Consider the following 57,164-nt stretch of genomic DNA (forward strand, 5'->3'; position numbering starts at 1 on the left):
GAATTCTGTACCATTCTCAAAGTCTGTAAATAGTGATAGTGTTGGATGTGTACGAACGTCAGCAATTTTTAATTCACCACAGATTCCTCTTAAATGCTCAGCTGCTCTGGCTCCACCCGTTGAACCATAACTTACGATTCCTGCAGCTTTGTTATTCCATGCTTCGCGTGCAAAATCAAGAGCGTTCTTCAAGGCACCTGTAATACTGTGATTATACTCCTGGACGATAAATACGAAACCATCAAGGCTTGCAAGCTTCTCATTCCAGGCAGCAATTCCAGGCTCGGAACCGTCAGTTGTGCCCAGGAAAGGCAAGTCAAAATCAGCGATGTCCACGATCTCATAATTTACATTTTCTCGTTGGTCAGCAATCCCCTTCACCCATTCGCCAACCTGAGGGCTTACACGGCCCTGTCTTGTACTGCCTAAAATAATTCCTAGGTTCATTTTTTCAGTCATCATCGTTTCCTCCTTTTTATTACTGCCAAAAAGCTTTCTTAAAAAACTCATTATTTTCACCTTCAATTCCTTTGAATTTACTTGGCTGTTTCCAGGATGATGCGGTTTCCTGAAGGATCTTCCGTAATGAAAACGCCTTTTTCTTCTTCGACAGCTGCCCCGATTTCTTGCAGGCGGACTGCTGTGTCTTTCAAGCTCACTTCGTCGGGCAAGACGAGAGTATAAGAATCAAGCCCCACGCTGTTAGCAGGCGGTGTAGGAGCACCTACTCCATTCCATGTGTTGAGCCCAATATGATGATGGTACTTTCCGGAAGAGATGAATAGAGCCTGTGGTCCGTAACGGCTTACCACTTCAAAACCAAGTCCCTTTGTGTAAAACTCTTCTGTTTTTGCTAATTCTGCGACATGTAAGTGAATATGCCCCATCACTGTTTCTGCGGGAAGCCCATTCCAGGCTTGCTCCACGCCTTCTGCAAGAAGGTTTTCTGCATCCAGTGCCTGAGTCGCCATCACTACATGCTGCTCATTCCATTCCCATTTCGAAGCAGGTCTGTCTGTGTAGATTTCAATTCCATTTCCATCGGGATCTGCTAAATATAGAGCTTCACTTACAAGATGGTCAGATGCCCCCTGCAATGGATGTCCAGTCTGCAGGAAGTGTTTCAATATTTTTGCCAGGTCAGACCGTTCAGGCAGCAATAGTGCGAAATGGTACAATCCAGTTGTTCTTCCCTTCTTCGGGATCACATCGGATGGCTGCTCAAGGCTTAATAGCACAGTTTTTCCATCGGCAGTCAATTTGGCGGATTTTTCCGTTTTTTCATATACCTTAAAACCAATTACTTCTTGATAAAAGGTAAGAGAGCGTTCCAAGCTTTGTACCTTTATATTTACTTGCCCCACAAAAGTGACTGGCGGTTGATGAAAACTCATAATCATTTCCTCCTTTAAGCATTCTTTGATTGAAAAATAACATTATCCAGGGCAAAAAGCGATTTGTTTGTAATGGCAAGGAAGATGGAAATTGCCAGAAGGGCCAAATCAAGTTCAAATCCGGCCATTTGACCATTTCCCAAGAATCCCCCGGCAAGCTTCACCTTTACAACAGCTACTGCCAAAACAATTGCAAATAAAATCGAAACAACCCTAGTTCCTACACCCACAACCATCGCTAACCCTCCAACAAGCTCTACTAAGGCAACAATGTATGCCGAGAATCCAGGGAAACCTAGGCTTTCAAAAAATCCGACTGTATGTTCAATTCCCCCCTGGAACTTTGCTGCTCCATGGATCAAAAATGTAACTCCTAAAACTATTCTTAAAAGGGTTGCTGCTGCTTCATGCTTTTTTAACATTTCCATTTCTCTCCTTTAGAATTAATTTTGTTAACTTAGCTGCAGTAAGTTGGTTACTTTATGTAAGTAACTATATTACTGTAATTAAGTTACGTCAAGTATCTTTTTTATAAAAAGTAATTTATTTTTCAGTTGTTATGTTTATAATGTTAGTAAGGAGTGATTGATATGGATAAGTCGATTTGTCCCAGATTTGAAAAAGCCATGACAATCCTAAGCCAGCGTTGGACTGGCTTGATCATATACCAGCTGCTTTCCGGACCACAGCGTTTTTGTACGATTGAATCCTCTGTAGGAGTGAGTGGCAGAGTGCTTTCAGAGCGATTGAAGGATTTGGAAAACGAAGGGATTGTAAGACGTGAAGTTCACCCTGAAACCCCAGTCCGAATCGAATATTCTTTGACCGAGAAAGGTAAGTCTCTGGAACCTCTTATGAAAGAAATAGAAAAATGGTCACAGAGCTGGCTTGAAGTGTAAATAATAGATTCCAAGCAGGAATCCTCATCATAAAAGCACCCATTGAATGGGTGCTTTTTGCGTTTGGAATTTACTATTTTTTTATAAGACTAAAACGCCACGCGATAATGAAACATTTATTAGACAATTCACTCCGGCATTTTGCTTGAAATGTCCATTAAACCCCTGTTATTAGACATTTCGCTGCTGCACTCTTGCTTGAAATGTCTTTCGTAAAAAGATAAAAAAGACGTATGCGATTACATACGTCTTGCTTCCCTCATTTTTTATCTTCCCAGGAAGGAATTCAGCATCCACACATGCTTTTCCAAACCAGAGTGAATGGACAGCAGTAGGTCGCTTGTTGTTTCATCATTGACTTCCTCTGCCAGCTCCATTCCCTTCTTTAGTTCTTGAATCATTGTTGAATAGTCTTCTACTATGCTTGCAACCATGTCGGTTGCGCTTTCATTCCCTGATGCTTCTTTTACAGATGCGATTTCAAGTGCACCGGACATGGTTGCGACTGGTTTGTCACCCATTGCCAGCAATCTTTCTGCAAGTTCATCGATATGTAAGGCAGCTTCATTGTAAAGCTCTTCGAATTTTGCGTGCAGGGTGAAGAATTCCGGTCCGGTTACATACCAGTGGTAGTTATGAAGCTTAATGTAGAGTACAGTCCAGTTTGCGATTTGCTTGTTGACTGATTGCGTCAATTCACTTTTCATCTTGCATCCCTCCTATTTATATGTACGGATTCATTATAGTCCAAGATTATCCAACAAAGGGTTTGAACCCGGAATTGTTCACAGGACTGTCAACTTTTTAGACAAGTAATGTGCTAGTACCGGGTCAAAAACCAAATTTCTCCATAAACTATACATAATAAAGTAATTATTTCTCCAAACTATGCATAGAAGTGGAGGTGTAAAAGAATGGGGTTATTTAATGCGCTAAACCAATGGAGAAATGCAAGATACGAAAATCACCTTACGACTATGAAGGACCAGAATAAATGCCCGGACTGCCATGGCAGAGGATATTACGCTTTTTCCGCGAATGAGTTTGTTTATTACGCAGCTCCATACGAATGTCCTGGCTGCAGCGGCAGTGGATTATATACAGATTGGAACAACAGTACGACCTAAAAATGGCCACTGCTTGTGCAGCGGCCATTTTTTCTATCAATTAATTAATAGAGAAGGTACTTTTCTCTCACCTGCTTGAACTCATTCAATTCAGCTTCCCACATAGCCTGGATGTCTTCCACTGATGTTCCGGCTTCAATTTCTTCCCTGATCCAGCCGTTTCCTGTCAGAAGATCGAAGAAGGAAATTCCCCTGCTGTCTTCAGCGCGAAATTGGAAATCTTCAGGATACATATCGTGAATTGTTTTTACAATATGGAGGCCTGTTACAATCGGCTCAAACGAATCTTGGTCGGTAATATGAATCTGGATTCCATGTGACAGTTTGCCTGCATGCTTTGAGAATGTCGGAGTGAATGAAGCTGCCCGGAACTTAACCCCTGGAAGATTCAAAGAGTTCAATTTTGTGGACAGGTCATCGGAATTGATGAATGGTGCCCCAATCAGCTCAAACGGTTTTGTCGTGCCTCTTCCTTCAGATACATTCGTTCCTTCAATCAATGCGGCTCCCGGATAGACGAATGCTGTATCCAGTGTTGGCATGTTCGGTGAAGGCATGACAAACTCAAGCGGCGTATCATCATAATCCATGGTGCGTTTCCAGCGGTCCATCTCAACGACAGTCAGGTCAGCACCAATATTGAATTCCTCATTGAAAAGCCTTGCCAGCTCGCCAACCGTCATGCCGTGTCGAAGAGGGATTTCATAGTTCCCAACAAAGGATTTATATTCAGTTTCAAGGACGGGTCCCTCCACTTTATGTCCGCCAAGCGGATTAGGACGGTCAAGCACGATGAATGGGATATCATTTTCCTTTGCCGCTTCCATCGCATAAGCCATTGTGTAAATATACGTATAGAATCTTGTACCTACATCCTGAATATCAAACAAAAGGACATCGATGTTTTCAAGCATTTCTGGGGTTGGCTTTTTCGTTTGGCCGTAAAGGCTGTATACAGGAAGCTGCGTCCTTTCATCGATATAGTACTCGACATAAGCACCAGCCTGGGCGCTTCCCCGTACGCCGTGCTCGGGTCCGTAAAGTGCTGTCAGCTCGACATCAGGATCGTTGAAAAGCAGGTCGACTACACTGGTCAGATTTTGGTCTACTCCAGTAGGATTCGTAATCAGTCCGACTCGCTTGCCTTTGATCAAATCCTTGTGGTCTTGTAGCAATGTTTCTGCACCAACCTTGAATTTTTTCAGGTCCTGGCTCTTGCCCTGCCCGCTATCATGGTTCGCCAATGCAATGGTCAGTGAAGAGAGAATGAGGACGGTCGTCAATAATCCTGCCAGCCATTTTTTCAACATGATCACTCCTGTTTTTAATAGATTTTAAGACTATCATTTTGCGATGAACCTTACTGTTACTAAAACCAAGGGCAGGCCCCTGTCACGAAGCCCGCCTATTTACTTTTTAGTAGGTTAATCCGTGACCGAATTCGTAAAGGACTCCGCCATTATAATCAGGAATCGTGATAGGCAGCTTTCCTGTTGGCGCGAATTCTCCAAATATTGCTCCGGCCGCTGCTTCAAAGCTTGCTGGACGGAAACCGTATTGGGTTAGGTACGCGTCGATCTGAGGGTAAGCCATAATGTCGTATGGATTGCGGATGCCAACACCGATAACAGGAGCATCTGCAAGCTTAATGATCTGGTTGACCATTGCCATCTGAGCACTAGAAGGTGTACGGCCTGATACATTGTAAGTATAAGTGCCGACTACCACCGCGTTGGCGTTTTTAATTGATTCCAACTGATCCTCAGTCAGCTTATAAGTTGAAGATGAGATGACGGTTGTATTTTCATGGCGCTTTTTAATCGCATCACCCAGACTGCTTATAAAAGTGTTGCCCACAACGACGATTTTTTCACTACTATCCAGCTTTAGAGGCAATCCCGCACCATTTTTAACCAAAGTGATTGATTTCTCAGCTGCCTCTTTTTCAATTTGCTTATGCTCAGCAGAGCCAACCACCTTCACTGCATTTGCAATCTTGTCTTCGACCGAGACAGGAGTTTCTTCCTTGACCACGCCTCTTTTTACCTTCAGGGTTAAAATGCGTCTAACAGATGCTTCTACCCGTTCTTCATTAATCTCACCAATCTTCACTGCTTCCAGAAGACCTGTTGCTACCTCTTCAAGACCGACCGGCATCAACACGATATCCGTACCTGCTTTTACCGCGCGGATGGCTGCATCAACAGGGCCGAAATGGTCAGCGATGGCTTTCATGTTCATCGCATCTGTCGTAATGACACCTTCATAGCCCATTTCTTCACGCATCAGTTCTGTGAGGACCTTGTATGAAAGTGTTGCCGGAATCGCGATTTCTTCCCCGGTTTTCTGGGAGATTGCTTTTGTTCCATCGATTTTAGGGAAAGTGACATGTGCTGTCATAATCGCATCAATACCTGCTTCCATTCCCTTTTGGAACGGGTACAATTCGACTTCCTTCAAGCGTTCTTTATCATGTGGAACTTCAGGCAATCCAAGGTGGGAATCGACCGCCGTGTCCCCATGTCCCGGGAAGTGTTTCGCTGTCGCTGCGACACCTGCAGCCTGAAGCCCTTTCGTGTACGCTACACCCATGTCAGCAACAAGCTGTGGGTCTTCGCCAAATGAACGGACTCCGATGACCGGATTGTCCGGATTATTATTGACATCCATAACGGGTGCAAAGTTCATGTTAATTCCCAAAGACGCCAGTTCCTCGCCGATCGCGTTGCCTGCGTTATAAGCGATATCTGGTGAACGTGTTGCGCCTAATGCCATATTCCCTGGCATATCTGTACCAGATTGAAGCCTTGTAACAATACCGCCTTCCTGGTCAATCGTCAGCAGCAGGCCGAATTTTTCAGCTGCAGCTTGATAATCAGATACCAGGCGTGCCGTCTGTTCTGTTGTTACTACATTCTCACGGAAAAGGATGACTCCGCCTAAATGGTATTTTTTCACGAGCTGCTGAATTTCCGGCAGCATTTCCGTTACATTTTCACCTTTCCAGGTCCTGAAATCAGGCATCAGCATTTGCCCTGTTTTTTCCTCCAGGGTCATCTTGCTGATTGCATTGCCAATCAAATCATAGCGCTGGCCATCCTGCTTGATGACAGCGGCTTCGGATGAAGGCTTGCCTTTTTCCCCTTCTTCTTTAGAGGATGGTTTCACTTTATAATCGAGTGCGATCCGGTCTTCGAAAGTACCGTCTGTCACTGTAATGAACGTCCGTCCATTCTGCCCTGTGAATTCCACATTTCCATCTTCGTCTACTGTTGCGACATTTTTATTTGCCGATTCCCATTTAAGGTTTTCAGATGCCAGCATGAAATGTCCTTCTGAATACACATGGAGTGCTTTCAATTGAATGGTCCCATCTTTTACTGCTGCTTCCGCTTCTGGAACGTTTTCGTAAATCACCAGGTCCTCCATCTGGTTCTTTTCCTCGGCATTAGCCTTCTTTAAAGAAATGCCGGGCAGTATTTGTGAAAAAGCCAGCACGATCACTAGTGAATAGAGCATAAGCTTGCTGAGTTTCTTCATCGTATCTCCTCCATTTTGCATATTTTATCCAATTTATTGAGAATTACTAAAGTTAGTAAGTTCTTTGCTCCCAGCCTTCTCCTGAAAAATCAGGCTCAACCTTTTTACCATCAGAAGCTACCAGTCTAATATTATCGACATACCAGCCGCGGCCATTTGTATAACTGTCCGTTTGGTAGCGGAAACGGATGTGCTTGGTCGCTGCCGGTATTTCAACCTCCGCTTTATCCCATTCGACACTGCTGCCTGTAAAAATAGCTGCTTGTCCCCAGTTTTCACCGTCTTCGGAGATCTCCAGATAGCCATAATCAGCATCCGCTTCAATCCGATGCCATGTGTCGAATGATAGTTTAGCAGGCTTTTCAAGCTTTACCTCTGCTGTCATCTTGCGTTGGAGTTTGTCTCCATATCCTGAAAACCAGGCTGACCCATCCGGAATATTTACCGGGATTGAATCGGCAACCTGTCTTGCCAGCTGCCTCCGCGCAACATTCGTAGAAACCGTGCTTCGGCTTGGATGCACCCTGTTGGTGAGCAGAATCGCAATAGTGCCATTATTCCTGTTGACGACAATCGAAGTACCGGTATATCCCGTGTGACCAAGCGCTGAACCCTCAGATAAAGCATCCATGAACCAACCCTGGGCAAGCTCCCAGCCTAATCCATGATCATCACCAGGGAACTCTGGAATTTGATTTTCAATGATCATGTCCACTGTTTCTGGCTTTAAAATGACTTCGCTGCCATAACGGCCGTCATTCAAATACATATGCGCAAGCTTGGCGAGATCCTCTGCAGTCGAGAACACACCTGCATGGCCTGCAACACCATCCAGCGACCACGCGTTTTCGTCATGGACTTCACCCCAGACGATTCCGCGGTTCGTCCATGGCTGGTATTCTGTCGCTGCGATTCGCTTTTTCAGTGATGAAGGAGGATTGTACATTGTTTCTGCCATTCCCAGAGGCTCCGTTATATATTTTTTGACAAACTCATCCTGCCGATGGCCTGAAAGCCTTTCGATTAACAGACCGAGCGTGATCATGTTGAGATCGCTGTATGTATAAGTACTCCCCGGCTCATTATTTAATGGATGCTCTAACACAATATTCATTCTGTCTTCGCGGCTGCTTCCTTTTGTATAAAGAGGAACCCATGCAGTGAAACCAGATGTGTGGGTAAGAAGTTGCCTGATGGTGACGTCTCCTTTTCCATTGGCAGCGAACTCAGGAATATGCTTCGAAACTTTGTCATCGAGCTCGAATTTTCCCTGATCATATAAAATCATCGCTGCTGTGGTGGTGAAAATTTTACTGATAGAGGCAAGGTCAAAAATTGTATCTTCCTCCATCTTGATTGGATTACTAGATTCAGTGAATTGGTCATCTTCATATTGGTAGGCAAAACCATAGGCCTCCTGCTTCACAATATGGCCACGGCGAGCGACAAACGCCACAGCACCTGGCATCACGCCATCAGCAATCATTTTTTCCATATGCCCGTCAATATCGTCAAGCGGCTGCTGTACCATTCCTGCTCCCCGAACCGATCCTTTATGAAGGACTGGCGATAAAGGGCCTGGCTTGTCCCATGAAAATACAGGATGGACTTCCTTGAAGCCACCTTTGCCCTCCCGCTGTTCAATTGAAGCCCCTGGTGCCTGATTGCCTTCAGCAAATGACACTGGAATCATCACTCCTGTACCGAGAACTGCTGCTAACGCAATCGACAATGATTTGTTCTTCATGTTTCCTCCTTTTCCGAGCTATTGCTCCATTTAATCTAGTAAACTTTGAAAAGGCTTTCATGTTGTAACCTTAGACTATCTAAATGACAGTATAGATGTCTATACCACTATAGACCCAACCCTCCTGAAAAATAGAAAGATCCCGGGACTGCTCTCCCGGGATTTTAGAATCATTTTTGTTAAAATATTCAAATAATTTCGCGGAAATTTTCCCAACATCATACTTAATGAATTATTTCCGTTTATTCTCCTTTTGTTTGATCCAATACCTGATTCCCTTGCCTGCCAAAGGTTCATCCTTGAATCGCGGTATGACATGCAAATGGGCATGGAAAATCGACTGTCCTCCTGCCCTTCCCGTATTCCAGCCTACACTGTAACCATCGGGAGCAAACTTTTGATCGAGTATCTTCTTTGCGCCAAGCAGCAAATCCCGGGAATCCTCCCATTCCTGGTCTGATAACTCAAAGACATCCTGCTTATGAAGCTTCGGGATAATCAGCCCGCTCCCCTGCAGGACCTGCTGCTCAGACTCCTTTTGGATAAAATAACAGGATTCATTCTCCAGTACGATTTGCTGCTCTTCATCTGCATTCACATTGCAATATGGGCAATTTTCCTGGTACATGTTTTAGGGCCTCCATTCCCGTCACCTTATTCTTGACAGCTTTGCGCTCTACAACCTGAAACTTGTCATAATAAATGCGTTTTCTTGACAGCTTTATGCTCTACAACCTGAATTCTGTCATAATAAATGCGTTTTCTTGACAGCTTTGCGCTCTCCAGCCTGAAACCTGTCATAATAAACGTGTTTTCTTGACAGCTTAATGCCCTACAGCCTGAAACCTGTCATAATAAATGCGTTTTCTTGACAGCTTTATGCTCTACAACCTGAAACCTGTCATGATAAATGTGTTTTCTTGACAGCTTTGCGCTCTCCAGTCTGAAACCTGTCATAATAAACGCTCTTTCTTGACAGCTTTTCGCTCTACAACCTGAAACCTGTCATAATAAATGCGTTTTCTTGACAGCTTTGCGCTCTCCAGCCTGAAACCTGCCATAATAAATGCGTTTTCTTGACAGCTTTATGCTCTACAACCTGAAACCTGTCATAATAAATGTGTTTTCTTGACAGCTTTGCGCTCTCCAGTCTGAAACCTGTCATAATAAACGCTCTTTCTTGACAGCTTTTCGCTCTACAACCTGAAACTTGTCATAATAAATGCGTTTTCTTGACAGCTTTGCGCTCTCCAGCCTGAAACCTGTCATAATAAATGCGTTTTCTTGACAGCTTTACGTTTCTACACCTTGAAACCAGTCAATCATTTGCGGAATTTCCAAGTTAGAGTGAAAAAACTAGTTCATTGGCTGTTGCTTTCCAAACCCACCTATATCAGCAACTTTTCCCTTATATCATTTGATGCTCCAACTTCGATTAACGAAGTGAGTCTTTATTTTCCATTACTTTTTTTACCTAATTTATTAAGCCAAGTCTCATAAAACTGATATACAAACCCAGCAGCGACAAAACCGATCACCAGCATGATGACTGAAAGTGTCTTTTTGACCCACGTGATGTCAATGAAAAGGAACAGAGCTCCAGCTACCGCAAAAGAAATAAATATGATGAGCCACCTTCTAAGAATCATTGAATCCTTATCCTTGCTCATTTCTCACACCTGCCTTCCCTTATTTACTAATACGTAAAAAGTGATAACAGGTTTCAAAAAACAGGGCCCAAAATCGGACCCTGCCATTATATTACTTTACTAATTTTCTCATCGCGTGGATTTGGCCAAGATGATAAGCCTCATGAAATAAAGCCATGTTCGCAAGCTCTCCAAAAGTCTCCAGTCCCAGGAAAGGCTTCTTAAGCTTCTCATCCAGCATCGAAGCTGGAACTTCCTTGATCCTCCCCAATTGGGCTTTCATTTGGTCTCGCAAAACATCGACAGTAGGAACATCACCAGTCCACTCAGAAGGCCGGGTACCATTTCCGAATAATTCTATGTAGTTAGCAGGAAGATGATTTGATTTTTTCGGGAATCCCATCATGAACTGTTCTGTAACTGTCAGCACATGTCCGATGTGCCAATGGATGTTATTATTGAATCCTTCTGGCTGCACACTTGCCTGTTCCTCAGTGATGACCTCAATGTTTTTTAAAAAAGAACCTCTTGTTAATTCAAACTGCTTAAATAAGAGCTCGCTCATATTTCCCTTCCCCTTTCCAGCTTGTACTTCGTCATATATTTATTCTATATATTTCCAATATATGCAGCAAGGAAAAAGGATTAATCTCATAAATACCCCTTTAGGTATTATATTCCATTAAAGGGAATCCTTTGACAAAATTTGTTCATAACATTATGGCTGATATGTGTCTTCACACTTTTTTCACAGATTTCCATAAATTGCTTTGATATCTTATAAGTGTACTAATTATTAATTTTTGAAGGGAAGCGATTTAGATGTTCGCTAAATGGTTAAGAGAAAACAATATTGCTGCTGGCCTGTTGACTGTGATTCGTGTTTGGCTAGGTTACAACTGGATGACTGCTGGATGGGGAAAATTAACTGGTGAAGGATTCGACGCAACTGGATATTTGAAAAATGCAGTTGCCAATCCAGTAAAAGGTCCAGACGGAAACGCAGTATATGGTTGGTATGTAAATTTCCTTGAAAGCTTTGCGATCCCGAATGTCGAACTTTTCAACTTCATTGTTCCATTAGGAGAATTCCTAATTGGTCTTGGTTTGATCCTTGGAACATTGACAACTGCTGCCATGTTCTTCGGCCTGGTAATGAACTTCAGCTTCTTCCTTGCCGGAACAGTATCTCACAACCCAACTGACATCTTCTTCGGCTTCATCATCCTGTTTGCAGGCTACAACGCTGGTAAATATGGCTTAGATCGCTGGGTGGTTCCTTTCATGCGCAAGACTGTTTTCAAACAAACACCAGAAGCTGCTCATAAATCTGCTTAACAATATAGATAATGCCCTCTGCCATTAGGCAGAGGGCATTTTTTACATAGATTTTTCCTCAATTGTTTTGAGCATGATCTTTTTCCTGAAGCCGCCGCTTCGATTCTTCTTAAGCTGGCGCATGAACTCCACTTCAGATTCCGTGATGCCGCGATGATCGGCAATCGCATATACCACTTCAAGCAAGTCGACGATCTCACTCAGCAGCCTGTCCGTTCCAGCATTACGGAACTTCTCGACCTCCTCATTGAACTTCTCCATAAGTTTTTCACTATATTGACTTCCATCCAAAATTTCAAATTCTACATTCTTGCCTTCTTCCTTCATCAAATCCGGAAAATAGTCTCTAACAAGCTTGTTATATTCCTTTTTCTCCATGTCGATTCCCCTTTAGCTGTCCTATTGATAAACATAACCTTTAATCGAGATGTTCAAACACTTTTTTAAAATAAGGCTCTGTTAAACTAGGTTGTTGATTTTCGTTCCAGGCGCTTCGCTTTGCACAGGCAGTCCGAGAGAGACTAGGCGTCTTCAACTACAATCAACTGGGATTTAAAACAACATTGGGCTTTAACAAGCCTTAAAATAAAAAAATTAATAGAATAATAGAAAAAGCCTGTGGATCGGTCCACAGGCTTCAATCTTGTTTCAAACTACATAATCTTCAGTTAATTTACTGCAGGCATTTGATAGATTCTGCAGGCATTCCATTCTTAGCTTCTCGTCGCAGATAAAATCATTCAGCAGCTCTTCTTCAAGCTTCATTTGAATTTGATTGATTTCTTCTTTCAGCCGCTCTCTTTTTTCAACCTCTGATAAATGAAACTCAATTTCCCGTTCGAAGTACTCTACCGTTCCAAATAATACAGTCAACGATTCCTCCACCTTCCGTTAAATTTTTAATCCTATGTGATAAAACCAAACCTGCCAAAAGGATTATTTTATTTCGTCCTGTCAAGTTACTTAAGTATTATTTATCCTCTCTCGCAATCGGCAAACGTGAAATTTAGTTCTTTTTGCAATATTGAGTAGAAAGGGGACATTCCAAATAAAAAAATCCCCAAAAAGATGGCGGATTTTTTTCTACAAGCGGTAAAATAAACCCTTTTACCTATCTTCTTATTTACATCCGATCTTTTTTGGCAACCCGACGATCCTAGCTAAAACGCCTTAGACTCGTGGCTTTGCGTCCTTACCTTTCGATAAGTTTGCCTTTTTCAGTTCTAATTAAAATATAAATCTTAAGGACCATTTTTTCAACAAAATTCGCCAATTAATTACAAATATAAGTCTTAATACCTATACTGTTCTATTTCAGTGGAGTGAGCACGATGATGACTGACCCTAATTGCTGTTGTTGAAACCAATAGTACTATTGATTCCTATGGATCTCCCCACCAAAAAGGACCGTCAACAAAGGACGGTCCTCATCTCTTACGGCATTAACTCAGACAACGGTCTTGCATATACATTTTGATCCTGGCTGCCGATGAACAAGGTTTCATTGATGATCACCGGTCCGCCAGGTGATAAAGGACCTCCAAACTTGATTGAATTCAAGAATGTTCCTGTATCAGCCTTCACGACATGAAGTTTCCCTTTGACATCACCTGCATAAACTACACCATTTTTCACGGCCGGTGCTCCCTTGATTCCAGCATCCGTTTGATACTCCCATATTTTTTTTCCAGTAGGAATATGATAAGCCATTAGTGACTTGGTGTACGGACTTCCTACGAAAGCTAATTCTCCTTCAATGGTGACGGCTCCTGATGTATTTGTATGCGGAATTGGCACCTTCTGGTCAGGTCCTGTACCCATCAAGTCCATCCACAATAGATCACCGGTTTTGTTGTTAAAAGCGTAAATAAAATGATAGTTTTCAGCTTCACCATATATCATCTTTTCCTTTTGAGAAGCCTCGAAGGCCTTGTTCGGCATATTTTCACGATATTTTTCCCATAACTGCTTTTTATTCAGCTTTAAGTTCATTTTCGCGCCAGTCACTATCACAACGTCCCCTGCTACTGCCGGTGGAACATCTGTGACAGAGCCCAGTTTGCCTTGCTTCCAAATAATTTTTTTCTTTTTCAAATCGACAGCAACAAGCTTATCCAATGCTCCTACATATAATATATTCTCTTTAATATGTGGTGAGGACATGCTTGCCCAGCCTGGCAGCTTCAAATCCCACTGCAGCTTTCCTGTCTTCGCTTCCAAAGCGTAAAGATGACTATCTCCTGTCGCAATGTAAACCATTCCGTTATGATATGCAGGTGCTGGCATCACCTCACCCTGAGTTTTAAACTCCCATACTTTTTTGCCTGAGTGTGCATTTATAGCAGCAACCCCGCTTTCTCCTGTACCTCTTACCTTTTGTTTAAAAGGATCCTCGAACTTTCGATTGCCATATCCAACATATAATAGTCCGTCATGATAAATGGAATCGGTATGTATCCAATTTGGTACCGAAGTCTTCCAATTAACCTCTCCTGAAAAAAGATTGAAAGAATATAGGTCGCCGCTATTATGATTTCCGACATACAGGTTGTTGCCAACGACGACTGGATTCGCCCTTACTTCGTCACCGGTTGTATAGGTTTGCTCAATTACCCTTGAATCATCACTAGAATAAACCGCATTGTTGCTTATTTCCAGCCGGTACTGCTCCCAGTTTTCAGGACCATACGGGGCCGTTTTTTCCTGTGCCTGGACAAAAGAACCTGAACCAAGTATCATCATCATTCCCAGAATCACCTTGAACTTCTTCATCTCTCTCCTCCTTAGATTGTGAACTTTTCCCAGAGCAAGTGAAGCTTATCAAAAATACCTCAGGGGCCATCATCTGGTTTTTATAATTCCCACTAGCTTCCTCCTAAAACCGCTTACAATAGTCTTCTAATAATTACCAAATCAAAGCAGGATTGTTTTAACAATGTAATATAGCAGCAATCTCCATGTAAAATTCACTTGCTAGAATAGAGGGAAGAAGCTTTATTACAGGCGAATGGCAGGAGGATCCGTATGGAACAGCATGTTAAGATGTCGCTAGATGAATGGAAAGCAGAGATTGAAGAGATTCTTAAAGAGATTGATACGGAATATGAAGAAGTGAAGAATGAGCTAAAGGTGTATACATATAAATTCAACATTACAAAGCAGGTTGTACAGTCAACCGTCAACCCTGATTTGAACAGGAAGATCCGCGAGTTGTACCATCAGCCATTTGAGGAAAAGTTCAATGATTTGAAGGAATATATCAAGGAGCTGGAAGAGAAGAAAAGAGTCTTCCAAATGTTCACCGATAAAATTGAAAAAGTCACTGAAAAAGAAGAAACACCACAATTTGCAGTTGCTCAATCGGAGTAAAATGAAAGCCTGGCTGATAAAAAATATCAGCCAGGCTTCTTTTATCTTATTTCTTCCACCAGGAATCAAACATGGATGCAGGCATATGACGTTTATGCTGTGAAGTAAGATATCTTTTTTGAATTTTTGCTGCATCTGCTTCGTCGATCTGCTTTCCTTCTAGATAATCATCGATTGCTTCATAACTCACACCAAGCTCGGTTTCATCTGCCTGGAGCGGCTTGTTGTCGAGAAGGTCGGCCGTCGGCTCTTTGAGATACAATCTTGGTTCTGCATTCAATGCTTTAAGCAGCTCCCTTCCCTGTCTCTTGTTCAGGCCAGATAGTGGCAGCAAGTCAGCTCCGCCATCACCATATTTTGTAAAGAAACCTGTAACGGCCTCTGCTGCATGGTCGGTACCAATCACAAGCAATCCTTCTTGACCGGCAATTGCATATTGCGTGATCATCCTCATGCGTGCCTTCGCATTTCCTTTGTTAAAATCGGTCATTTTACCGCCGATTGCATCTTCAAACTGCGTGTTGAAAGTGTCTACCGCCGGCTGGATGTTAAAAGTGATCGTTTTATCAGCCTGGATGAACTTCAACGCTTTCTGTGCATCATCTTCATCTTTTTGCACTGAATATGGGAGTCTTACCGCCACGAATTTGGCCTCTGTACCTTCTGAGCGCAGTTCCTCCACTGCGAGCTGGGCCAATCTTCCGGCAAGGGTGGAATCCTGGCCGCCACTAATTCCAAGAACAAACCCTTTTGCTTTTGAAACTTGTAAGTACTCCTTCAGAAAGTCAATTCTCTTCCTGATTTCCTCCTGAGGATCAATTTCCGGACGGACATTCAACGCTTCTATGATCTGTTTTTGCAAACTCATTATAAACCTCCTAAATCACTATTAACTATTCATCATGCTCTTTTGCTAATTTAGGTTAGAACACCATTATAAAAAGAGCATATCCCTTAAAAAGTTTAAAGTCCAGACGTTGGTCAGGAAATCTAACATCCTGATTAAATGTGTTCACGCTTTATTTTACCCATTAGCTTGTTGTTCGTAACATTTTGTCCGACAAGATTTTTTTGCTAGACTATAACTTAGACTATAAATGCTTAATCAAATTGGAGGCATTCACAATGGCAGCTAATCAAAAATTCACAGGCTATTTCGGTACATATACAAAAGGTGATAGTGAGGGCATCTATTCTTTTATACTGGATGCAACCAATGGAAAAATCATTGATGTGAAGGCGGCAGCAGCGCTTGAAAATCCAACCTACCTGACAATCAGTGAAGATAACCGCTTCCTATATGCAGTGGCAAAGGAAGGAGGAAGTGGTGGCGTGGCTGGATTCAGCATTAAGGATTCAGGACAATTATCGTTCATTAATACCCAGCTTTCCGCAGGAGCATCTCCATGCCATGTGAGCGTGAACAGAGAAAACAACCTGCTTTTATCTGCGAATTATCATAAAGGATCTGCAGATTCGTATCTGCTAAATCCTGAAAATGGCAGTATCGAGGCCGCTTTATCAAGCGCCGTCCATGAAGGTTCAGGTCCTGATGAGCGTCAGGAAAAAGCGCATACCCATTATGCCGGCTTTACTCCTGATGGGAAGTACGCAGCAGTCATCGATCTTGGCATCGACCAGTTGATCACTTACTCCCTGGATAACGGCCAGTTGATTGAGAAAAGCGCATTGGATGTAGCGCCTGGAAGCGGTCCAAGACACCTTGTTTTCCATCCGAACAATAAAATTGCCTATTTGATGACAGAATTCAGTTCAGAGGTTCTTGTCTTAAAATATAATTCCGAAGATGGCAGTTTTGAACAGCTTCAAGCAATCACCACTCTGCCAGCTGATTTCGCTGAAAACAACCAGGGAAGCGCCATCCATATTTCCTCTGACGGGAAATTCGTCTACGCTGCCAACCGCGGCCATGACAGCATAGCGGTTTTTAGCGTGGCTCCTGAAAGCTATGAGCTTACCTTTGTTGAACACACTTCAACAGAAGGAAATTGGCCAAGGGATTTTGTACTGGATCCTAGTGAGAAGTTCTTGATTGCGACAAACCAGAATTCTAGCAATGTCGCTCTCTACTCACGCGACGAAGCAACAGGCAAATTGACATTATTGCAGGCTGATGTAAAAGTTCCAGACCCGGTATGCGTGAAGTTTTTAAATTACTAAAAGAAGAAGGGAAGGTGCCTCTTGTGCACCTTCCCTTTTATTTATCACTCGGGAATCGGACTCCCATTTGCGATCTTGCTTCATCGAGGATGTTCATCGTAATTCTTGAATTCTCCAGCGAGTTATTGTTAGATTCCTGTTTCCTCTGCTGAATCAAAGTAATGAATTCCTCAGCTTCATAAAACATATTGTCAGTTAGCTGTTCTCTGGAGATATCTTCGGTTCTGCCATCTCGATAGATTACCTCCACTTTTTCAGGGCTACTGATTTTATCGATTCTGATGTTGCCATCCTCGCCGTGAATTTCGGATGGAAGCGTAGAATCAGTGATCTTCGAGAACATGATGACAGCATCCATCTCATCGTATTTCAATATCAGGCTGCCTTCCCCATCTACCCCCGACTCCAGTACATAGCCATTCGCCTGGACCGATTTTGGCTCTCCAAACAAGACTACTAGCGGATAGATGCAATAAATGCCGATGTCCATTAAGGAACCTGCCGAATATTCAGGGTTAAAGGCATTCAGCACTGTTCCCTCTTTATATTTGTCATAACGGGAAGAATACTGGCAATAACTTGCGAAGTACCTTCTGACCTTGCCGATTTTATGCAAGCTTTCCTGTATCGCCTTAAAATTAGGCATGAGTGTTGATTTTAGTGCCTCCATCAAAACAACATTATGATTCTTAGCAGTATTGATCATTTCTGCCAGCTCGCTGCTATTGGAGGCGATAGCTTTTTCACACAGCACATGCTTGCCATTTTCCATGAACGTGATTGCCTGGCTTGCATGCATAGAATTCGGGCTCGCGATATAGACTGCATCAATCACATCGCTTTTCGCCATCTCTTCTAAATCAGTAAAAATGGTATTTACTCCGAGTTTTCCCGCAAACTCCGCAGCGCGTTCCTCTGTACGCGAATAAACTGCTGCAAGCTGAAAGTCCTCATGATGACTAGCACCTTTTATAAAAGCTTCTGTAATCCAATTCGTACCTACCACACCAAAACGCACCATAAAACTCATCCTTTCCAAATAGCAAAAGCTGGAGGCAATGCCCGCAGCTTCTTTTTTCATCTTATCGAAAAGGGAGCTCAATCACAAACTTTGTCCCTTTTCCATGCTCGCTTTCAACGGTAATTTTTCCGTCGTGCATCTGTACCAGCTGTTTGACGATCGACAAACCAAGCCCAAACTCACCAAACGGATTGCTCGTCCTTGAGATATCTGCTTTGTAAAAGCGATGCCAGATTTTTTCGATCTCAGCAGGTTCAATGCCGATCCCTGTATCCTCGATTTCGATCACGGTTTTGGTCCCATCCATCCTGCCGCGAAGCCAGATTACCCCATTTTCAGTGAACTGGATGCTGTTCTTCGTAATATTGATGAGAATCTGGACAAGACGGTCATAATCGGCATATACCATTGCGGATTCCTCCGCTTCAATCTCAATGGTGTTATTGCGCTCCTCCGCCTGCAATCCGAGCTGATCCTGGATGATTTCCAGAACCTCAATCAATTCAATATCTTCTTTAAAAAGCTGTACCTGATTTGAACGGATTTTATCATAGTCGAGATTTTCATTCACCAGCCGGATCAGCCGTCTCGTTTCCTGGCTGACCAGATTGATGCCACGCTCCTTTTCAGCTTCTGGAATCATATTATTCCTCAACCCTTCGATGATTCCGCTGATTGTCGTGAGCGGTGTCCTCAATTCATGAGATACATCCGACATGAACTGGCGACGCCTGTTTTCCAGATTTTCAATCTCAGATTTTGATTCATTAAGCTTGCTTACCATACTGTTAAAATCATTCGCCAATTCTCCGATTTCGTCGAAGTCAGAGGACGGAACTTTTATCGTATAATCCCCTGCCGAAACGACCGATGTTGCTTCCTGGAGTTTTTTGATCCGATTGACATGGATGCGCGCCAGCACCCAGCTCAGCAGGAACGATACGGCGAGCGCAATCAGCATTGTATAAAATAAGTTCTTATTGATTTCCGTGATCATTTCCCGTGTTCCGCTGATTGGAGAGGTGAGTAGAATGCCGCCAACGAAATTACCACGATCCACATATGGCAAAACAACCAGGGTCACGGCCCTGTCATAGCGTTCGAGATCATAGTTTTTAACAATCGGTGTTCCCTTCGTAAGCTGGCTCCACTCACTCTCCGTTAATTCAATCGCCGGTCCTCTCCATCTGATTGGATTGAGGAGCTGGATATTCTCATCAAACACACTGAACTGGATATCCCGGCCAAAAAGAACGCGGGCATATTGATTGATCACCTGGTCAGGGCGCTCACTGCCACGATCGAGATCACGGAGGATGTTTTCTCCGTAGGAAATCAGCTCCTCGGTCTTGTTTTTATAAACGAGGGTTTCCACATACTGTGTGAAGACCAGGCTCAGAATGAGGAAAGCAACGATGATGATGCTGATATGGCTGATGAACTGCTGGTAAATATACTTAACTTTCATTCCCATCAACCGACTCATCGAATTTATAACCGACGCCCCAAACAGTATGGAACAATGGCTGTTCAGGCGTACCCACCTTTTTCCTCAGACGCTTGATATGGACATCTACAGTACGCTCGTCTCCGTAAAACTGATATCCCCATACGCGTTCGAGAAGCTGCTCCCTTGTGAAAACCTGGCGGGGATGCTGGGCGAAAAAGAGAAGCAGGTCGAATTCCTTCGGCGTCAGGTTAGTAACTGGTTTGCCAGCCAGCGTCACTTCACGTGTTTCCTTATTGACTTTAAGCAGACTTGTCCCAACTTCACTGTTCTCTTCTGGTTTTTGCTTTTGATAGCGGCGGGCCACAGCCTTGATCCTTGCCATCAAAGCCAGCGGGCTGAAGGGTTTAGTCACATAATCATCCGCACCCATTTCCAGTCCGAGCACCTGATCCGACTCACTGTCCTTCGCAGTCAGCATGATGATGGGCACATCACTGCCCTCCTGCCTGATCTTCCTGCATAAGGTGACACCATCCATGCCCGGGAGCATCCAGTCGACAATCAGCAGATCCCAATCTTCGCTTTTAAAAGCCTCATAACCTCGGAGGCCATCATTCACAAACCTTCCTTCGATTCCCTCTTTTAAAAAGAACATCTCGATCATCGCGCAGACACTTTCGTTATCCTCTATGACTAATATTTTCACCGCAATCCCCTCTTATCCGATATCTGTTATATCTAAATTATAGCGCAACGCAAGCAGAATCAACTGTTAAGCCCGTTGTTACAGATTATTTAATAGGTTGGTCATATTTTGTTCATCTTTTAAGAGGGATCATTCAAAATTCAGGTTAAATTACATGAGCCTTCACAATGTTCAGGTCTAATGGATAGCCCTTTTTGTAGTTTCTTACAATTTGAAGCGCCAATACGCCCTATTAGTGACCTCTTTCCCCTAGATTCTTACAAATCAAGGCGCTAATACGCCCTATTGGTGATCTCTTTTCCCTAGATTCTTACAAATCAAGGCGCCATTACGCTCTATTGGTGACCTCTTTCCCCTAGATTCTTACAAATCAAGGCCCCAACACACCTCATTAGTGATCTCTTTTTTCATATTCTCACTAAAACTGGCGCCAATACGATTCTATTAATCCTTGCAACCAAAGCTCACACTTATTAAATGTAAAAAAGCCAGCTCATCACATGAGCTGGCTCTAGGTTCATTAATCTTTTTTAACAGGGAGTCCTTCTTGTTCCCAGGCGGAGTAGCCGCCTTCGAGATTGACTACGTCTTTGTAGCCGTTTTTCAGCAATAGGCTTGTGCCGATTGCGGAGCGCGCGCCTGACTGGCAGTGTGCGATGATCTTTTTGTCTTTAGGAACCTTATCTAGGTTGTCAGTCAGGTTTCCGAGCATCAGATGGTGGGCACCCGGGATATGGCCGCTGTCCCACTCACTCTGGTTGCGGACATCGATGACGAAATAGTTCTCGTCTTCCATTAGTTCTTTTGCCTCGCTGGCCTTTACGGTCTTGTATTCTTCCAGGCTTCCCCCGAGCTCTTTCGGATCAACATATCCTGTGACCTGGTCAAGTCCGATTGACTGCAGGGATTTTTCCACATCAGGTAATTTTTCAGGATCAGCAATCAGCACGATGTCCTGATCATAGCTTAATAACCATCCTGCCCAGTTCGTGAAGGATTTGTTGTACGGAATATTGATTGTTCCTTCTGCATGTCCCTCCGCGAACTCATTTGCCGGACGGGTGTCGACGACTGCTGCATTGCCAGCGTCAGATAGTGACACCTTAGGGGTTTCTTCACGACGCAACAATTCTGGTCCAACTTTATTGAGCTTTTTCATCTCGGCAAAGTACTTTGGAGGTTCTGGCTGGCCTGCAAGCAGCTCTTCTACGAACTTTTCCTCCTCATTGATTTGGAAAGCCCAGTTGAATTTTTTCTCATAGCCTAAAGTGGACATTGGAACAGCGCCGAGGGATTTTCCGCATGCACTGCCTGCGCCATGAGCTGGCCATACCTGCAGGAAGTCCGACAGCTTTTCCACTTTGCGGAGTGATTCGAACATCTGGCGTGCCCCTGATTCAGATGTATCTTTAATGCCTGCTGCTTTTTCCAAAAGGTCCGGACGGCCAACATCGCCAACAAACAGGAAGTCACCGGTGAAAATGCCCATCGGTTCATTAGCACCGCCGCCCTTGTCAGTCAATAGGAATGAGATGCTTTCCGGTGTATGACCCGGCGTGTGTATAACTTCGAAATAAATATTCCCGATGTTAAAAGTCGATCCCTCTGTCAGCAATTCATGCTCATACTGATCGACATATTGATACTTCCAGTCTTTATCACCCTCGTCTGATACATAAAGCTTAGCACCATGATGGTGGGCAAGCTCTCTTGCACCCGAGAGATAGTCTGCGTGAATATGAGTTTCTGTCGCGGCTGAAATATTGAAGCCTTCTTTTTTCGCAATTTCCAGGTAAGGCTGGATATTTCTTGCCGGGTCAATGACAATCGCTTCACCCGTTCTTTGGCAGCCTATTAAATAAGACATATGTGCTAACTGATCATCAAAAAAAGATTTGAAATACATAACGATTCCTCCTGCATTTTTTGTTTTCATAGGTTCGTGAAGTCTATACTTCTCTATACCCTGCACGATATTTTTCAAAAGCCATAAAATATGCCAGTGGGCGCTGCCTTAATTCCAATATATACCTACAACTGTATTTTACTTTGTATCGCCCTTTGCTTCAAATAAAAAACCTGCTCCGGTATGGAACAGGTCTAATTTCTCAAAGTTCTTCTTCCCATAAAAATATACAAGATAATCGAGATTGAAACGGAAATGGCTGAAGCAATGTAGATGCTGCCATATCCGAGCCAATGGCCGATTTGCCCAAAAGCCATTGCCCCAACGCCAACGCCTAAGTCGAAAAAGGAGAAGAAGGTTGCGTTCGCCATTCCCTTGCGATTCATTGGCGCATCCTGGACGGCCCATGCCTGCAGTGCCGGCTGGACGGATCCAAAGCCGAATCCATATAACCCCGCGGCGATGAACATAACAAGGCTATTCGGCAGCCATGCCAGCAGGATCATTGCGATCATGATTAATAAAGTCCCTGGCAGGAAAACCGCGCCGTGGCCTTTTTTATCATAGAGCTTGCCGGCAAAGGATCGTGACAGCATCAGAGCCATCGCAAAAATAAAAAAGTACCACTGGATTCCTTCAATACCTTTCTGGGCGGAATAGAGTGGTAGAAAGGATGCGATTCCTCCAAAAGTCACCGTGATGAACAAGAGTAATAAAGATGGCTGCAAAGCAGATTTCTCATATACATCCCATTTGCGCCGCTCAACTTCCCTCTCGCTTTTTTCAACTGTTTTATACGTGATCCTTGATGCTAGTAGGAAAGCTGTCAGGCCGAGAAAGGCACTACCTAAAAACAGCTGTTTAAATGTAATGACTTCAGCGAGTGCCAGTCCGAGAGTCGGGCCCATCGCAAGCGCAACGTTTCCGGAGAGCCCAAAATAGCCCATCCCTTCCCCTCTGCGGCGGGGTGGGATTAAATCTGTAGCAATTGTGCCAGAAGCAGTAGTAGAAAAACCCCAGCCAACTCCCTGCACTACCCTCATTAGAAACAAGAAGGCGATGCTGACTGCAAAACCAAAAGAGCCCACCGATATCACGAATATCGCCAGTCCAATCAAGTAAACAAAGCCTCTCCCCTTAGTTTCAAGCATGCGCCCTGCGAAAGGACGGACAAGCAATGCTGAAAAAGTAAAGATCCCTACGACGAAACCAATCAGCTGGTCATTTCCACCTAGCTGCTCCACAAACAATGGAATCGTCGGCAATGTCATTTGAAATCCAAGGAAAATAAAAAAGTTAGCAAGGAAAATGAATAAAAAGTCCCTGCTCCAGATTTTCTCAGTGCCCGGGTTTTGTTGAGTTGCTCCTGATTGTTGATCCATCTGTTTTCATCCTTTCTGTTAGGCGCTTTGCTTAGGCACTGTAGCCGACATTTCTTCTTTTCAGGGTTCGTGTTCAACAATCCGTCAATTTGTTGTAGCGTTTTTGTGAACAGATTCACAAACCAATCATTTTTATTTCGGATTCTGATATATTGTAAGTGTAATCAATAATTACTTATTTTTGAAGGGAAGCGATTTATATGTTCGCTAAATGGTTAAGAGAAAACAATATTGCTGCTGGCCTGTTGACTGTCATTAGGGTTTGGCTCGGATATAACTGGATGACTGCTGGATGGGGAAAATTGACTGGTGAAGGCTTTGACGCAACTGGATATTTGAAAAACGCGGTAGCGAATCCAGTAAAGGGTCCAGACGGAAATGCGGTATATGGATGGTATGTGAACTTCCTTGAAAGCTTTGCGATTCCAAATGTCGATTTGTTCAACTTCATCGTTCCGTTAGGTGAATTCCTGATTGGTCTTGGTTTGATCCTTGGTACTCTGACAACTGCTGCAATGTTCTTCGGTCTAGTGATGAACTTCAGCTTCTTCCTTGCCGGAACAGTATCTCACAACCCAACTGACATCTTCTTCGGCTTCATCATCCTGTTCGCAGGCTACAACGCTGGCAAATACGGTCTGGACCGCTGGGTGGTTCCTTTCATCCGTAAAACTGTATTCAAAAGAGAAGCTGAAACTGCGCATAAAGCAGTTTAACTTAAATCATTAACAGAGAGCCTGGCATTTGCCTGGCTCTTTTTTTGCCGTTATCTCCTCTGCCTGATATCATGACTGATTCCTTTTTTCCGTTGGTCCTCCGCTTGTGTTCCCCCCGCTATTTTCACGTTACTCCTCCACATCTGTTTCTCTCACCTTTTCTACCGTTATCACCTTCTACAAGTGTTCAAAATCCTGACAATATGTTTTTGCTAATTTGTGAACAAAGACTTCCAGCACGCATTTAAATTTATTAAGTCAATATATTGTAGTGTAATCAAATAATAATTCATCCTTGAAGGGAAGCGATTGATATGTTCGCAAATTGGTTGAGAGAAAATAATGTTGCCGCCGGAATTTTGACTTTTATACGTATCTGGCTAGGTTACAACTGGATGGTTGCTGGATGGCATAAAATGACCGGGGAGGGTTTTGACGCAACTGGATATTTGAAAAATGCCGTCGCCAATCCGGTAAAAGGTCCTGATGGAAACATGGTTTATGGCTGGTATGTCTCTTTTCTGGAAAACTTCGCGCTGCCGAACATTGAGCTTTTCAACTTCATAGTACCGGTCGGTGAATTCCTTGTCGGTTTGGGACTCATCCTTGGCTGTCTGACAACTGCCGCCATGTTCTTCGGTTTACTGATGAACTTCAGCTTCTTCCTTGCCGGAACCGTATCCCACAATCCAACAGATATTTTCTTCGGATTCATCATCCTCTTCGCTGGTTATAACGCAGGCAGATATGGATTGGACCACTGGGTAATACCATATATTCGAAAAACTTTCTTCAAAAAGAATACAGCCACTAAATGAATTGTCAGCCTCCTGTGCTTTTGCAGGAGGCTTTTTCTATTCCTTGTCCCAATTGGAAAACTTAGCTATAATTTTACATAGTATGCCTACTAGAAAAGGAGCGATTCCTTTGTTCAATTTCGATGCGATAGAAACTCACCAACTTTTAAATAAAATCAATGAAAATATCTTAATCGCTAATGAAGATTACAAAATCGTTTTTATCAATGATACGGCGATGCAATTATTGGCGCAAATTAGCCCTTATGTTGGAATCAATGATCCAACGGAATTTATCGGCAGGAATCTGGGAGAGTTCCCTGGCAGCCGTCAACAGAATATCCTGGCCGGAGGAAATTTCCCTCACTCTGCTAGCATTTCTTTGTTCAACAAATTCTCGGCTGAGATTATGGTTGATCGACTAACCAACAATGATGGCAAGGAAAGCGGATTTATCCTTACGTGGAAAGATGTAACCGAATTCGAAGAAACTCTGGAGGAAAACAGGAAACAGCTTCAAGTTCTTGATATGCCTGTCATCCCGCTGTCAGTTGACACTGCTGTGCTTGTTCCGGTTATGGGAAAATTGACTGAAGATCGACTGGAACTGCTGGAGGAAAAAATCCTCTCACACAGCGCCCAGCAAGGAAATCAATATGTCATTTTTGACTTTACCGGTGTTTCAGATGAACTGGATGCACCCATCGCGTTCCGTCTGCAGCAGGTCATCAATGCCCTTAAGCTTATGGGTGTTCAATCGATTTATGTAGGAATACGTCCAGAAATGGCCAAATCAATCGTACTGAATGGGTTGCTTGTTGATGTACCGACCTTCAATACATTTGTCCATGGAATCCGCTATGTGTGGAAAGAAACTGGATTCCAACTTGTAAAAATTAGTGAATGAAGAAAGGCTTGGTCATTGGACCGAGCCGTTTATTTTATATCGATGGAAGTTTAGAAACTGTTCTGTCATTCACTTCATCACCCGTATTAAGAGTTGATTTGGGTTCAAAGAAGATGACATGCGCTTCTTCCTCCGCAATGGGAAGATGCTCCACACCTTTAGGTACAATCATAAATTCCCCTTCCCCCAGGTGCACGTCCTCATCCCTGAACTTTATCAACAGCTTTCCTTTTATGACGAGGAACATCTCATCTTCATGTTCATGCTTATGCCAAATGAACTCACCTTTCAGCTTGGCGAATTTAACATGCATATCATTAATCTCACCGGCGATTTTCGGACTCCAATAGTCAGTGAAAAGCGAGAACTTTTCGCTGATATTTACCTTCTCCATCATTGCCTCTCCCCTATTCTGATGTATTTCCGAAAGGAAACTCCGTATCAATTTCCCAATACTTTGTAATCGTCTTTCCGTTTTTTAAAAGCAAGCCAATTTGCACTTTTTCAGTTCTATTTTCAAAGGTCATGATGCCGTGCGGTAAATAATCGTATGTTAAGCCCCTATCATACTTGAAATTCCGTGGGCTTTCATTAATGTCTAATATGATTTTTGCAATCTCGTCCCTGTCTTTTATAACCTGGATTGTTGTGCCTTCCATGCCGCTGATGGTCAATTTGTCAAAATTACCGGACAGAATCTTGTGATGGTACGCCCAATATGATGTTAAAAGGACGGCACTCACCAGAACGGAAATTAATGATACAAGTAATTTCCTTTTAGCCATGCACTCCCCTCCCATCATCATATTACCATTTATTTCATATTCATGAATACAGAAAAAGACCAATCCGGCATTGGATTGGCCTTTCATTCATTTTACAAAACAATAAGCTTAAAAATCGTCAAACCGATACCAATAAGGAAGCCGCAGACGGCACCATTCACCCTGATCCATTGCAAATCTTTTCCGATGTTGTTTTCCATCATATCAATCAGGGTTTCCGTATCAAGCTTGTCAAGGTTCTCACGGACAAGCTTGCCGATTTTGGAATGATTTCTTTCAATCAGGCCTGCTATTTTAGCGTGGAGCCAGCTTTCGATTGCCGCTACCTTACCCTCATCTTCTTTGATCTCCTGTATGAACCGTTTCACCACTGGAGTAACGGTATCGTCAACAAAGCTGTCTGCTTCGATAAAAGCAATGACACGATCCTTTGACTTTGCCAGTACATTCCTGATTTGTCCGGTTAAATCCATATCCTCGACCATCTTGTTTTTCCATGCCTGGATTTCCGACATTAATGCTTCGCGCTCATTTATGTTGCCAAGTTCTTTGCGGATTTTCTCAAGAATCATATGGCGGTAGCGATTATCATCCTGCTGCAGATTTTTCATTCTTTTTAAAATAAAGGACTGCAAAATGTTGCCGACTTTTTCTTCCGTGATCATATTGCTGAACGATTGGATCGCAAATTTTAACAGACCATCCGCTTCCGTTGTATCAATTGCCTGTTTCCCAAGTTTCCCAAGAACCATTTTCGCTTCATCCTGCGACGCCCATTTCTCCGTCTCTATCAGCACATAATTGAATGCTGCTGCCTCATATTCTTTCGACAATACGTGGCTGGAGGCTTTTTGCAGAAGATCGGAAGTATCAGCTGATAGCAGGAAACCTTTGATTTCCTGTTCTATTGTTGGCGCAAACCTTTCTACATCTATCTTTTTCACGACATCCAGGCTGAATGACTGGATGCTCTGCTTAACAGACTCAGAATGCAGTTCCTTCTCAACCGTTTCGAAAATTTTATCCAGAATATGAATCTGCTTGAACTTATCCATGATGCTCTCTTTCGTGAGCCAGTCATTTTCAAGCATATTGATTAACGCGCGCGTTACTTTATCACGATTTTTCGGCAGAAGCGCGGTGTGAGGAATCGGGATGCCCATCGGATGCCTGAATAGTGCTGTTACAGCAAACCAGTCCGCAAGACCGCCAACTAGCCCGGCTTCAAACCCGCCCATCAGCAATTTGCCGATCAACGATTCCTGGAACGGCATCATAGCGAGGAATCCCGCACCCATAATCGCCAGCGAAATAGCCGCCAAATGTCTAGATCTCTTATCTCGTTTTTCCATATATCTCCCTCTGTTACTGTTAGATTGATTCCAAATAACATTCTATTACTTGTGAAAGGCTCGAAGTGTCTTTTTAAGTGCTCGTCCGGTCTGTAGAGAATTTTTCTATGTGACTTTTTTTGAGTTGGTGGCCTCATTTGGGCTTATAGACTTGTTCTATAGAACCTTTTTTAGCTCGGCGGCCTCATTTGGGCTTATAGATTTGTTCTATAGGACCTTTTTTAGCTCGGCGGCCTCATTTGGGCTTATAGAATTTTTCTATAGGACCTTTTCTGGCTCGGTAGCCTCGTTTGGGCTTATAGAATTTTTCTATAGGACCTTTTTTAGCTTGGTGGTCTCAATTGGGCTTATAGAATTTTTCTATAGGACCTTTTCTGGCTCGGTAGCCTCGTTTGGGCTTATAGAATTTTTCTATGTGACCTTTTCTGGCTCGGCGGCCTTATTCGGGCTTATAGTTGTTACCTTTCCGCCTAGTTAGTACAGGTCCTGCTATAAAACAACAAAAGAGCCTTCCCTAAAAGAGTCTCTTCAATATTTTAACCAATTTATAGGGGAGAAAGCTATAAAAAAGGAAAAGTCCCGGGTGCTTTGGCTGCCGGGACTTCATTATGATAACTATTCTACTCCATCCACTCTGGCTTTCCGAAGCCTTTGAACTCTTCATCGATGATTTTTTCAAACTCTGCAGATTCTACGACTTCTTTGATGTCCGTTGCGAATTGAGCATCCTGGTCTTTTGTATTGATGACGACGCGGTTGCGGTATTGGTCTGGCATTTTTTCCAGCTGAAGCGCATCAAGCAGGTCCATTTTTGCTGCTAGAGCAAAGTTTCCTGGTACAGCGGAAAGGTCGACGCTATCGACTGCTCGTGGAAGCTGTGCTGCTTCGATTGGCTTGAACTGAAGGTTTTTGACGTTATCATTAACATCCTTTTCAGAAACAGTCAGTGGGTCAGCATTAGGATCAAGCTTGATTAGTCCAGCATCTTCAAGGATCAGGAAGGCACGCGCTGCATTTGTTGGGTCATTTGGAATCGCAATGGCAGATCCGTCTGCGACTTCATCCAGTGAATCGAATTTATTAGAGTAAATTCCCATTGGCGCAGTTGGAACAACGATTACTTCTGAAAGTTCGAGTTTATGTTCTTTCGCGAAGTTTTCCATATAGACTTTGTGCTGGAACAGGTTAGCGTCAAGATCACCTTTGGACAAAGCCAGGTTCGGCTGGATGTAATCGCTGAACTCAACTACTTTCACTTCATAGCCTTTTTTCTCCAGAAGTGGCTTGATGGCTTTTGAGACCATATCGCTGTATGGACCGGATGTCGCGCCGAATGTCACTTGTTTTGCATCTGCCTTCGCATCTCCGCTGGATGCTGAGTCGCTGCCGCATGCAGCCAGCAGACCGATTGATAATAACAACACTAATGAGAATAATAATTTTTTCATATTAAAAGAACCCCCTATTATTTATCTTTTGTCTACTACTCTTGCAATTCTGTCCCCGCCAAATTGGATTAGCTGGACGAGGCAGATCAGGATAATGACTGTCGTAATCATGATCGTATTGTCGTATCTGTAATAACCGAAACGGATAGCCAGGTCGCCAACTCCCCCTCCGCCGACAATGCCGGCCATTGCCGAATAGGCAACAAGGCTGATGATCGTGATGGTAACACCCTGGACGATGCCAGGCTTAGCCTCTGGTATAAGTACATCTTTAATGATCATCCACGGAGTCGCGCCTGTCGCAACGGCAGCTTCAATGACTCCCTTATCGATTTCCCGAAAGCTTTGCTCTACGATTCTAGCAAAGAACGGAATCGCCGCGACCGATAATGAAACAGATGCGGCTGTCGGCCCGATGGTTGTACCTGCGATTAGATTCGCCAGTGGCAGCAGGGCGATCAACAAGATAATAAATGGCACCGAGCGAATCATATTGACGATGAAGCCTGCAATATTTTTAAAAGTTTGATTTTCAAGGAAAAGTCCTTTATCGGTGACAAAAAGCAGCACCCCAGTAGGCAGGCCTACGATAATGGCGACAAGGATGGAGATGCCGACCATATAGATTGTTTCAAAAAATGCTTTGTTCAACTCCGGCAGCATTGCAATCAGGTTATCAAGCAGCATCATCAATCACCTCCAGGTTTTTCGTCCTTGCCGCAATGTAGGCTATCGCCCGGTCGATCTCCACCTCGTCTCCTGAGACCTCCATGATGAAAATCCCCAATGGAATATCCTGAATATATTCGATCTTCCCGTGGAGGATATTGCCACGAACCTTAAAGGTCTGGAATACATCAGATATGACTCCCTGCTCGGCAATCTCCCCCTGAAAATAAATCTTGATCAGCTTTCCTTGACGCTCCTCAAGCAATCTTTCCGGCAGTTCGAATTGAAGGATTGAGTTGACGAAGTCCTTTGTGAGCAGTTGTTTCGGATTCGCGAAGACTTCGTATACATTCCCTTCTTCGATGATTTTTCCATCCTGCATAACAGCCATCCTGTCGCAAATCGTCTTAACGACTTCCATCTCATGGGTGATAAGGACAATCGTGATCCCCAATTCACTATTAATCTTTTTAAGTAGGGTTAGTATAGATTTTGTCGTGCTCGGATCCAGAGCGGAAGTAGCTTCATCACACAAGAGCACTGATGGATTATTCGCAAGTGCCCTGGCGATGCCGACACGCTGCTTCTGTCCGCCCGACAATTGTGCCGGATAGACATCCTTTTTATCAGAAAGGCCTACCATATCCAGAAGCTCAGTTACTCTCTCTTGAATTGTTGCTTTCGGAATTCCGGCCGCTTTCAAGGCAAATGCAATGTTCTCACTCACTGTCTTTGCGCTTACAAGATGGAAATGCTGAAAGATCATTCCGATTTTCAAGCGCGCTTTTCTAAGTTCACCCTTGCTCAAAGAAGTAAGCTCTACACCGTCAATATGTATCTCTCCGGATGTCGGTTTTTCAAGGAGGTTCAGGCATCGTATCAAAGAACTTTTCCCCGCCCCGCTGTATCCGACTATCCCGTAGATTTCTCCCTTCTTCACGGATAATGAAACATGGTCAACACCAGTAACTGACCCTTTTTTCGTTTCGTATATCTTGACCAGGTCTTTCACTTCAATCATCCTTCGCACCCCCGTTTTTTTAAAAATAAGGCTCTGTTTTAGCTCAATGTTGATATTTTACACCCTGTTGATTGTAGTGGAAGGCGCGAAGACTCCTGCGGGATGAGCAAGTCATGGGGAGACCCCGCAGGCGCTTAAGCGCCGAGGAGGCTCCCCGACTGTCCGCGGATAGCGAAGCGCCTGGAACGAAAATCAACAGCCCAGTTTAACAAAGCTAAAAATAAAAAAGCCCCTTTCATTCATAGAAAGAGGCATCGTAAACATCTATACGACTTATCTTCCAGAATGGATCATTCTGTAGGAAGTGGCACCTTTCCCAAAAAGGAGGTTGCCGGACGTCACAGGGCCTAATCCCTCAGTCTCTCTTGATAAGTTTCTTATTAAATTAATTCGATAATTGAAATATTAAGACTATCTGATTTATTTGTCAATAAAGTTTTTTCGGAGATTCTATAGTGATACCGCTTACATGATTGAGGGAGTAAGGAAATGTTTTTTTATTTAAGGCTCTTTTCTCAAACTTTGTTGCTATCGAGCACAAAATTGGCTTTAATCACCATATACCTTCATAAAGTTGTCGCTTCTCATGAGAAAAGAGCATGCAAACTTAATACCGACCTGCAAAATGGGTATACAATACGTTAAAATCGGCTTTAAGATTTTAACAACAAGCTTTACGAAAACATCCTTATTTTAAAAAAGAAAAACCCTTGTTTATGATAAAACAAGGGCGCCGTAAACAAGGGATCCTGCGATGACATAGGCAGGGTGGACTTTTAATTTTTCCATCAGGATGAAGCTGATTCCGCCAATCAGAATCGTCTGCATCATACCGACCCCCTCATAGGAAGAGAAAAAGAAATCATAGGTCATGACTCCTAAAAGGACGGCAATGACTGGGCGGACGACGATAGTGAGCCTTTTGACACGCGGGGAATCTTTGTATTTCATCAGTAATCCGAGCAAGCTGATCATTAGAATTAAGGATGGTGCCACCGTGGCAAATACTCCAACTATTGCACCTAGAATTCCGCCTTCTGCATATCCAATATAGCCGGCCATCTTGGTTGCAATCGGTCCTGGCAGGGCGTTCCCCATCGCCAGCACTTCACTGAATTCGTTGACTGACATCCATTCATAACGGTCAACAACTTCATTTTCGATTAACGGAATGGAGGCAGGTCCACCGCCATATCCTAAAATCCCCGGAATGAAAAAGGCCAAAAATATATGGAAGTAAATCATGGCTGCTCCCCTCCTCTTTGTTTATTTTCAGCAGGAGCAGAGTCTTTTTTCAGCAAGGCACTCAGCAGCAAAACAAAAATTAAGATAGCGGGATGCAGATTCAAGAATTGAAGCAGGATCAGACTGCCAATAAGCGCTACAGCTGTCCAGGCCCATCCAAGCTTTGATTTACCTGACTTCTTGATGAAATCCCATGTCAGGACAGCGAGCATGACTGCAACTACTGGAACAACAGCCTCCGCCATTCCTTTCACCCATGGCTCATCTTTGTATGAGTTCAGGCCGGTCAGCAGCACGATCATCAGGACGATCGCCGGGATCATCGTCGCTGCAAGAGCATTGATCATACCCAGGTATCCTCCTACACGATAGCCAATGTAGCCCGCCATTTTTGTGGCAATTGGTCCTGGCAGCGCATTTCCTAAGGCAAGGACATCCCCGAACTCATCAGAATCCATCCATTTATATTTTTCTACCACTTCCTTATGTACAAGCGGAATCGAAGACGGGCCGCCGCCATAGCCGAGGATTCCGACGCGAAAAAACGCTAAGAATAAATCTCTTTGTTTCAAAACTTCACCTTCTCTTCTGTTAATAGTGCCTAAAGCAGTCTCTTTCTATAAATCTTATTGCTTTTATTTTATTATAGACTCATATATTCGATCCTGCATGTCAAATTCAAGTTAATTTACCGACGGTGGCATCTATTATCGTAATTCTCTCTATGTAAATGTTCCTGTTCCCTTCGCGAGGCAATATATTGGCGAATTTGAAATTTTTTCGACCACTTTTTGAATTAATTCGACCACTTTTTCAATTAATTCGACCACATTCACGATTATTTCGACCAAGTCGCAATTCAGCAGCCATCCGAATAGCTCTTCGTATAAAAAAAGTACCACAGCCCTAAAGCCATGATACTCACAAATTATCTATTAAACTTAAAAATCGAAACAGAATCATTCAACTCATTCGTCAGCTTTCTCAAGTCAGTAACCTTTTTCGACAGGTTGCCGAATGCCGATAATTGTTCAGTGGTGGAAGCTGAGATTTCCTCGCTGCCTGCTGCTGTCTCCTCGACGACTGCACTGATGGATTCGACATTATGGAGGACCTTGGCTCCCAGTTCTTTTGAAGCCTCCATCCCTTTAACAAGTTGAGAAACTTTTTCCGAAATGCCGGTAACTTTCAACTCGATATTCCCAAATGCACTCATTGTTACATTCATTGACTCCATCTGCCAGTCCGCGATGGCACCACCTTTGTTCACTGCTTCTCCTATCTCATCAAGACCCTTTTTCAGCAAGTTAACCATATCAAAGATTTGCGTAGTGGCATTATTTGATTCTTCCGCCAGCTTTCTGACCTCTGCGGCGACAACCGCGAAACCTTTTCCAGCCTCGCCTGCCCTTGCTGCTTCGATGGCAGCATTTAAAGCGAGCAAATTCGTTTGAGCAGCGATTGCCGAAACGGATGCGGCCATATCTTCTATTTTTGCTGCATAGCCTACGAAATGGTCAGTTGCTGTCTGGATGGACTGTGAAGCCAATTTGTTTTCCGAAATTAAGGCTTTTTGTCCTTCGATTGCCTTTCTTCCTTCGCCAATTGCTTCAACAGCTTCCTTGCTGTAAGAGGACGATTCCTGGGTGTGGTCCAGGTTAAGCATAAATTCTTTATCCATATCATCAATTAGCTCAACTGATTGCTGTAAATCCTCTGAAACGGTTTGTGCTCCTGCAGAAAGCTCATCCGTTGATACTGCTACTTGATTGCAGATTTCCGTCAGCGCGATATTTTCCTGTTCAATTTCCGCTGCGAAATCCTCTACTTCCCTGCTCGCCATATTCACCTTTTGCAGCAAGGATGTCAATTGTGCCGCCATCAAATCAAATGACTCATTCAAGGTTCCCAGCTCGTCTTTGTGTTTATAAGGAACTTTTTCGATCATCAAGTTCCCTTTGGCGATTTCTTGTGCATTAATAGCAATCTGTTTCAATGGTTTGGTGATTGTACTCGTCAGCCTGATCCCAATTCCCCCAGCTACCACCACAAGCAGGATACTGCCTATAATCGCTGAGAATATAATGAATTGAATCTGATTTTTCAAGTCCTCTTGCAGAAAATCGTAATATTCATTGACCTGTATATTCAGCAGGTGAAGGTCATTCAGGACTCCTTCACTGCGCAGTGACTGGCGCTTCACTTCGGCACTATTTTTCTCATCAAGCGCTGTTTTGGCTTCACCCTCCAGGGCAGTGAACTTTTCAAAAGACTTGTCCAAAACTTTTTTGCTATCTTCCTGCTGAATCAAGCCTTTTGTCTCCGTAAAAACCTGAGAGGTCTTCTCCATTTTCGTCAGAGCATCCTGCCTGTTTCCCTCGGTTGGATTGAACGAAAAATTGCTAAGAGATTGCTTCGTTGCAGATGTCTCAGACTGAAGATTCTGCACCGTCAACAATACCTGTACGTAATCTTGGTTCGATGCCTGGACCATCAGCATTCTGTAAATAATGAATGAGATCATCACAATCGATAACCCAATCGCGAGTAATAAGTTAAGCAGTAATTTCTTTTTAATTGTCATGTTGGCTCCCCCAGTTGCAACTTGTTAATCTAGCTGTATTGAAAGCTCGTTACTTGATAGTTTAGATTGCAGGTCTTCTAAGCTTTTTTCCTGTTCCGGAGTCAGCTTGATCACCCTGATTGGCGCAAGCCCAACACCTTTTTCGTTTATTCCAAGCTCAATCTGCTTTGCTTTAAGCTTATTTTCCGCCTGGAACTCCTTGACTGTTTCATAAAGCGCGACATCGACATTTTTCAACATCGAGGTAATGATGGCTTTTTCAGCAAAAAAGTACTGATCACTATCCACACCAATCGCAAACTTTTTCTTGGATTGCGCTTCCTTCAATACACCGACACCAGTAAAACCCGCTGCAGCATAGAGAACATCCGCACCTTCATCAATCATTCCTGAAGCAATCTTTCCTCCAAGCTCTGCATTGCCAAAATCATTCGCGTATGCCACCTTTACCTCTGCTTCCGGATTCACAGCCTTTACTCCCTGTTCAAACCCATCTTTGAACTTGTGAATCAGTGGAACATCGGCTCCGCCAACAAATCCAACGATATTTGACTTTGAAGCCATTCCGGCTACAGCACCCGCGAGGAAACTGCCCTGTTCTTCTTTAAAAGTAATGGAAGTAATATTATCCAATTGTGATACTGAATCAACCAGGATAAATTTCTGTTCTGGATACTTTTTTGCGACCTTCTCAAGATCCTCAAGGACCATGAAACCCAATCCAATGACAATATCATTTCCTTCTTCTACAAGCTCGGTGAACCCTTTTTCATAGGTGCCTACAGACTGAAGCTCTCTGTAATCAAAAAGAATATCGAGCTCGTCTCGCGCTTTTACCAGTCCGGCAAAAGCTGCATCACTGAAAGATTGGTCTCCAAGTCCGACGTCAGACAACATAATGCCGATTTTGACCCTTTCTTTCGCCTTGAGCTCCGAGTTTGCACACCCAGCAAGGGTGCCTATCAGTAAAAATAAGATTACAAGCATATTCATAATTCGTCTCATCTAGATGTCCTGCTCCCTTTTAAAAATTTATATGTATTTCATCGACCATAGCGATTTTTTGTTTACAAATATGCAGAAAGTCTATCTTTTGTTAATTTTCTAACTTCTAATGGATAGAAAAAGCAGACTGTGCAATACAGCCTGCTTCGATTAACATTATTTAATTTTCGTGAACCTGTTCAAGTCGCCATTTTCGCCAAGGACAATAAGGATATCCTCTGCTCTCAGGGTTTTCTCTGGATCTGGTGAGATGTCGACCTTGTTGGCAGTTTTCACGCCGATTACTGTGATATTGTATTTGGCACGCAGGTTGATTTCAATCAAGTTTTTGCCAGCCATGCTGATAGGAAGCTTGATTTCCTCAATACTATAATCATCGGAAAGCTCAATAAAGTTCAATACATTGGGTGAAGCCATCAGCTGGTGGGCGACTCTTTCCCCCATATCCCTTTCCGGGAAAATGACTTTATCAGCGCCAACCTTGAACAATACTTGTGCATGGTGTTTGTTAAGAGCCTTGGCAACGACATTTGAAACTCCCATTTCTTTCAAAATCAGAACGGTGAGAATACTTGCCTGGATGTCGTCACCAATCGCCACAATGACAGTATCAAAGTTCCTGATTCCTACTGCCTTCAATGTTTGCTCGTCCGTTGAGTCACCGATTACCGCATGGGTTACAAACTCCTTATAGTCCTCGATATGTTGTTCACTCTTATCAATCGCCAGCACTTCGACTCCTTCATTGTATAAAGTCGTCGCTACACTTGAACCGAAACGGCCCATGCCGATTACTGCGTATTGTTTTGCCATAAAAACATCCTCCTACCCAATCATCACTTTTCCAGCTGGATCCACTTTTCTTTTTTTCTGTAAATGCCAGTGCTATCAAACAACCCGGCCCGCGAACATTGTCTTGGTAATTAAATATATTTAAACATGCTGTCCTTGGAATGACATCCTGTTAAAATGCACCGAATATTTTACCAGTCATTGTCAACCGATTCAAGGTCTTCCTTCTTTCCTTAGTATGAGGAAAATATGAGTTTAATATTTCGATGGGAGACTTTGCTTTTCGCTGGATTCTTATATTGTGGGTACCTAATCCATGCAAAACAAAAAAGCCCCCAGAGGCTAAAAGATAGCAGCCTTGTGGACTTTTGTACATACTTGTCACACAAGCTTCATCTTCCTCTTCTGCAACGCTTACGGAGTTAGCTGTCGGATTAGGGCTCAGAATAGCCCCGCCTATCATTCAGGCCTCACCCCTAGTGGATTTCATCCACAAAGTTGGTTCCCCCGCTCCTATCGGATTCAGCGATTTAGAAATATGAAACTCATTAAATTTTGTTCAGAAATCTGAAACTGTTGTAATCATACTCCTGCGACATACTATTGTAAACATGTAAAGGACGCCAAAAATGACTCTTTTTACTCAATTTAATCCAATATTGATGCCAAATCATAGTATTTCTTACTGAATCGCCGTTTTTCTTGGTTTTTCATTTTGGGTATATTTGCGATTTCCGCTCAAGTGAACGCAGTTTATAGTCATTCATTTAAAGGTAAATAATAGGGTTGTTATATGTTTGTTTTTGAGATTAGATTTTTTGGGAGGTTATCGGATGAAAGCCATGATTATATTGAATCCATCGTCAGGAAAAGAAAAAGCGACTGACTATGCTGAAAAAATAGCGGAAACCTTAAGGGAGAAATACGATGATATAGATATTCGAAGAACCGAGAAAGAAGGCGATGCTGCCGCATTCGCTACCGAAGCCTGCATTGCTTTATACGATGCGGTCATTGCCATGGGCGGTGACGGGACAATCAACGAGGCCATAAATGGAGTAGCTGAACAAGCCCATAGACCTGCTCTCGGCATCATCCCACTTGGTACGGTCAATGATTTTGCCAGGGCACTGAATATTCCCCTGGATCCCTATGAAGCTATTTCGATTCTGGATGAGCAAAACTTCCAGCCTGTTGATATAGGTAAAATCAATGAGCATTATTTCGCTAATGTTATAGCAGTAGGTGGGATTGCAGAGGCTTCTTACAGTGTAAGCCCTGAACTAAAAACAAGACTTGGTTCACTGGCCTATTTTATGGAGGGAGCAAAATCGTTCCTAAATGGAGAGGCAATCGATATAAACGTCGAACACGATAACGGTAAATGGGAAGGTCAAACTTTCCTACTGCTTGCTGCGCTTACGAATTCTGTTGGCGGGTTCGAGGCCCTTGCTCCCAATGCCAGCGTAAATGATGGCAAGTTTCATGCTTTCATTATTAAAAAGATATCTATCCCGAAAATTGCTTCACTGATCCCATCGCTTATGAAGGGTGAATTGGAGGAAAGTGAGGAAGTAGAATATATTCGGACTTCCTTCCTTAAAGTAACCTCTGATAAACAGCATGTGGTGAACATCGACGGTGAAGAAGGCGACCCATTGCCTTTCAAGGCCAAAGTCCTTCCTGGACATTTGAATGTTTTTGTACCTTTTAAAAATGAAAAAAACTGAGCGGGAATTTAATCCATGCTCAGTTTTTTCGTATTTACTTCACACTAGAATTAAAGTTATAGAAGAACTTAGCCGTGATAGATCCATCTGCATTTTCGGTAATGCCAGTCACATGGATTCCAGAGTCAGCAGGTGTTTCGCTAAAGCCTTTCCAGAAGTAGTAAGAACCTGTGTGAACGTTACCGCTTACTGGAGTGATTTTGCTGCCAGTCTTGAAGAAGTCAGCAGCATCGCCGCGGTTTACGTTCTTCTCTAGATCATACAAGCCATCTGCTTGAAGGACAGACAACCCGTAGTGAGTCACGACATCACCATTGCTTGCAGTCTGTGACTGGTTGAACTGGAAGCGCTTGTTCATCCAGTTTTCCACGTTGTTCGGACGGAAGCCAGCAGTTTGGTAAAGGTTAATGACATTTTCATCGACATGCCAAGCAAGTAACCCTTTAGAGTCTTTGCCCTGGCGGATTAAGCCCTGGTTAAATCCATCCTGCTGGACGTTTTCGAACAGGAAGTATTCTGTTCCATTTGATCCTGGAACTTCCATCTTCACAATCGCATTGTCTGCGTTTGCTTTGTTAACCGGAGGCAATGTGATTGTTTGAACTCCATCCTCTGGCTTAACTTCAACAGGATTTACCCATCCAAGGAAAATCTTTGAGAACGGATCAAAGTGTGTTGGTGAGTTTCCGCCGTACACAGCTGCATCTGGATAGCGCATCCAAGAACCGCCTGCCATCATGGAGTAGTTACCAACACCTTCAGATGAATAAACAGTGTCATAGAAATCCGGAAGACCTAGAGCATGTCCAAACTCGTGTGCATAAACCCCAGTTTGAGCAGGGAAAGGACCAGTTTTTGCTTCTTCTTTGTATGAGTTAGTTGCTGCATCGAAACCAGCTACGTTACCGCCGATACCAGGTTGGATGTTGTAGTTGTTCACGACTACGCCATCGTAAGTCATGTCTTCTTTAATCGTTCTATCAATCCATGCTGACTGGCTGATACCCTCATGCTGTGGAGCAGGCTTCCCAGTTTCATAGTACTTTCCATAGAATAGAGCACTTAACAGGCTCCATTTGTGAGACCAGAATTGAGCAGGATCGCGGCTGAATTCCGCTCCTGTTCCTTCGTGAACGACAAAGATATTCGGCACTTGACCATTTTCTGCATACTGCGAGAAATCAACCTGGTCGTCCGCTGCCTTTAAAAGGTCACGAATGAATTCACCAGTATGTGCATCGCCGTTTTCATTTCCAAGAACGTATTTACCGCTTTCTGCGTACTTACCTTCCTGATCCAAATAATATGATGCACCTCTAGGCATCTCTACCCAAGCGAAGTCAGTATTTTCTTTACGGACAAGGTTAACCTTTCCATAACTTGATTCCTTGTAAGCATTTTGCATCGTACGATTCTTCGGTACATCTGGACCATCGAATTGCTTGAACTGCTTCAACTCATAAGGATTGTACTCAGTACCGAAAATCAGATCCTCATAATACTCAGCAGGCACTTGTCCTGGCATGTCCCCAATCGGCTCATCGCCATCAGGATATTTAGCAAGCAATACGAGCACTGGAACATCGCCTGTTGCTTCCTTGTAAGCGACATGATTATCGCCAGGCTGCTGGAATTTCGATCCATTTTGTGCGGCCTTTTCAGCAGGATCCACCTTAGAAATATCAATTCCTAATTCCTTTGCTCTATCTACTAACTCTGGTGCGGCACCTACATGGTGCGCAAGGCTTAATTCATATTTACTTTGTGGCTTTACTGCGGAATCAGTTTGGCTGACTCCTGCAAACACCGCGCTTCCTGCTAATGCAAGAGAAAGCGCTGAAGTTGAAAGGACTTTTAACAATTCATTCACTCCCTATTAGAATATTTCTATTTCCTAAATAATATAAAATATTCAGTATATTCTAAATAGTGATAAAGTATTGTTTGATAGTTTTTTACGTAAGTCGAAAGGCTTAACTTTTTAAGATTCACTATAAAAATAGCTATATTACCATAATAAACCAAATAATAGTTTTAAACTGGTTAACTCTTTATGAATGGTTCGGATCAAACTCTGGTTCAGCCTCATGATTCTGTCGGAAGTCACCCAAAGCTCGGACAGATTCTCCAGCTTTTTCTCCAAACCTGTCCGAAGTTGGATCAGGTTCTGACAGCTTTTCTTGCTTTTCCTTCGAACCTGTCTGAAGTTGGATCATCTTCTGACAGCTTTTCTTGCTTTTCCTCCAAACCTGTCCGAAGTTGCATCAGGTTCTGACTGCTTTTCATGCTTTTCCTCCAAACCTGTCATAATAACGATGTTTTCTTGACAGCTTTGGGGCTCTGCACTTGAAACCTGTCTTAATAACGTCGCTTTCTTGACAGCTTTGGGGCTCTCCACTTGAAACCTGTCACAATAACGGCGGATTCTTGACAGCTTTGGGGCTCTCCACTTGAAACCTGTCATAATAACGATGCTTTCTTGACAGCTTTGGGGCTCTCCACTTGAAACCTGTCAAAATAACGTCGCTTTCTTGACAGCTTTGGGGCTCTCCACTTGAAACCTGTCTTAATAACGTCGCTTTCTTGACAGCTTTGGGGCTCTGCACTTGAAACCTGTCATAATAACCTCGGATTCTTGACAGCTTTGGGGCTCTGCACCTGAAACCTGTCACAATAACAACGGATTCTTGACAGCTTTGAGGCTCTGCACCTGAAACCTGTCACAATAACGATGTTTTCTTGACGGCTATAGACTTCCCAGCTTTTATCTCCAAAAAAAAAGACTCCGCGGCAGCGAAGTCTTGTTTAAATTATAGAATATCCATCCAAATCTTAATCGCGGTACCCAAAATCAATACTGCAAGGATGTACTGAAGGATCTTCGTATTTACTTTCTTACCTGCGTTTGCACCGAGTGGTGAAGCGATCAGACTCGCTACAACCATGATCAATGCTGGCCAGAATTCTACCTGGCCGGTGGCAAGCTTACCTACTGTGGATCCAATTGAAGAAATGAAAGTGATGGCAAGTGATGTGGCGATTGTCATTCGAGTAGGAATCTTCAGCACGACTAACATGATCGGCACTAGCAAGAATGCACCAGCCGCACCTACGATACCTGCTCCAATCCCAACGATAAATGCGAAAAATGCTGCCAGCCATTTATTGAAAGTTACCTGGTCTAGCGGGATATCATCCACGCCCTTTTTCGGAACAAACATCATAACAGCTGCAATCAAGGCGAGGATACCGTAAACAAGGTTGATTCCGCCTTCTGACATGAAGCGGGAACCGTAGCTTCCGATTAGTGAACCGACCAGGATGCTGGAACCCATGTAAATAATCAATGTCTTGTTTAAGTATCCACCTTTACGGTATGCCCAGACACCACCGATTGTGGCGAAGAATACCTGGACCGCACTGATTCCTGAAACCTCATGGGCACTGAATGCTGCGATGCCGAACAATGGCGGTATATATAATAACATTGGGTATTTAATGATTGAACCGCCAATTCCAACCATCCCGGAAATATAAGACCCGATAAAACCAATTAAAAATATGACGATAAGATAAGTTAAATCCATCAGGCTTCCTCCTTATTTAACAAACTTTAAAAACAGGCCTGTTATCAGGCACATTCCTAGCCACAAAAATCCTATGAAAATGCAAAAGAAAAGGGAGACGAGCTCCCCTTTCGTTCAATTACGCCTTCTTCATCCAGAACTTGAACACACCGTTTTCTTCTTCATGATTCAGAAGTTCGTTACCAGTGGATTGTGCCCATGCTGCTAGATCTTTTACAGCGCCTTTATCAGTTGTATGGATTTCTAGTACTTCTCCAGATTGAAGGTCAGTGATTGCCTTCTTCGTTTTTACGATTGGCATTGGACAAGCTAGTCCTTTTGCGTCTAATACTTTTGCTACGTTCATGTTAAAATCCTCCTTGGTTGTATGAAAAATTGTTTATTCGAAAGCGATCAGGGAGCAAAGCTCCCTTATCAGATTTATCTTACCGCACAGCGGTTTGGTCCGATTTCCATTTCTCTTTGCTTTTCGTCGTCTGGGTTGATTTTACCCATGTTTGTTTCACGAATTTCCTGGTATGCATTTGGCTGCGGTGGCAGATTCTCAGTTACAAGTCTGCGGAACTCTGCTTCGTCTTCGATGTTCAATCCGTGATTTTTCGCGAAAAGTGTACCTAATTTTTCAGATACGCTGCCATCTTCATTCAACTCTTCGATAATCATGAAGTGTGCTGGAAGAACGACTAGCTCATCAGAAAGCTGCTTGTAACGAGTGTACAGAGAGTTTCTCAGATCTGTTACCCAGTCTTCTGCTTTACCAGCCAGGTCAGGGCGTCCAATTGAGTCAATGAATAGTATATCCCCAGAAAGAAGATATTTTTCATCTACTACAAAAGAAGTAGAACCGATTGTGTGGCCTGGTGTGTAAAGAGCATTGATGTCGATGTTTGTTTCACCAATTTTTACAAGGTTGCCATCTTCAAGAGGCTGATAGTTGAATGTTACTTCATCAGCGTCTTTTGGAGGCAGCCAGTATGTTGCACCTGTTGCTTCTGCAATTTTTCTGCCGCCGGAAATGTGGTCTGCGTGCAGGTGTGTATCGAATACATGCTTGATTTCAACGCCAAGCTCTTTAGCAAAATCAAGATACACATCAGTCATTCTTGTCGCGTCGATCAAAGCAGCCTCACCATTTGAAACAACTGCGTAAGATAGGCAGCCTTTACCAATTCGGACGAACTGGTACATTGCTCCGCCATCCTTAAGATCGCCAACCTTGACTGGCTCAAGGTGTTCGCTCCATGCTTTCATTCCGCCTTGAAGATAAGATACTTCACGGCCTGCTTCCTCAAGCATTTCAGCAACCATTACTGATGAACCTTCTTTTGCACATACAACAAGAACTTCTTTATCAGTTGGTACTTTATCAAGGATTTCTTCTACTCCATCAAGAAGATCGAAGTAAGGAATGTTAAGGTATTCGAAGTTTTCGCCTTCGATTTTCCAGTCGTTGAAGTCGCTCTCGTTGCGGACATCAAGGATGAAAAATGGTTCTTTATTGAATACTTTTTTAGTTACTTCTTTAGACGTCATTGCTTTCATATTCGAATTTACCTCCATAGGTATATTTTTATCAAAAAAAATTAGTTTAATTTTGATTCAGTTGGTCCATTCCACTCTGACATTCCAGGGACGACATTCCAAACGTTTTCGAAGCCTTTGCTTGAAAGTGCCTGGGATGCCATGTCACTTCTGTTGCCTGTACGGCAAACTACCAGAATTGTTTTGGACTTATCTAGTTCAGCGATACGATTTTCAAGGTCCCCAAAAGGAATAGATACTGCATTTGGAATATGTCCGAAAGCATATTCAGCCGGTTCCCTTACGTCAAGGACAACAACATCCTCATTTGCTTCAAGCTTTTTTACAACATCGTCGTTTGAAACAATGTTTGGATATTTTGTTTCTTCCTGTTCTTCACCTGAACCGCCTTTGCGGATATAGTGCTTAAGGACATCGCCTTCTTCTATCGTTCCAAGGTATTGGTTGCCAGAGCTTTTAGACCAAGCCTGGATATCTGCTCTAGAACCTTTATCCGTTGCGAGCACTTCTAAAACCTCGCCTGGATTTAAATTGTTGATTGCTTTTTTAGTTCTGACAATCGGCATTGGGCATGCAAGCCCTTTTGCGTCGACTGTGAAATTTGTTTTTACAGATTCCATTTGTAGACCTCCAATTAAAAGTTTCTATTAGATGAACAGGTTGACGTTACCGTCTTCTGCATCAGCAAGGTAAGCTGCTACTCCAGCAAACTCTACGCCTTCCATGATTTCTTCTTGCGAAAGACCAAATAAGTCTACTGTCATTTGACATGCAACAAGCTTAACATCCTGTTCTTTTGCCATGTCAATCAAGTCTGGAAGCGGCATTGCATTGTGCTTCTTCATTACATCCTTGATCATTTTTGGTCCAAAACCTGCAAAGTTCATTTTTGATAATCCCAATTTGTTCGCGCCTCTTGGCATCATCTTAGCAAACATCTTCTCAATAAAGCCTTTGTCAGCCTGGATTGGTTCATCTTTTCTTAAAGCGTTCAAGCCCCAAAATGTGTGAAAGATTGTCACTTCATGATCATAGGCAGCAGCACCATTAGCAATGATATAAGCAGCCATGACTTTGTCATAATCCCCACTGAATAAAATAATTGTTGTTTTCTTTTGTTCTCCCATTATCTCTCTCCCCCTCGTTAATTACGGTAACGGGTATTTATAACTACAAAAAAATATTATATCTTTTCTAACGTGATTACGTTGTTAAATACCTTACAGGGTATATATTACGAAAGATTATTACCTTTGTCAACCGTAATTATGAATTTTTTATGACTTTTTATTTTTTAAGCTTTATATTGTAAAAAAACAGTGATTTTACGCGGATCTTATTATGATATGTTCCTTTTAAGAATTGTTGCTTGTAATGTGAATTTTGATTTGAGTATGAACAGCAGGAAATGTTGAAAGAAGAAAATGCACTGATGACATTTTATATAGAAGAAAAAAGTTTTCTGAAATAAAGATAAGGAGAAATAATGCAGTGAATATACTAAGAAGTAAGGCAGAATCAATTAGAAGAAATAATAGTGGAATAAGAAAAAGAAATAAGAAGCCTGGACAGATAAATCTTTATAATTAGCAGATTGTAAAGATTGTGATCCAGGCTTGATTAATCTTCATCAAGCATCCTATATTTTACACTTTCATCGTAAAGCCCGTTTTTCTTGCTCCAAGCCCAGATGATTCCCGCAGACGCAGTGAAGGCAATCATAACCAATAGTAAAATCCAAGCTCCTGGTGCCATTTTTACACCTCCCTATCGTTAAAAATCCTATACTATCGAATTACTCTAACAGAAATCCCGGAAACCGTCCAGAGTATATTCTAGGGGTTGTAAAAAAAAAACTTTGGGATTACAATGTGTTCAAATTAATTTGGGAGGTAAACAAATGGAACATGAATCCCTGGGTTTTTACTTCGATTTTCTTTATTATATTGGAGTCCCTATCCTGATTATCTTCGTCCTAGATACACTGCGCAAAAAGAATAATAAAAAAGAAGAACAAAATTAAATAATCCCCTGACAGAGCGAAATCTTTTCGCTCTGTTTTTTTTTGGAAAAGTTGTAAATTAACGCGGGTTTTTTCCAGTTATACAGCAAGTATAAAACAATTGGATAATACTATAAAAAACTTGAATAACTTTATTTCTGTAAGGGATGTATCATGTAACATAGCAGATTGTGAAGAAATTGTGAAATATTTGTGTTTATTTTATGAACAAGGGAGTGTCAAAATGTTTACAGACGAAAAATGGAGTTCTTCCAAGAACTGGTTCATCGCTGCTGTCTTCTGGATCATCATCGGCATGAGCATGGGACTTCTTACTGCAACAAAACAAATCTGGCCAGAATTGTTGAACAATCGCTGGTTCACTTACGGGCATGTTCGCTCGGCACACGTAATGCTCGTCATTTACGCGTGGTTATCAATGGCCTATGTAGGATCAATGTTCTACATGATTCCTAAGCTTGCTAAGACAAAGGTTTTTAGTGAAAAGCTTGGTAATTTTTCATTAGTATTTTATAACATTGTTATTTTGGAAGGGTTCTTCGCATTGCTGCTTGGCCAAACCGAGGTCATCGAATACGGAGAATTCCCATTATGGGTAGACGTTCAGCTTCTTGTCGCAATTGGACTTGTTGCTTATAACCTTTTCAAGACAGTTGGACGCCGTAAGGAAAAAATGCTTTATGTCAGCCTTTGGTATTTCCTTGGATCATTGCTATGGCTGCCATTGACTTGGATTGTCGGTAACTTCCCGGCACAATGGATTCCAAGCGGGGTACAGCAAGGTCTAATGGGCTGGTTCCTAGGCCATAATGCAATCGGCCTTTGGATGACAACAGTCGGTGTTGGACAAATTTATTACCTGCTGCCTAAATTGACTGGACGTCCGCTATACAGCCACCAGTTATCCATGATTGGTTTCTGGGCAATCGCTACTTTCTATGTTTGGAATGGTCCTCACCACTTGATGAATGGACCGATCCCAGGATGGATTTCTAAAGCTGGAGTTATTCCTTCAATTGTTCTTTTGATCCCAGTTTGGGCAGTTCTAGCCAACTTCTGGGGAACGATGAAAGGTTCTTGGTCACAAACAAGAACGAGTGTACCGCTACGTTTCACAGTTGCGGGTACGATTTTTTACCTATTCGCATGTCTCCAAGGACCTTTGCAAGCCCTTCCATCTGTAAGTTCAGTCATTAAGTTCACTCACTGGACTGTCGGGCATGCACATATGGGACCATTCGGTGCGTTCTCTTTCACATCTTTCGCAGCAATCTACTACATCCTGCCTAAAATCGTTGGACGCGAAATGTTCAGCAAGAGAGCAATGGAAGCACACTTCTGGTTCTCTACTGTCGGTTTCTTAGTATTCGCATTCTCATTGTGGATCGCTGGTGTTGTCCAAGGATTCGCATGGATTGAAGGCGTTCCATTCCTGCAGACTGTATTGATGATGGAACCATACGTACAAGGCCGCGCAATCGGTGGAACAATGATGTATGTAGCTCAATTCTTCCTGGCATGGAACATGTATAAAACTATTAAACTTGCAAAACTTGAGAAAAAACAGCAAGCACAGCAGCAAGCTGCTACTGCTTAATGAGGAGGGAACACGTTGGAACGTAAACCATCAGCTGTATTAATCGTTGCTTTAATTCTATGGACTTTCGGTGTAGCCGGAACGGTCATCCTTCCCCTCTTCGATCAGGAAATCAACTCTGCGACTGCGAGCGGTGAGCTCCGCAACTATCCAGAGGATTCTGCTGAAGCAAGAGGAAGAGAAATTTATGTCCAGAACGGCTGCCAGACTTGCCACACACAATTTGTAAGAGCATTGCCTGCTGATACGAACCAAAACCTTGGTCCTGTAACTAAGGGCGGCGACTACAAATATGATTTACCTCATCTCTTGGGCTCTAACCGTACAGGCCCTGACTTGATGTGGGTCGGCTTGAAATATAACGAAGACTGGCAGCGCCAGCACTTGATTGATCCTCAATCAACAAGCCCTGGAACAATCATGCCTTCTTTCGATTATCTATCCAACCAGGAGCTTGATGATCTTGTCGCATACTTGATGAGCCTCAAGCCAACAGAAGAAAGATTGGAAGAATACAAGAAAGAATTGAACGACGCAAAATCTAACTCTAACTAAGCCTCATTTTCATAACCATTACCTTAAACCCCGCGGTTTAAGGTAATGATTTTCTAAAACAGCATTTTAAAGGCAGGTGTAAAAAATGAAAAAAGAATATCAGCAACATGATAGCAAAGAGGCGGATATTGTCTCTGATATTAAAATTGAACACAATAGAGTGCCAAAGCTCCTGGTAGCTGTATTTTATGTTGTAGCCATCTGGGCCATCGGATATGCGATCTTCATGCCTGGTAAGCTTGCAGTCGAACCTGCTGCTGCTCCACAGGATAATAAAGGAGAACTTATTTTTGAAGGCACTTGCCTAAGCTGCCATGCCACTGGTGCAGCACCTGACCTAAGCGGGGTAACTGACAGGATGCCTGAGGAAGACATTAAAAATGTCATCAAAAAGGGCCGTAACACGATGCCGGCTATCGGTCATCTTTATACCGAAAAAGAAATTGACATGGTCTACGAATACTTAAAGGACTATAGATAAGGAAAGGAGGATTCTCGTGGGTAAAACTATAACAAGATGGGCATTTTTCATCATTATTTTCACTCTGCCGTTCTGGAACGGCTTCAGAATGGATATCGACAATTCAAAGCTGTTCTTATTCGGCTTTGAATTATCCTATGAAGCTGGCTATCTATTTTTCGTTTTCTTATTCTTGTTCCTGATGGCTTTCCTTGCACTTTCAATGATCGTGTACAGGGCGTTTTGCCAGTATGCATGCCCGCACAATACGTTCAGCATGCTTTTGAACAAGATTGAATCAAAATTAGGTGAGAAAGGCAAAGCAGTAACATTTTTGCTTGCCCTGTTCGTAAGCATCTTCATGGCTTACGCGACAGTAAGTTACTTTTACAATCCGATTACAATCTGGGAATCACTCGTTAACTTTGAAATGAACAAATACTTCTTCCTTGTAACTTCAACTGCTGTCTTATATACTGCTTTATCTTACAAGGCAAGAAACTCATTCTGTAAGGTTTGCCCATACGGACTTGCCCAGGGCATTTCACGTGTGGATGATAAAACACAATGGCTTACACATCCAGGAGTCTGGATTACATGGGGTACAACAACTGCCCTTGTACTAGTCCTGCTTGTTGGATGGTTCTAAAGAAAACCAAAGCGAGGTGAGAACATAAATGAATAAAATCTTGAAACTGTCAGCATTCGCACTACTATCAATTTCACTTACTGCCTGTTCTGAAGCTGCAGTAAAAAATACATCACTTGATAATAAAAACGAAAAAGAACTTCCTACAATCCATGAGGACTATTCTTCTAACTGGTGGAAAGACCAGCCGAACGGAAACACGGATACCAATATGGATTGGGACGGCGAGGGCTGGATCCTATCTGCAAACGAAGTTAGTAACGGTATTGCCATCGCTGATATCAAAACCGGCAATCCAGTAAAATACATCCAGAGCGCGGGTACTCCCCACCATGTTCATTTAAATAAAGACCAAAGTTGGGCTTTTGCTACTCAGCGTTATGGAACAAGTGTGTTAGCCATCAACATGGAGACACTTGAGTCACATGATATCGATTTTCCCGGCTTTGACAGCGACCCTGCCCCTCAGCATATGACGTTTTCAAGGGATGGCAAATATGCCTTCACCTCTTTGAACGGCGTTGGCGCGGTTGGAATGATTGATGCTGAGAAGGCTGAACTTGTAAAAGTCTTCAAAGATGTTGGTAAAAAGCCAAGGGATTTGAATGTCACTCCTGATGGCAAAAAGCTATTCGTCAGCTTACAGGCAGAATCGTTCATCACAGTCATCGACATTGAAACTGGTGACATGAGATACCTGGAAAGAACAGAGACTGATTACGGAAAAGGAACTGGTTCAGGACTGGACATGTCAAACGATGGAAAGCTTGTCGCTGTATCCAATACAGCTGACAATGAAGTTGCTATCTATGACGCAGAAACTGAAGAGCTTCTTAAGAAAATTGGAGATATACCGAAACCTGTTAACGTAAGCTTCATGGGTGATACTTACGATTTGGTTACCGGAAATCGTAATGATGGGTCAATCTCAATCATTGATGCAAAAAAATTAAAGTTTATCAAGACTATTAAAACAGGTCCCGGAACAAACATCCCTTACCTTGGTCCGGACGGATACTGGTATACTTCCCAGAATGGCGCGGGCTTCTTGACTGTCCTCGATCCAGAAGACAACTACAAGATCGTAAGAAAAATCTGGGGCGTGCAGAATATCCACTGGCTCAACTGGAGCCCTGATGGCAGCATGATGTTCGGTTCAAACTGGGGTGACAAAACTCTTACGAAGATTGATCTGACAAAGAAGAAGGATTTCAGACAAACAATACCTGTTGGTTTGAATCCAAATGGAATTGCCATCAAAACAAATGTACCAAAAGATCAAATTTTAGCTAACCAAAAAGGCAATGAGGAAGAAGCGAACAAAATCAAGAAAGCTTCTACTCTTGTGTTCCCGGATGCCAGAAATGTCAATGAAGAAGCATTCCTTGGCACTTGCCTGACTTGCCATGATATCGGACGAATCATGAGGAACAACAGTAAAGGTGCAGAGGCATGGACTTCTGTTGTAGACCGTATGGCTGGGAACGGAGCAAAAATGTCCGATGAACAAAGACAACAAATCATCGATTACCTTGCTACAGACGAGCATAAGTCCCTTTCAATCCAAACTGAGCTTGAAATGGAATTGGCTGAACAAAAGAAGGATAAAGAATAACAAGAAGAGTTCTGGCGCTGGAGCAGGACAAAAGAAAAATCCTAATGCTTCTTAACAGGAAGCATTAGGATTTTCATCTAATTCTCTTATGAAGTTCCACAATCTTTCATGCAGATTGGACTTGAACTGTTTATCTTTTCTTAACAGAAAGAATGGGCGGAAACGGTCCCTGTCTTTGAAAGGACTGACAATAAGCTGCCTTGAGTGAATCTCAGGACAGATTGCTAGCTTGGAAAAGACAGCGACACCAAGTCCATTTTTTACACCTTCTTTAATGAGCGTGTTGCTATTGTAAACAAGGACGGATTTCGGCTGGATATCCAAGCCTTTCCATAAATCCAGCGTTGCCTGCCTCATCGCACAACCCGGCTCACGGATCAGCCAGGTCATTTCTTCAAGCTTCGCAGGGTCCTGGTTTCCCGGGTCTACCCTAAGCTGTGGAGAAACACCAAGTACGAGCAAGTCATCATAGAACTCATGAGAAATAAAGTCATATCTGCCGGCTTGTCCCTCGACAAGGGCAAGGTCAATATCCGAAGCATAAAGTAAATCCGTAACATGCACAGATGTGCCGATGGTAATCTGAATTTGGTTGCTTGTTATATCAGGGTTCAACTTGATGAAATCCTGGACCACCTTTGAGATCAGGCATTCACCGATCGTATTGCTGCAGCCAATCTTGATTGATTGACTTGAGTCCCCTTCTGCCAGAAGATTTTCCAGTTTCTCATTCAATGCTATCAACTGCTGGCCATGTTCATACAATGTTTTGCCAGCGTCTGATAATTTGATTTTGCGATTGGCCCTGATGAACAACTGTTTATTATAATAAGTCTCTAACTGACTGATTTGATGGCTGACGGCTGGTTGGGAAAGATTCAGCATCTTCCCTGCCTGGGAGAAGCTCTCATATTTAGCAGCAGCAATGAATGTTTTTAAATGTTCCAGATTCAATATGATCGCACCCCTTTATACTATAGAATTGGAGGGAATAAAATGAAAAAGTTAGATGTCATCATTACCGTTGTAGTATTATCTGTATTTATTTTCGGCTTGATGTACTTTACAAAGGATAATTCCGTCACATATCGTGATGTTAAATTCGAAATCGCTTCATTGGCCATTTTATCCACTGTATCCCTGTTTACTTATTTCGGAATCAGAAGAAATTTAGAGCATTAATTTGCATTATACCACACAGGGTTTAAATTGTGAGGGAAAATAAAGATGAAAAACCTAGGAGACTATCCTGGGTTTTATTTTTTTCCCGAAAACAGTATACTAGCAATCAAATGTAATTATCTTGAACAGTGAAGTGAGAGTATAAATTTGAAAGTTTTCTACAGTAATTATACAATATACATCATAATACCAAAAGGGGTATATTTTTCAACACTCTTAATTAACCCTTAACAAAGACATCACAATATAGATACCAGAAAAGGAGTGAAATATATAATGACGGAAATTGGTTTATTTTTTGCTTTTACTGCTGGAATTTTATCATTCTTCTCACCATGCGTATTCCCCCTGCTCCCTGCTTACATAACACATTTGACTGGCGGGAAGATTGAGGGATCTAAAGTAGCTGTGGATCGTGCAACACTTTTTACCCGTTCATTCGGATTCATTGTCGGTTTTAGCTTAATCTTTATCGTCATGGGTGCCTCTGCATCGTTCCTTGGACAGGTTTTCGCAAATTACCGGACAATTGTGATGCAAATTGCTGGATTGCTGATCATCATTTTCGGCCTGCAGATGGCTGGCTTGCTGAATATCAAGTTCCTAATGATGGAGAAAAAGGTCCAATCTGAAACTAAACCAAAAGGTGCATTCAGTTCAGTGTTTCTAGGAATGGCGTTTGCGAGCGGATGGTCTCCTTGTGTCGGACTTGCTCTCTCCTCCATTCTGCTTTTGGCGAGTTCATCCGATACTCTGTATCAGGGAATGTATCTGCTGACTTCCTACTCACTTGGAATGGCCGTTCCTTTCCTTATCATATCGTTTGTCATTTCTTATTCCTTGAAAGCGATCAAGAAGATCAACAAGTATCTTTCTAAGCTTGCACTTGTGAATGGTATGATTATGGTAGGAATGGGCTTCCTTGTCCTTTCAGGGCAAATGCAGAAAATCAGCGCATGGCTGTCTGCTTACAGCTTATTCGGAGTATAAAGCTTACAATTGATGCCAGGCAGTGTAAGGAGTGACCTAACAAGTGAAGAAAGAATTGATTGGCAAAAGTGTTCTCGTCGTTGAAGATGACCCTAAAATCCGCACACTTGTTAAAATTTATTTGACAAATGAAGGCTATGAGGTGCTGGAGTCTGACAACGGCATTGTCGCTCAGGAAATGATTGAAAAATATGATCCATGCATCCTTATTCTTGACCTAATGCTCCCCGGCAAAAGCGGTGAGGAGATCTGCTGCTGGGTTCGCAATGACCTGGAAAGCATGATGCCTGTCATTATGCTGACTGCAAAGGCTTCTGAGAAAAGCAGGATCGATGGCTTCAAGCTTGGAGCCGATGATTATGTCGTAAAACCTTTCAGCCCTGCTGAGCTGATGGTCAGGATTGAAGCGGTGTTAAGAAGGACGGCAAGCAGATGCGGAAAACTGACTTTTACAGGTCTTACAATCAAGCCTGCAAAAGGGGAGGCACTGGTTGATGGCGAGCCACTCGATTTGACCAATTTTGAATTCCGGCTCCTTCATATGTTCATGCAGCATCCAGGTCAAATCCTTTCGAGGACCCAAATACTCGACACGATCTATGAAAACAACGAAAAAGCCGTTACTGAGCGGACGATTGACGTCCATATCAAGAATCTCCGGGAAAAAATTAAAGAAAAAACGCCCAAAGATTATATCCAAACAGTAAGAGGAATGGGGTATAAGTTTGCGGCGAATTAAAAGCATGGCGGATTTGTTACTATCTAAACTTGTGGCAGTCAACAGCGTCGTCATCCTGCTTGTCATCATGCTTGCTGGTATATCCGTGAAAGATTATGCCTGCTTTCTTGTCAATAACCAACAGGTGACTGGGACGCAGCTGGTTGAAACATTGAATTCATTCCTTTTCAAAGTTAGCATCATTGCATTTGTCATTGCCGGGCTTTTGCATTATTTCTCAGTAAAGCGGATCGTGAAACCAGTGAAGACAATGGCGTTTGCCGCAAACCAAATTAAAGAAGGCAAGATCCCTTCGAAAATAGATGTCACTGCAAGCGGTGAATTGGGCGAACTTGTAACGAATTTTAACGCAATGTCTGAAACTCTTTCTGCTGTGCAGACTAGACGGGAAGAAATGTTAAGAGACATCGCCCATGAATTGAGGACTCCGTTAACGAATATTAACGGCTATCTTGAAGCCCTTCATAACGGTGTATTGCCGGGCGACCGTGAACTGTTCGGCTCTCTTTTGGAGGAATCCAAGCGGATTACCAGGATTGTCGACCTGATTGCTGAGCTTGACGCATGGAATAAAGAGGTTTACTTTCTTGAGAAACAGTTTGAAGTAACTGATATTAAACAAGTCATGGCAGAATCACTGGCAGCCTTCCAGCTGAAGCTATCGAACAAATTTGAAACAGTCAATCAGCATATAGAATATGCCCCCATTTTTGGTCATGAAGACGGCTTAAAGCAAGCCCTATCCAATCTGCTGCAGAATATCATTGATTACGATACTGGCGGGAACCTTTCAATTGCTGCACAACCTGATGGTAAGGTGTACAAAATTACTTTTTCCCACCAAGGAAAATACATTGATCCGGAAATGAAAGAACTCATTTTCGAACGATTTTTCAGGCTTGAAGAATCACGCAGCACAAAAGCTGATGGTGCAGGACTCGGGCTTGCCATCGCCAAAAGTATCACTGACGCCCATCAAGGGAATATTGGCGTTGATACAGACGGACATAATCATACATTTTGGATAACGATTCCAATCCACCGGAATTCTTAATCATTCCTTAACAATACGATTACATACTGGACTGTAAATGATGTTTTCGTGCAAAAGGAGCGATTGTGATGGAATTTACGTATTATAATGAAAAACTAATTGGCCAGCTTGAATATGGATTCCTGCCAATATCTCCAAATACGGAGATGGGCTACAGGCCTATGGAGCTGTTCGTATCCTCTTTAACTGGATGCAGCACCTCGGTGCTCGCAAATATTCTCACCAAAAAGAGAATAGACTATAAAAGAATCGACGTACTAGTGTCAGCAAAGCGGAATCCGGAAGAAGGAAACCGAATTGAACAGCTGATTTTCAATGTAAGTGTTCAGACTGATACTAATGATAAGGAAGATCAAGCTGAAAAGCTTGCCGGACTTGTCCTGAAAAATTGCGGCATGATCCAATCTGTAATCGGAAGTATCGACATCGGTTATCAGATTGAGTTCACGCCAGACCAGCCAAAAAAAGGTGATGTTGCTTGAACTATATAACTTTTGGCAGATTCACGCTGCCAGCAGATTTGCTTGCAGCGTTTGCTGCCATTTTTATCGGAGCCCTGATTTACCGGGCCAGAGAGAAAAAGAGTATCGATGATTGGTATTGGAACAGCTTCTTCCTATACATTGCGATTTATAAGCTCAGCTATGTAATTTTCAATTTCAAGCTGTTCATTGATACTCCCTTCTCCCTTGTCTACTTTAATGGCGGTACAGAGGGCCAGATTCTTGCATATATCGGAATCGCAATCTATTTATATTGGCTAACTAGGAAAAAGGGCAGCACCATCAAACCAGAGGATTATCTCCCTCGGTACTTTATATTCTTTTTACTGTATTGGACAGGGTTATTTGCCTTTTCACAGGATCTCCTCGCCGCTGTGATTCAGGCCACCCTTTTAGTGATTTTCATTCTGTCTTATTTTAAAAACATTAAGCTTACTGCTGAGTATGCTATATTGTTCCTGATGCTCGAAGCATTGATACTTAGCCTTTTTTCCGATTTGCTCGCAGTGGAAAATCTATTGATCTTCTCACTCGGAATTTACTTAATCATTTTTCAGCGTTTTAATAAGGAGGAAATTCAGCATTGAATAAAAATCTTTTATCATTCGCGATTTTAGCACTGGCTGTTGTCATTTTGGTAGTGAATATCTGGAAACCGGGATCAACAGAAAGTCAAAAAGATACGACTGCTCCATCAGGCGAATCTGTAGAAACAACTGAAGATATTCCAGGCGCGAAGCTGTCTTCGTTGCGTGAAGGCGCTGAGGCACCTGATTTTGAATTGAACACCCTTGAGGGAGATACAATCAAGCTATCTGATTACCGTGGCAAAAAAGTGATCCTCAATTTCTGGGCTACATGGTGCCCTCCATGTAAGGCCGAAATGCCACATATGCAAAATTTCTACGAAGAATACAATGACCAGGGCGTTGAAATCCTTGCTGTCAACCTGACAAATATGGACAAAGGCGAGGATGAAGTCAAAAAATTCGTTGAAGAATATGGATTGACCTTTACGATTCCTATGGATGAAGAGGGGAACGCCGGAACGACCTACCAGGCGTTTACCATCCCAACCAGCTACATCCTCGATGAAAACGGCGTAATTACCAAGAAAATCGTTGGCCCTATGGATGAGAAAATGATGAAGGACCTAACTGGGGTTAAGTAAACAAGTCGCGGCTTTGGCCGCGACTTGTTTTGTGTCTTAATGGACATTTTGAGGCCGCTCCATCTTTGAAACGTCCATTAACACTTCTTTATTGGACATATTGGGAGCTCGTCCACCTTCGAAATGTCCATTAAAACCCCTTTATTGGACATTTTGGGGCTCGTCCACCTTCGAAATGTCCATTAACACCTCTTTAATGGACATTTTGGGGTTCGTCCACCTTCGAAATGTCTATTAAAACCCCTTTATTGGACATTTTGGCGCTCGTCCACTTTCGAAATGTCCATTAACACCTCTTTTTTGGACATTTTGGGCTCCACCTTCGAAATGTCCATTAAAACATCCGTGAAATAAATATTACTACGTACTCAGGATCCTTGGTTCCCCATCAGCTTTGAATGTTCCTTTTTCCTTCAAAAATTGCTTAATGACATCCACAGCATGGACACCATGATAGGTTTTATCTGCTTCAGCACCTTTAAACAGCTGCTTGCCGGCCCCGGCAACTTTGTATTTCTTCTTCAAATTGATCTCTTGTCCGCCTACGAGCAGCTTCTGGATCCTGTTTCCTTCCGGATTATATGGTTTAAAGGACATGAATAATCCAGAGGATCTTAGAATATATCCGCCTTTTTGCTTGAATGGGTCTCTTGAGAACACCATCTCTAGATTCTTCTCCAGGGCATTCATCAGGCGTTCTCCCGTCATTTCAAGCGTGAACATTTCCGGATTCGTCG

The 57,164-nt window shown here is 42.8% G+C and carries 62 protein-coding genes and 3 riboswitches (2 of these 65 cut by a window edge); of the genes, 22 read left to right on the forward strand and 40 right to left on the reverse strand.

The genetic code is table 11. From position 1 onward, the window contains the following. The 3 genes in view from AC0VX7_RS19975 to AC0VX7_RS19985 are tightly spaced (at most 26 nt apart) and all read right to left on the reverse strand, a layout consistent with a single transcriptional unit that may run on beyond the window. Positions 1–510, reverse strand: partial view of an NADPH-dependent FMN reductase gene (locus AC0VX7_RS19975; RefSeq protein ID WP_475425589.1) — the 5' portion only. Its footprint begins 87 nt before the window's first position; the window shows 510 of its 597 coding nt (coding positions 1–510); the start codon lies at positions 508–510; the stop codon falls past the left edge of the window. A gap of 26 nt (positions 511–536) precedes the next feature. Beyond that, complete coding sequence (locus tag AC0VX7_RS19980; protein ID WP_475425590.1) at positions 537–1,394, reverse strand: VOC family protein; 858 nt, start codon at positions 1,392–1,394, stop codon at positions 537–539. A gap of 14 nt (positions 1,395–1,408) precedes the next feature. Then, positions 1,409–1,816: a DoxX family protein gene (locus AC0VX7_RS19985; protein ID WP_475425591.1), complete on the reverse strand. Its 408-nt coding sequence runs from the start codon at positions 1,814–1,816 to the stop codon at positions 1,409–1,411. Positions 1,817–1,984: 168 nt separating this feature from the next. Between AC0VX7_RS19985 and AC0VX7_RS19990 the strand changes: the two genes are divergently transcribed. Continuing rightward, positions 1,985–2,293, forward strand: coding sequence for a winged helix-turn-helix transcriptional regulator (locus AC0VX7_RS19990; RefSeq protein ID WP_475425592.1), 309 nt, complete (start codon positions 1,985–1,987; stop codon positions 2,291–2,293). Between the two features lie 266 nt (positions 2,294–2,559). Here the strand turns inward: AC0VX7_RS19990 and AC0VX7_RS19995 are convergent, their stop codons facing one another. Beyond that, positions 2,560–3,000 (reverse strand): Dps family protein, encoded by a 441-nt coding sequence (locus AC0VX7_RS19995; RefSeq protein ID WP_475425593.1) that lies wholly within the window; start codon positions 2,998–3,000, stop codon positions 2,560–2,562. A 207-nt stretch (positions 3,001–3,207) separates the two neighbouring features. Here AC0VX7_RS19995 and AC0VX7_RS20000 point away from each other — a divergent pair, with 207 nt between their 5' ends. Next, complete coding sequence (locus tag AC0VX7_RS20000) at positions 3,208–3,420, forward strand: methionine aminopeptidase (protein ID WP_475425594.1); 213 nt, start codon at positions 3,208–3,210, stop codon at positions 3,418–3,420. Between the two features lie 44 nt (positions 3,421–3,464). Here the strand turns inward: AC0VX7_RS20000 and AC0VX7_RS20005 are convergent, their stop codons facing one another. From AC0VX7_RS20005 to AC0VX7_RS20030, 6 genes are all read right to left on the reverse strand, one after another. After that, positions 3,465–4,727, reverse strand: a complete 1,263-nt coding sequence (locus AC0VX7_RS20005; protein ID WP_475428210.1) for an exo-beta-N-acetylmuramidase NamZ family protein — start codon at positions 4,725–4,727, stop codon at positions 3,465–3,467. A 109-nt stretch (positions 4,728–4,836) separates the two neighbouring features. Continuing rightward, a complete protein-coding gene (locus AC0VX7_RS20010; RefSeq protein ID WP_475425595.1) occupies positions 4,837–6,960 on the reverse strand; it encodes a glycoside hydrolase family 3 protein in 2,124 nt (707 codons plus the stop codon). Positions 6,961–7,012: 52 nt separating this feature from the next. Further along, entirely contained in the window at positions 7,013–8,707 is a 1,695-nt protein-coding gene (locus tag AC0VX7_RS20015) for a serine hydrolase domain-containing protein (RefSeq protein WP_475425596.1), read from the reverse strand. A 232-nt stretch (positions 8,708–8,939) separates the two neighbouring features. Further along, positions 8,940–9,335 (reverse strand): HIT family protein, encoded by a 396-nt coding sequence (locus AC0VX7_RS20020; protein ID WP_475425597.1) that lies wholly within the window; start codon positions 9,333–9,335, stop codon positions 8,940–8,942. 823 nt (positions 9,336–10,158) lie between these two features. Continuing rightward, complete coding sequence (locus AC0VX7_RS20025; RefSeq protein WP_475425598.1) at positions 10,159–10,377, reverse strand: hypothetical protein; 219 nt, start codon at positions 10,375–10,377, stop codon at positions 10,159–10,161. 91 nt (positions 10,378–10,468) lie between these two features. Then, positions 10,469–10,921 carry a DinB family protein gene (locus AC0VX7_RS20030; protein WP_475425599.1) on the reverse strand — a complete coding sequence of 151 codons (453 nt, stop codon included), beginning with the start codon at positions 10,919–10,921 and terminating at the stop codon, positions 10,469–10,471. Between the two features lie 257 nt (positions 10,922–11,178). On the opposite strand from AC0VX7_RS20030, the gene AC0VX7_RS20035 reads away from it, so the two are divergent. After that, on the forward strand, positions 11,179–11,694 hold the full coding sequence (locus AC0VX7_RS20035) for a DoxX family protein (protein WP_475425600.1): 516 nt from the start codon (positions 11,179–11,181) through the stop codon (positions 11,692–11,694). Positions 11,695–11,736: 42 nt separating this feature from the next. Here the strand turns inward: AC0VX7_RS20035 and AC0VX7_RS20040 are convergent, their stop codons facing one another. From AC0VX7_RS20040 to AC0VX7_RS20050, 3 genes are all read right to left on the reverse strand, one after another. After that, positions 11,737–12,072, reverse strand: a complete 336-nt coding sequence (locus AC0VX7_RS20040) for a phosphoribosyl-ATP pyrophosphohydrolase (RefSeq protein ID WP_475425601.1) — start codon at positions 12,070–12,072, stop codon at positions 11,737–11,739. Positions 12,073–12,342: 270 nt separating this feature from the next. Beyond that, positions 12,343–12,567: a hypothetical protein gene (locus AC0VX7_RS20045; protein WP_023626729.1), complete on the reverse strand. Its 225-nt coding sequence runs from the start codon at positions 12,565–12,567 to the stop codon at positions 12,343–12,345. A 265-nt stretch (positions 12,568–12,832) separates the two neighbouring features. After that, positions 12,833–12,917, reverse strand: a riboswitch (cyclic di-GMP riboswitch). Between the two features lie 211 nt (positions 12,918–13,128). After that, a complete protein-coding gene (locus AC0VX7_RS20050; RefSeq protein ID WP_475425602.1) occupies positions 13,129–14,466 on the reverse strand; it encodes an outer membrane protein assembly factor BamB family protein in 1,338 nt (445 codons plus the stop codon). Between the two features lie 252 nt (positions 14,467–14,718). Here AC0VX7_RS20050 and AC0VX7_RS20055 point away from each other — a divergent pair, with 252 nt between their 5' ends. Further along, positions 14,719–15,063 (forward strand): hypothetical protein, encoded by a 345-nt coding sequence (locus AC0VX7_RS20055; RefSeq protein ID WP_215033737.1) that lies wholly within the window; start codon positions 14,719–14,721, stop codon positions 15,061–15,063. Positions 15,064–15,109: 46 nt separating this feature from the next. Here AC0VX7_RS20055 and nadE read toward each other — a convergent pair whose 3' ends face one another. Then, positions 15,110–15,931 carry an ammonia-dependent NAD(+) synthetase gene (gene nadE, locus AC0VX7_RS20060; RefSeq protein ID WP_475425603.1) on the reverse strand — a complete coding sequence of 274 codons (822 nt, stop codon included), beginning with the start codon at positions 15,929–15,931 and terminating at the stop codon, positions 15,110–15,112. 257 nt (positions 15,932–16,188) lie between these two features. Between nadE and AC0VX7_RS20065 the strand changes: the two genes are divergently transcribed. Then, entirely contained in the window at positions 16,189–17,244 is a 1,056-nt protein-coding gene (locus tag AC0VX7_RS20065; protein WP_475425604.1) for a lactonase family protein, read from the forward strand. Between the two features lie 37 nt (positions 17,245–17,281). Here the strand turns inward: AC0VX7_RS20065 and AC0VX7_RS20070 are convergent, their stop codons facing one another. From AC0VX7_RS20070 to AC0VX7_RS20090, 5 genes are all read right to left on the reverse strand, one after another. After that, positions 17,282–18,265 (reverse strand): Gfo/Idh/MocA family protein, encoded by a 984-nt coding sequence (locus tag AC0VX7_RS20070; RefSeq protein WP_475425605.1) that lies wholly within the window; start codon positions 18,263–18,265, stop codon positions 17,282–17,284. A 61-nt stretch (positions 18,266–18,326) separates the two neighbouring features. Further along, positions 18,327–19,733 carry a sensor histidine kinase gene (locus AC0VX7_RS20075; RefSeq protein WP_475428211.1) on the reverse strand — a complete coding sequence of 469 codons (1,407 nt, stop codon included), beginning with the start codon at positions 19,731–19,733 and terminating at the stop codon, positions 18,327–18,329. Then, positions 19,723–20,421, reverse strand: coding sequence for a winged helix-turn-helix domain-containing protein (locus AC0VX7_RS20080; RefSeq protein ID WP_475425606.1), 699 nt, complete (start codon positions 20,419–20,421; stop codon positions 19,723–19,725). The genes AC0VX7_RS20075 and AC0VX7_RS20080 overlap by 11 nt, the downstream gene beginning before the upstream one ends. A gap of 520 nt (positions 20,422–20,941) precedes the next feature. After that, on the reverse strand, positions 20,942–22,327 hold the full coding sequence (locus tag AC0VX7_RS20085; protein ID WP_475425607.1) for an MBL fold metallo-hydrolase: 1,386 nt from the start codon (positions 22,325–22,327) through the stop codon (positions 20,942–20,944). A 194-nt stretch (positions 22,328–22,521) separates the two neighbouring features. Next, the gene (locus AC0VX7_RS20090) at positions 22,522–23,709 is read right to left on the reverse strand and encodes an MFS transporter (RefSeq protein WP_475425608.1); all 1,188 of its coding nucleotides are present in this window, start codon (positions 23,707–23,709) and stop codon (positions 22,522–22,524) included. Positions 23,710–23,909: 200 nt separating this feature from the next. Between AC0VX7_RS20090 and AC0VX7_RS20095 the strand changes: the two genes are divergently transcribed. The 3 genes from AC0VX7_RS20095 (at position 23,910) to AC0VX7_RS20105 (ending at position 26,129) form a co-directional block, all read left to right on the forward strand. Next, a complete protein-coding gene (locus tag AC0VX7_RS20095; protein WP_475425609.1) occupies positions 23,910–24,425 on the forward strand; it encodes a DoxX family protein in 516 nt (171 codons plus the stop codon). 314 nt (positions 24,426–24,739) lie between these two features. Next, the gene (locus AC0VX7_RS20100) at positions 24,740–25,243 is read left to right on the forward strand and encodes a DoxX family protein (protein ID WP_475425610.1); all 504 of its coding nucleotides are present in this window, start codon (positions 24,740–24,742) and stop codon (positions 25,241–25,243) included. A gap of 109 nt (positions 25,244–25,352) precedes the next feature. After that, entirely contained in the window at positions 25,353–26,129 is a 777-nt protein-coding gene (locus AC0VX7_RS20105; protein ID WP_475425611.1) for an STAS domain-containing protein, read from the forward strand. Between the two features lie 34 nt (positions 26,130–26,163). Here the strand turns inward: AC0VX7_RS20105 and AC0VX7_RS20110 are convergent, their stop codons facing one another. The 11 genes from AC0VX7_RS20110 to AC0VX7_RS20160 all read right to left on the reverse strand — a co-directional run bounded on the left by AC0VX7_RS20110 (position 26,164) and on the right by AC0VX7_RS20160 (position 37,051). After that, entirely contained in the window at positions 26,164–26,526 is a 363-nt protein-coding gene (locus AC0VX7_RS20110; RefSeq protein WP_475425612.1) for a cupin domain-containing protein, read from the reverse strand. A gap of 10 nt (positions 26,527–26,536) precedes the next feature. Then, positions 26,537–26,914: a hypothetical protein gene (locus AC0VX7_RS20115; RefSeq protein WP_475425613.1), complete on the reverse strand. Its 378-nt coding sequence runs from the start codon at positions 26,912–26,914 to the stop codon at positions 26,537–26,539. 92 nt (positions 26,915–27,006) lie between these two features. After that, a complete protein-coding gene (locus AC0VX7_RS20120; protein WP_475425614.1) occupies positions 27,007–28,266 on the reverse strand; it encodes a DUF445 domain-containing protein in 1,260 nt (419 codons plus the stop codon). Positions 28,267–28,886: 620 nt separating this feature from the next. Beyond that, positions 28,887–29,714, reverse strand: a complete 828-nt coding sequence (locus tag AC0VX7_RS20125) for a MetQ/NlpA family ABC transporter substrate-binding protein (RefSeq protein WP_475425615.1) — start codon at positions 29,712–29,714, stop codon at positions 28,887–28,889. A gap of 21 nt (positions 29,715–29,735) precedes the next feature. Continuing rightward, entirely contained in the window at positions 29,736–30,401 is a 666-nt protein-coding gene (locus AC0VX7_RS20130) for a methionine ABC transporter permease (RefSeq protein ID WP_475428212.1), read from the reverse strand. Further along, positions 30,391–31,404: a methionine ABC transporter ATP-binding protein gene (locus AC0VX7_RS20135; protein WP_475425616.1), complete on the reverse strand. Its 1,014-nt coding sequence runs from the start codon at positions 31,402–31,404 to the stop codon at positions 30,391–30,393. Before AC0VX7_RS20135 ends, AC0VX7_RS20130 begins: the two co-directional genes overlap by 11 nt. A gap of 270 nt (positions 31,405–31,674) precedes the next feature. Then, positions 31,675–31,779, reverse strand: a riboswitch (SAM riboswitch). Positions 31,780–32,118: 339 nt separating this feature from the next. Beyond that, positions 32,119–32,649: a chromate transporter gene (locus tag AC0VX7_RS20140; RefSeq protein ID WP_215033707.1), complete on the reverse strand. Its 531-nt coding sequence runs from the start codon at positions 32,647–32,649 to the stop codon at positions 32,119–32,121. Beyond that, positions 32,646–33,221, reverse strand: coding sequence for a chromate transporter (locus tag AC0VX7_RS20145; RefSeq protein ID WP_475425617.1), 576 nt, complete (start codon positions 33,219–33,221; stop codon positions 32,646–32,648). The genes AC0VX7_RS20140 and AC0VX7_RS20145 overlap by 4 nt, the downstream gene beginning before the upstream one ends. Before the next feature lie 356 nt (positions 33,222–33,577). Next, positions 33,578–35,233, reverse strand: a complete 1,656-nt coding sequence (locus AC0VX7_RS20150) for a methyl-accepting chemotaxis protein (protein ID WP_475425618.1) — start codon at positions 35,231–35,233, stop codon at positions 33,578–33,580. Positions 35,234–35,257: 24 nt separating this feature from the next. Beyond that, positions 35,258–36,238, reverse strand: coding sequence for a BMP family lipoprotein (locus AC0VX7_RS20155; RefSeq protein WP_475425619.1), 981 nt, complete (start codon positions 36,236–36,238; stop codon positions 35,258–35,260). A gap of 156 nt (positions 36,239–36,394) precedes the next feature. After that, positions 36,395–37,051 (reverse strand): potassium channel family protein, encoded by a 657-nt coding sequence (locus tag AC0VX7_RS20160; protein WP_215033699.1) that lies wholly within the window; start codon positions 37,049–37,051, stop codon positions 36,395–36,397. 374 nt (positions 37,052–37,425) lie between these two features. Further along, positions 37,426–37,568, reverse strand: a riboswitch (cyclic di-AMP (ydaO/yuaA leader). Between the two features lie 295 nt (positions 37,569–37,863). On the opposite strand from AC0VX7_RS20160, the gene AC0VX7_RS20165 reads away from it, so the two are divergent. Next, positions 37,864–38,760, forward strand: a complete 897-nt coding sequence (locus AC0VX7_RS20165) for a diacylglycerol/lipid kinase family protein (RefSeq protein ID WP_475425620.1) — start codon at positions 37,864–37,866, stop codon at positions 38,758–38,760. 34 nt (positions 38,761–38,794) lie between these two features. On the opposite strand, the gene AC0VX7_RS20170 is transcribed toward AC0VX7_RS20165, so the two are convergent. From AC0VX7_RS20170 to AC0VX7_RS20205, 8 genes are all read right to left on the reverse strand, one after another. After that, the gene (locus AC0VX7_RS20170; protein ID WP_475425621.1) at positions 38,795–40,621 is read right to left on the reverse strand and encodes a M6 family metalloprotease domain-containing protein; all 1,827 of its coding nucleotides are present in this window, start codon (positions 40,619–40,621) and stop codon (positions 38,795–38,797) included. A gap of 299 nt (positions 40,622–40,920) precedes the next feature. Further along, complete coding sequence (locus AC0VX7_RS20175; protein ID WP_475425622.1) at positions 40,921–41,046, reverse strand: hypothetical protein; 126 nt, start codon at positions 41,044–41,046, stop codon at positions 40,921–40,923. A 524-nt stretch (positions 41,047–41,570) separates the two neighbouring features. Beyond that, positions 41,571–42,347: a sulfite exporter TauE/SafE family protein gene (locus AC0VX7_RS20180; RefSeq protein ID WP_475425623.1), complete on the reverse strand. Its 777-nt coding sequence runs from the start codon at positions 42,345–42,347 to the stop codon at positions 41,571–41,573. A 118-nt stretch (positions 42,348–42,465) separates the two neighbouring features. Continuing rightward, positions 42,466–42,693, reverse strand: coding sequence for a sulfurtransferase TusA family protein (locus AC0VX7_RS20185; RefSeq protein ID WP_226601860.1), 228 nt, complete (start codon positions 42,691–42,693; stop codon positions 42,466–42,468). 74 nt (positions 42,694–42,767) lie between these two features. Next, on the reverse strand, positions 42,768–43,889 hold the full coding sequence (locus AC0VX7_RS20190) for an MBL fold metallo-hydrolase (RefSeq protein WP_475425624.1): 1,122 nt from the start codon (positions 43,887–43,889) through the stop codon (positions 42,768–42,770). A gap of 41 nt (positions 43,890–43,930) precedes the next feature. Then, positions 43,931–44,509, reverse strand: coding sequence for a sulfurtransferase TusA family protein (locus AC0VX7_RS20195; RefSeq protein ID WP_215033687.1), 579 nt, complete (start codon positions 44,507–44,509; stop codon positions 43,931–43,933). Positions 44,510–44,536: 27 nt separating this feature from the next. After that, positions 44,537–45,016, reverse strand: coding sequence for a DsrE/DsrF/DrsH-like family protein (locus tag AC0VX7_RS20200; RefSeq protein WP_475425625.1), 480 nt, complete (start codon positions 45,014–45,016; stop codon positions 44,537–44,539). Between the two features lie 493 nt (positions 45,017–45,509). Continuing rightward, positions 45,510–45,644: a hypothetical protein gene (locus AC0VX7_RS20205; protein ID WP_023626701.1), complete on the reverse strand. Its 135-nt coding sequence runs from the start codon at positions 45,642–45,644 to the stop codon at positions 45,510–45,512. A gap of 145 nt (positions 45,645–45,789) precedes the next feature. Here AC0VX7_RS20205 and AC0VX7_RS20210 point away from each other — a divergent pair, with 145 nt between their 5' ends. From AC0VX7_RS20210 to AC0VX7_RS20235, 6 genes are all read left to right on the forward strand, one after another. Then, positions 45,790–45,912, forward strand: a complete 123-nt coding sequence (locus AC0VX7_RS20210) for a hypothetical protein (protein ID WP_269745711.1) — start codon at positions 45,790–45,792, stop codon at positions 45,910–45,912. Positions 45,913–46,135: 223 nt separating this feature from the next. After that, positions 46,136–47,509, forward strand: a complete 1,374-nt coding sequence (locus tag AC0VX7_RS20215) for a cbb3-type cytochrome c oxidase subunit I (RefSeq protein WP_475425626.1) — start codon at positions 46,136–46,138, stop codon at positions 47,507–47,509. 15 nt (positions 47,510–47,524) lie between these two features. After that, positions 47,525–48,064, forward strand: a complete 540-nt coding sequence (locus tag AC0VX7_RS20220) for a cbb3-type cytochrome c oxidase subunit II (protein ID WP_215033681.1) — start codon at positions 47,525–47,527, stop codon at positions 48,062–48,064. An 85-nt stretch (positions 48,065–48,149) separates the two neighbouring features. Next, entirely contained in the window at positions 48,150–48,545 is a 396-nt protein-coding gene (locus tag AC0VX7_RS20225; protein WP_215033679.1) for a c-type cytochrome, read from the forward strand. A 16-nt stretch (positions 48,546–48,561) separates the two neighbouring features. Then, a complete protein-coding gene (locus AC0VX7_RS20230; protein WP_475425627.1) occupies positions 48,562–49,173 on the forward strand; it encodes a 4Fe-4S binding protein in 612 nt (203 codons plus the stop codon). 28 nt (positions 49,174–49,201) lie between these two features. Next, the gene (locus tag AC0VX7_RS20235) at positions 49,202–50,788 is read left to right on the forward strand and encodes a YVTN family beta-propeller repeat protein (protein ID WP_475425628.1); all 1,587 of its coding nucleotides are present in this window, start codon (positions 49,202–49,204) and stop codon (positions 50,786–50,788) included. Between the two features lie 51 nt (positions 50,789–50,839). Here the strand turns inward: AC0VX7_RS20235 and AC0VX7_RS20240 are convergent, their stop codons facing one another. Next, positions 50,840–51,742, reverse strand: coding sequence for a LysR family transcriptional regulator (locus AC0VX7_RS20240; RefSeq protein ID WP_475425629.1), 903 nt, complete (start codon positions 51,740–51,742; stop codon positions 50,840–50,842). Between the two features lie 42 nt (positions 51,743–51,784). On the opposite strand from AC0VX7_RS20240, the gene AC0VX7_RS20245 reads away from it, so the two are divergent. The 7 genes from AC0VX7_RS20245 to AC0VX7_RS20275 all read left to right on the forward strand — a co-directional run bounded on the left by AC0VX7_RS20245 (position 51,785) and on the right by AC0VX7_RS20275 (position 56,427). Further along, on the forward strand, positions 51,785–51,970 hold the full coding sequence (locus AC0VX7_RS20245) for a hypothetical protein (RefSeq protein WP_475425630.1): 186 nt from the start codon (positions 51,785–51,787) through the stop codon (positions 51,968–51,970). 276 nt (positions 51,971–52,246) lie between these two features. After that, entirely contained in the window at positions 52,247–52,960 is a 714-nt protein-coding gene (locus AC0VX7_RS20250; RefSeq protein ID WP_084135384.1) for a cytochrome c biogenesis CcdA family protein, read from the forward strand. A 43-nt stretch (positions 52,961–53,003) separates the two neighbouring features. Further along, positions 53,004–53,699 carry a response regulator transcription factor gene (locus tag AC0VX7_RS20255; protein WP_475425631.1) on the forward strand — a complete coding sequence of 232 codons (696 nt, stop codon included), beginning with the start codon at positions 53,004–53,006 and terminating at the stop codon, positions 53,697–53,699. Beyond that, entirely contained in the window at positions 53,686–54,753 is a 1,068-nt protein-coding gene (locus AC0VX7_RS20260) for a HAMP domain-containing sensor histidine kinase (protein WP_475425632.1), read from the forward strand. The genes AC0VX7_RS20255 and AC0VX7_RS20260 overlap by 14 nt, the downstream gene beginning before the upstream one ends. A 68-nt stretch (positions 54,754–54,821) precedes the next feature. Further along, positions 54,822–55,235, forward strand: a complete 414-nt coding sequence (locus AC0VX7_RS20265) for an OsmC family protein (protein WP_475425633.1) — start codon at positions 54,822–54,824, stop codon at positions 55,233–55,235. Then, entirely contained in the window at positions 55,232–55,843 is a 612-nt protein-coding gene (locus tag AC0VX7_RS20270; protein WP_475425634.1) for a hypothetical protein, read from the forward strand. Before AC0VX7_RS20265 ends, AC0VX7_RS20270 begins: the two co-directional genes overlap by 4 nt. Continuing rightward, positions 55,840–56,427: a redoxin domain-containing protein gene (locus AC0VX7_RS20275; protein ID WP_475425635.1), complete on the forward strand. Its 588-nt coding sequence runs from the start codon at positions 55,840–55,842 to the stop codon at positions 56,425–56,427. Before AC0VX7_RS20270 ends, AC0VX7_RS20275 begins: the two co-directional genes overlap by 4 nt. Before the next feature lie 360 nt (positions 56,428–56,787). On the opposite strand, the gene AC0VX7_RS20280 is transcribed toward AC0VX7_RS20275, so the two are convergent. Next, on the reverse strand, positions 56,788–57,164 hold the 3' end of the coding sequence (locus tag AC0VX7_RS20280; protein WP_475425636.1) for a bifunctional metallophosphatase/5'-nucleotidase. Its footprint extends 1,054 nt past the window's final position; 377 of the gene's 1,431 nt are visible here — the last part of the coding sequence; its start codon lies beyond the right edge, outside the window; its stop codon occupies positions 56,788–56,790.

The organism is Mesobacillus sp. QJM3NY_10 (assembly GCF_056173465.1).

Coding starts and splice junctions, on each gene's coding strand:
- AC0VX7_RS19980 (WP_475425590.1), bottom strand. CDS start 1,394: ATGAGTTTTCATCAACCGCCAGTCACTTTTGTGGGGCAAGTAAATATA.
- AC0VX7_RS19985 (WP_475425591.1), bottom strand. CDS start 1,816: ATGTTAAAAAAGCATGAAGCAGCAGCAACCCTTTTAAGAATAGTTTTA.
- AC0VX7_RS19990 (WP_475425592.1), top strand. CDS start 1,985: ATGGATAAGTCGATTTGTCCCAGATTTGAAAAAGCCATGACAATCCTA.
- AC0VX7_RS19995 (WP_475425593.1), bottom strand. CDS start 3,000: ATGAAAAGTGAATTGACGCAATCAGTCAACAAGCAAATCGCAAACTGG.
- AC0VX7_RS20000 (WP_475425594.1), top strand. CDS start 3,208: ATGGGGTTATTTAATGCGCTAAACCAATGGAGAAATGCAAGATACGAA.
- AC0VX7_RS20010 (WP_475425595.1), bottom strand. CDS start 6,960: ATGAAGAAACTCAGCAAGCTTATGCTCTATTCACTAGTGATCGTGCTG.
- AC0VX7_RS20015 (WP_475425596.1), bottom strand. CDS start 8,707: ATGAAGAACAAATCATTGTCGATTGCGTTAGCAGCAGTTCTCGGTACA.
- AC0VX7_RS20020 (WP_475425597.1), bottom strand. CDS start 9,335: ATGTACCAGGAAAATTGCCCATATTGCAATGTGAATGCAGATGAAGAG.
- AC0VX7_RS20025 (WP_475425598.1), bottom strand. CDS start 10,377: ATGAGCAAGGATAAGGATTCAATGATTCTTAGAAGGTGGCTCATCATA.
- AC0VX7_RS20030 (WP_475425599.1), bottom strand. CDS start 10,921: ATGAGCGAGCTCTTATTTAAGCAGTTTGAATTAACAAGAGGTTCTTTT.
- AC0VX7_RS20035 (WP_475425600.1), top strand. CDS start 11,179: ATGTTCGCTAAATGGTTAAGAGAAAACAATATTGCTGCTGGCCTGTTG.
- AC0VX7_RS20040 (WP_475425601.1), bottom strand. CDS start 12,072: ATGGAGAAAAAGGAATATAACAAGCTTGTTAGAGACTATTTTCCGGAT.
- AC0VX7_RS20050 (WP_475425602.1), bottom strand. CDS start 14,466: ATGAAGAAGTTCAAGGTGATTCTGGGAATGATGATGATACTTGGTTCA.
- AC0VX7_RS20055 (WP_215033737.1), top strand. CDS start 14,719: ATGGAACAGCATGTTAAGATGTCGCTAGATGAATGGAAAGCAGAGATT.
- nadE (WP_475425603.1), bottom strand. CDS start 15,931: ATGAGTTTGCAAAAACAGATCATAGAAGCGTTGAATGTCCGTCCGGAA.
- AC0VX7_RS20065 (WP_475425604.1), top strand. CDS start 16,189: ATGGCAGCTAATCAAAAATTCACAGGCTATTTCGGTACATATACAAAA.
- AC0VX7_RS20070 (WP_475425605.1), bottom strand. CDS start 18,265: ATGGTGCGTTTTGGTGTGGTAGGTACGAATTGGATTACAGAAGCTTTT.
- AC0VX7_RS20075 (WP_475428211.1), bottom strand. CDS start 19,733: ATGAAAGTTAAGTATATTTACCAGCAGTTCATCAGCCATATCAGCATC.
- AC0VX7_RS20085 (WP_475425607.1), bottom strand. CDS start 22,327: ATGTATTTCAAATCTTTTTTTGATGATCAGTTAGCACATATGTCTTAT.
- AC0VX7_RS20090 (WP_475425608.1), bottom strand. CDS start 23,709: ATGGATCAACAATCAGGAGCAACTCAACAAAACCCGGGCACTGAGAAA.
- AC0VX7_RS20095 (WP_475425609.1), top strand. CDS start 23,910: ATGTTCGCTAAATGGTTAAGAGAAAACAATATTGCTGCTGGCCTGTTG.
- AC0VX7_RS20100 (WP_475425610.1), top strand. CDS start 24,740: ATGTTCGCAAATTGGTTGAGAGAAAATAATGTTGCCGCCGGAATTTTG.
- AC0VX7_RS20110 (WP_475425612.1), bottom strand. CDS start 26,526: ATGATGGAGAAGGTAAATATCAGCGAAAAGTTCTCGCTTTTCACTGAC.
- AC0VX7_RS20115 (WP_475425613.1), bottom strand. CDS start 26,914: ATGGCTAAAAGGAAATTACTTGTATCATTAATTTCCGTTCTGGTGAGT.
- AC0VX7_RS20120 (WP_475425614.1), bottom strand. CDS start 28,266: ATGGAAAAACGAGATAAGAGATCTAGACATTTGGCGGCTATTTCGCTG.
- AC0VX7_RS20125 (WP_475425615.1), bottom strand. CDS start 29,714: ATGAAAAAATTATTATTCTCATTAGTGTTGTTATTATCAATCGGTCTG.
- AC0VX7_RS20130 (WP_475428212.1), bottom strand. CDS start 30,401: ATGCTGCTTGATAACCTGATTGCAATGCTGCCGGAGTTGAACAAAGCA.
- AC0VX7_RS20135 (WP_475425616.1), bottom strand. CDS start 31,404: ATGATTGAAGTGAAAGACCTGGTCAAGATATACGAAACGAAAAAAGGG.
- AC0VX7_RS20140 (WP_215033707.1), bottom strand. CDS start 32,649: ATGATTTACTTCCATATATTTTTGGCCTTTTTCATTCCGGGGATTTTA.
- AC0VX7_RS20150 (WP_475425618.1), bottom strand. CDS start 35,233: ATGACAATTAAAAAGAAATTACTGCTTAACTTATTACTCGCGATTGGG.
- AC0VX7_RS20155 (WP_475425619.1), bottom strand. CDS start 36,238: ATGAGACGAATTATGAATATGCTTGTAATCTTATTTTTACTGATAGGC.
- AC0VX7_RS20160 (WP_215033699.1), bottom strand. CDS start 37,051: ATGGCAAAACAATACGCAGTAATCGGCATGGGCCGTTTCGGTTCAAGT.
- AC0VX7_RS20165 (WP_475425620.1), top strand. CDS start 37,864: ATGAAAGCCATGATTATATTGAATCCATCGTCAGGAAAAGAAAAAGCG.
- AC0VX7_RS20175 (WP_475425622.1), bottom strand. CDS start 41,046: ATGAAAAGCAGTCAGAACCTGATGCAACTTCGGACAGGTTTGGAGGAA.
- AC0VX7_RS20180 (WP_475425623.1), bottom strand. CDS start 42,347: ATGGATTTAACTTATCTTATCGTCATATTTTTAATTGGTTTTATCGGG.
- AC0VX7_RS20185 (WP_226601860.1), bottom strand. CDS start 42,693: ATGAACGTAGCAAAAGTATTAGACGCAAAAGGACTAGCTTGTCCAATG.
- AC0VX7_RS20190 (WP_475425624.1), bottom strand. CDS start 43,889: ATGAAAGCAATGACGTCTAAAGAAGTAACTAAAAAAGTATTCAATAAA.
- AC0VX7_RS20195 (WP_215033687.1), bottom strand. CDS start 44,509: ATGGAATCTGTAAAAACAAATTTCACAGTCGACGCAAAAGGGCTTGCA.
- AC0VX7_RS20200 (WP_475425625.1), bottom strand. CDS start 45,016: ATGGGAGAACAAAAGAAAACAACAATTATTTTATTCAGTGGGGATTAT.
- AC0VX7_RS20205 (WP_023626701.1), bottom strand. CDS start 45,644: ATGGCACCAGGAGCTTGGATTTTACTATTGGTTATGATTGCCTTCACT.
- AC0VX7_RS20210 (WP_269745711.1), top strand. CDS start 45,790: ATGGAACATGAATCCCTGGGTTTTTACTTCGATTTTCTTTATTATATT.
- AC0VX7_RS20215 (WP_475425626.1), top strand. CDS start 46,136: ATGTTTACAGACGAAAAATGGAGTTCTTCCAAGAACTGGTTCATCGCT.
- AC0VX7_RS20225 (WP_215033679.1), top strand. CDS start 48,150: ATGAAAAAAGAATATCAGCAACATGATAGCAAAGAGGCGGATATTGTC.
- AC0VX7_RS20235 (WP_475425628.1), top strand. CDS start 49,202: ATGAATAAAATCTTGAAACTGTCAGCATTCGCACTACTATCAATTTCA.
- AC0VX7_RS20245 (WP_475425630.1), top strand. CDS start 51,785: ATGAAAAAGTTAGATGTCATCATTACCGTTGTAGTATTATCTGTATTT.
- AC0VX7_RS20250 (WP_084135384.1), top strand. CDS start 52,247: ATGACGGAAATTGGTTTATTTTTTGCTTTTACTGCTGGAATTTTATCA.
- AC0VX7_RS20265 (WP_475425633.1), top strand. CDS start 54,822: ATGGAATTTACGTATTATAATGAAAAACTAATTGGCCAGCTTGAATAT.